This window comes from Pseudomonas sp. TE3895, assembly GCF_056278855.1.
Map to the genome: position 1 here is coordinate 5,476,873 of NZ_JBWBQE010000001.1, position 55,422 is coordinate 5,532,294.

The 55,422-nt window shown below is 62.6% G+C and carries 52 protein-coding genes, 6 tRNA genes and 1 pseudogene (2 of these 59 cut by a window edge); 29 read left to right on the forward strand and 30 right to left on the reverse strand.

The window, feature by feature from the left end; genetic code table 11:
• The 3 genes from ACZ889_RS24770 to ACZ889_RS24780 all read left to right on the forward strand — a co-directional run.
• Positions 1–2,182, forward strand: the final stretch of a protein-coding gene (locus ACZ889_RS24770; RefSeq protein ID WP_476257912.1) for an RHS repeat domain-containing protein. The gene continues 3,029 nt to the left of window position 1, outside the view; only the last 2,182 of its 5,211 coding nucleotides appear in the window; the start codon falls outside the window, past its left edge; it ends in the stop codon at positions 2,180–2,182.
• Positions 2,183–2,417: 235 nt separating this feature from the next.
• On the forward strand, positions 2,418–4,925 hold the full coding sequence (locus tag ACZ889_RS24775) for a fimbria/pilus outer membrane usher protein (RefSeq protein ID WP_476257913.1): 2,508 nt from the start codon (positions 2,418–2,420) through the stop codon (positions 4,923–4,925).
• Positions 4,926–4,967: 42 nt separating this feature from the next.
• Positions 4,968–6,032 carry a fimbrial protein gene (locus ACZ889_RS24780; RefSeq protein ID WP_180689459.1) on the forward strand — a complete coding sequence of 355 codons (1,065 nt, stop codon included), beginning with the start codon at positions 4,968–4,970 and terminating at the stop codon, positions 6,030–6,032.
• Positions 6,033–6,129: 97 nt separating this feature from the next.
• Here the strand turns inward: ACZ889_RS24780 and ACZ889_RS24785 are convergent.
• From ACZ889_RS24785 to ACZ889_RS24805, 5 genes are all read right to left on the reverse strand, one after another.
• Positions 6,130–6,205: transfer RNA gene (locus tag ACZ889_RS24785), tRNA-Gly, on the reverse strand.
• An 85-nt stretch (positions 6,206–6,290) separates the two neighbouring features.
• Positions 6,291–6,366: transfer RNA gene (locus tag ACZ889_RS24790), tRNA-Gly, on the reverse strand.
• Positions 6,367–6,369: 3 nt separating this feature from the next.
• Positions 6,370–6,445, reverse strand: a tRNA-Glu gene (locus tag ACZ889_RS24795).
• A gap of 92 nt (positions 6,446–6,537) precedes the next feature.
• A tRNA-Gly gene (locus tag ACZ889_RS24800) sits at positions 6,538–6,613 on the reverse strand.
• A gap of 2 nt (positions 6,614–6,615) precedes the next feature.
• Positions 6,616–6,691, reverse strand: a tRNA-Glu gene (locus tag ACZ889_RS24805).
• Between the two features lie 333 nt (positions 6,692–7,024).
• Between ACZ889_RS24805 and ACZ889_RS24810 the strand changes: the two genes are divergently transcribed.
• Positions 7,025–7,792 carry a hypothetical protein gene (locus ACZ889_RS24810; protein ID WP_121783881.1) on the forward strand — a complete coding sequence of 256 codons (768 nt, stop codon included), beginning with the start codon at positions 7,025–7,027 and terminating at the stop codon, positions 7,790–7,792.
• A gap of 75 nt (positions 7,793–7,867) precedes the next feature.
• Here the strand turns inward: ACZ889_RS24810 and ACZ889_RS24815 are convergent, their stop codons facing one another.
• Together ACZ889_RS24815 and ACZ889_RS24820 are read right to left on the reverse strand one after the other, a co-directional pair.
• Positions 7,868–8,350, reverse strand: a complete 483-nt coding sequence (locus ACZ889_RS24815) for a GAF domain-containing protein (protein ID WP_060546573.1) — start codon at positions 8,348–8,350, stop codon at positions 7,868–7,870.
• Positions 8,351–9,238, reverse strand: a complete 888-nt coding sequence (locus ACZ889_RS24820) for an ATP-binding protein (RefSeq protein ID WP_003247104.1) — start codon at positions 9,236–9,238, stop codon at positions 8,351–8,353.
• A gap of 200 nt (positions 9,239–9,438) precedes the next feature.
• Between ACZ889_RS24820 and ACZ889_RS24825 the strand changes: the two genes are divergently transcribed.
• Positions 9,439–11,796: a hybrid sensor histidine kinase/response regulator gene (locus ACZ889_RS24825; protein ID WP_004575942.1), complete on the forward strand. Its 2,358-nt coding sequence runs from the start codon at positions 9,439–9,441 to the stop codon at positions 11,794–11,796.
• Here ACZ889_RS24825 and ACZ889_RS24830 read toward each other — a convergent pair.
• Both ACZ889_RS24830 and msrB read right to left on the reverse strand, forming a co-directional pair.
• Positions 11,786–12,274, reverse strand: coding sequence for a glutathione peroxidase (locus tag ACZ889_RS24830; protein ID WP_004575941.1), 489 nt, complete (start codon positions 12,272–12,274; stop codon positions 11,786–11,788). The genes ACZ889_RS24825 and ACZ889_RS24830 overlap by 11 nt on opposite strands.
• A gap of 13 nt (positions 12,275–12,287) precedes the next feature.
• On the reverse strand, positions 12,288–12,683 hold the full coding sequence (gene msrB / locus ACZ889_RS24835) for a peptide-methionine (R)-S-oxide reductase MsrB (RefSeq protein WP_003247101.1): 396 nt from the start codon (positions 12,681–12,683) through the stop codon (positions 12,288–12,290).
• Positions 12,684–12,850: 167 nt separating this feature from the next.
• On the opposite strand from msrB, the gene ACZ889_RS24840 reads away from it, so the two are divergent.
• Positions 12,851–14,062, forward strand: coding sequence for a pyridoxal phosphate-dependent aminotransferase (locus ACZ889_RS24840; RefSeq protein ID WP_003247100.1), 1,212 nt, complete (start codon positions 12,851–12,853; stop codon positions 14,060–14,062).
• 508 nt (positions 14,063–14,570) lie between these two features.
• Positions 14,571–15,458: a protease HtpX gene (gene htpX / locus ACZ889_RS24845; protein ID WP_004575939.1), complete on the forward strand. Its 888-nt coding sequence runs from the start codon at positions 14,571–14,573 to the stop codon at positions 15,456–15,458.
• A gap of 176 nt (positions 15,459–15,634) precedes the next feature.
• Here htpX and ACZ889_RS24850 read toward each other — a convergent pair whose 3' ends face one another.
• A complete protein-coding gene (locus ACZ889_RS24850) occupies positions 15,635–16,285 on the reverse strand; it encodes a thiopurine S-methyltransferase (RefSeq protein ID WP_004575938.1) in 651 nt (216 codons plus the stop codon).
• Positions 16,286–16,386: 101 nt separating this feature from the next.
• On the opposite strand from ACZ889_RS24850, the gene ACZ889_RS24855 reads away from it, so the two are divergent.
• Positions 16,387–17,154 (forward strand): DODA-type extradiol aromatic ring-opening family dioxygenase, encoded by a 768-nt coding sequence (locus tag ACZ889_RS24855; RefSeq protein WP_476257914.1) that lies wholly within the window; start codon positions 16,387–16,389, stop codon positions 17,152–17,154.
• Between the two features lie 141 nt (positions 17,155–17,295).
• On the opposite strand, the gene ACZ889_RS24860 is transcribed toward ACZ889_RS24855, so the two are convergent.
• On the reverse strand, positions 17,296–18,975 hold the full coding sequence (locus ACZ889_RS24860) for a DEAD/DEAH box helicase (protein WP_003247096.1): 1,680 nt from the start codon (positions 18,973–18,975) through the stop codon (positions 17,296–17,298).
• A gap of 351 nt (positions 18,976–19,326) precedes the next feature.
• Positions 19,327–20,082: a spermidine synthase gene (locus ACZ889_RS24865; protein WP_003247095.1), complete on the reverse strand. Its 756-nt coding sequence runs from the start codon at positions 20,080–20,082 to the stop codon at positions 19,327–19,329.
• 116 nt (positions 20,083–20,198) lie between these two features.
• Between ACZ889_RS24865 and ACZ889_RS24870 the strand changes: the two genes are divergently transcribed.
• The gene (locus tag ACZ889_RS24870) at positions 20,199–21,545 is read left to right on the forward strand and encodes a class II 3-deoxy-7-phosphoheptulonate synthase (protein ID WP_003247094.1); all 1,347 of its coding nucleotides are present in this window, start codon (positions 20,199–20,201) and stop codon (positions 21,543–21,545) included.
• A 499-nt stretch (positions 21,546–22,044) separates the two neighbouring features.
• Positions 22,045–22,151: pseudogene (locus tag ACZ889_RS24875) on the forward strand (3-deoxy-7-phosphoheptulonate synthase); the annotation flags it as partial.
• Between the two features lie 772 nt (positions 22,152–22,923).
• Here ACZ889_RS24875 and ACZ889_RS24880 read toward each other — a convergent pair.
• Positions 22,924–23,142 carry a DUF1127 domain-containing protein gene (locus ACZ889_RS24880; protein ID WP_003252881.1) on the reverse strand — a complete coding sequence of 73 codons (219 nt, stop codon included), beginning with the start codon at positions 23,140–23,142 and terminating at the stop codon, positions 22,924–22,926.
• A 96-nt stretch (positions 23,143–23,238) separates the two neighbouring features.
• Here ACZ889_RS24880 and ACZ889_RS24885 point away from each other — a divergent pair, with 96 nt between their 5' ends.
• Positions 23,239–24,090, forward strand: coding sequence for a LysR substrate-binding domain-containing protein (locus ACZ889_RS24885; RefSeq protein ID WP_476257915.1), 852 nt, complete (start codon positions 23,239–23,241; stop codon positions 24,088–24,090).
• A 28-nt stretch (positions 24,091–24,118) separates the two neighbouring features.
• Here ACZ889_RS24885 and ACZ889_RS24890 read toward each other — a convergent pair whose 3' ends face one another.
• Positions 24,119–24,868, reverse strand: coding sequence for a sulfite exporter TauE/SafE family protein (locus ACZ889_RS24890; RefSeq protein ID WP_003252877.1), 750 nt, complete (start codon positions 24,866–24,868; stop codon positions 24,119–24,121).
• A 113-nt stretch (positions 24,869–24,981) separates the two neighbouring features.
• On the opposite strand from ACZ889_RS24890, the gene ACZ889_RS24895 reads away from it, so the two are divergent.
• From ACZ889_RS24895 to ACZ889_RS24905, 3 genes are all read left to right on the forward strand, one after another.
• Positions 24,982–25,935 carry a LysR family transcriptional regulator gene (locus ACZ889_RS24895; protein ID WP_003252875.1) on the forward strand — a complete coding sequence of 318 codons (954 nt, stop codon included), beginning with the start codon at positions 24,982–24,984 and terminating at the stop codon, positions 25,933–25,935.
• 58 nt (positions 25,936–25,993) lie between these two features.
• Entirely contained in the window at positions 25,994–26,449 is a 456-nt protein-coding gene (locus ACZ889_RS24900) for a MarR family winged helix-turn-helix transcriptional regulator (protein ID WP_014861691.1), read from the forward strand.
• Positions 26,450–26,589: 140 nt separating this feature from the next.
• Positions 26,590–27,018, forward strand: coding sequence for an organic hydroperoxide resistance protein (locus tag ACZ889_RS24905; protein WP_012053329.1), 429 nt, complete (start codon positions 26,590–26,592; stop codon positions 27,016–27,018).
• 234 nt (positions 27,019–27,252) lie between these two features.
• Here the strand turns inward: ACZ889_RS24905 and efp are convergent, their stop codons facing one another.
• Both efp and earP read right to left on the reverse strand, forming a co-directional pair.
• Positions 27,253–27,822: an elongation factor P gene (efp, locus tag ACZ889_RS24910; protein WP_003252871.1), complete on the reverse strand. Its 570-nt coding sequence runs from the start codon at positions 27,820–27,822 to the stop codon at positions 27,253–27,255.
• Between the two features lie 48 nt (positions 27,823–27,870).
• Positions 27,871–29,004, reverse strand: a complete 1,134-nt coding sequence (earP, locus tag ACZ889_RS24915) for an elongation factor P maturation arginine rhamnosyltransferase EarP (RefSeq protein WP_476257916.1) — start codon at positions 29,002–29,004, stop codon at positions 27,871–27,873.
• Between the two features lie 129 nt (positions 29,005–29,133).
• On the opposite strand from earP, the gene ACZ889_RS24920 reads away from it, so the two are divergent.
• Together ACZ889_RS24920 and ACZ889_RS24925 are read left to right on the forward strand one after the other, a co-directional pair.
• Positions 29,134–29,532 carry a hypothetical protein gene (locus ACZ889_RS24920; protein WP_221100887.1) on the forward strand — a complete coding sequence of 133 codons (399 nt, stop codon included), beginning with the start codon at positions 29,134–29,136 and terminating at the stop codon, positions 29,530–29,532.
• Between the two features lie 2 nt (positions 29,533–29,534).
• On the forward strand, positions 29,535–30,005 hold the full coding sequence (locus tag ACZ889_RS24925; RefSeq protein WP_476257917.1) for a GreA/GreB family elongation factor: 471 nt from the start codon (positions 29,535–29,537) through the stop codon (positions 30,003–30,005).
• A 114-nt stretch (positions 30,006–30,119) separates the two neighbouring features.
• Here the strand turns inward: ACZ889_RS24925 and ACZ889_RS24930 are convergent, their stop codons facing one another.
• Complete coding sequence (locus ACZ889_RS24930) at positions 30,120–31,058, reverse strand: LysR family transcriptional regulator (protein ID WP_017147843.1); 939 nt, start codon at positions 31,056–31,058, stop codon at positions 30,120–30,122.
• Positions 31,059–31,176: 118 nt separating this feature from the next.
• Here ACZ889_RS24930 and ACZ889_RS24935 point away from each other — a divergent pair, with 118 nt between their 5' ends.
• Positions 31,177–31,926 carry a 3-oxoacyl-ACP reductase family protein gene (locus tag ACZ889_RS24935; RefSeq protein WP_003252861.1) on the forward strand — a complete coding sequence of 250 codons (750 nt, stop codon included), beginning with the start codon at positions 31,177–31,179 and terminating at the stop codon, positions 31,924–31,926.
• Positions 31,927–31,965: 39 nt separating this feature from the next.
• Here ACZ889_RS24935 and ACZ889_RS24940 read toward each other — a convergent pair whose 3' ends face one another.
• Positions 31,966–32,850: a LysR family transcriptional regulator gene (locus tag ACZ889_RS24940; protein ID WP_476257918.1), complete on the reverse strand. Its 885-nt coding sequence runs from the start codon at positions 32,848–32,850 to the stop codon at positions 31,966–31,968.
• Positions 32,851–32,956: 106 nt separating this feature from the next.
• Between ACZ889_RS24940 and ACZ889_RS24945 the strand changes: the two genes are divergently transcribed.
• The 3 genes from ACZ889_RS24945 (at position 32,957) to ACZ889_RS24955 (ending at position 37,131) form a co-directional block, all read left to right on the forward strand.
• On the forward strand, positions 32,957–34,144 hold the full coding sequence (locus ACZ889_RS24945; RefSeq protein WP_054889472.1) for an MFS transporter: 1,188 nt from the start codon (positions 32,957–32,959) through the stop codon (positions 34,142–34,144).
• Positions 34,145–34,358: 214 nt separating this feature from the next.
• Positions 34,359–34,739, forward strand: a complete 381-nt coding sequence (locus ACZ889_RS24950; RefSeq protein WP_003252855.1) for a hypothetical protein — start codon at positions 34,359–34,361, stop codon at positions 34,737–34,739.
• Between the two features lie 259 nt (positions 34,740–34,998).
• On the forward strand, positions 34,999–37,131 hold the full coding sequence (locus tag ACZ889_RS24955) for a TonB-dependent siderophore receptor (RefSeq protein ID WP_476257919.1): 2,133 nt from the start codon (positions 34,999–35,001) through the stop codon (positions 37,129–37,131).
• A gap of 214 nt (positions 37,132–37,345) precedes the next feature.
• On the opposite strand, the gene ACZ889_RS24960 is transcribed toward ACZ889_RS24955, so the two are convergent.
• Positions 37,346–37,435: transfer RNA gene (locus ACZ889_RS24960), tRNA-Ser, on the reverse strand.
• A 198-nt stretch (positions 37,436–37,633) separates the two neighbouring features.
• Here ACZ889_RS24960 and ACZ889_RS24965 point away from each other — a divergent pair.
• From ACZ889_RS24965 to ACZ889_RS24975, 3 genes are all read left to right on the forward strand, one after another.
• Entirely contained in the window at positions 37,634–38,323 is a 690-nt protein-coding gene (locus ACZ889_RS24965; RefSeq protein WP_180689451.1) for a crotonase/enoyl-CoA hydratase family protein, read from the forward strand.
• A gap of 120 nt (positions 38,324–38,443) precedes the next feature.
• Positions 38,444–39,157: a lysophospholipid acyltransferase family protein gene (locus tag ACZ889_RS24970; RefSeq protein ID WP_180689450.1), complete on the forward strand. Its 714-nt coding sequence runs from the start codon at positions 38,444–38,446 to the stop codon at positions 39,155–39,157.
• A gap of 68 nt (positions 39,158–39,225) precedes the next feature.
• A complete protein-coding gene (locus ACZ889_RS24975; RefSeq protein ID WP_010952874.1) occupies positions 39,226–40,197 on the forward strand; it encodes a magnesium and cobalt transport protein CorA in 972 nt (323 codons plus the stop codon).
• Between the two features lie 40 nt (positions 40,198–40,237).
• Here ACZ889_RS24975 and ACZ889_RS24980 read toward each other — a convergent pair whose 3' ends face one another.
• On the reverse strand, positions 40,238–40,972 hold the full coding sequence (locus ACZ889_RS24980) for an amidotransferase (protein WP_003252828.1): 735 nt from the start codon (positions 40,970–40,972) through the stop codon (positions 40,238–40,240).
• A gap of 526 nt (positions 40,973–41,498) precedes the next feature.
• Here ACZ889_RS24980 and ACZ889_RS24985 point away from each other — a divergent pair.
• Positions 41,499–42,299 carry a cytochrome c gene (locus ACZ889_RS24985; protein ID WP_265979448.1) on the forward strand — a complete coding sequence of 267 codons (801 nt, stop codon included), beginning with the start codon at positions 41,499–41,501 and terminating at the stop codon, positions 42,297–42,299.
• 235 nt (positions 42,300–42,534) lie between these two features.
• On the opposite strand, the gene ACZ889_RS24990 is transcribed toward ACZ889_RS24985, so the two are convergent.
• The 4 genes from ACZ889_RS24990 to ACZ889_RS25005 all read right to left on the reverse strand — a co-directional run bounded on the left by ACZ889_RS24990 (position 42,535) and on the right by ACZ889_RS25005 (position 45,873).
• On the reverse strand, positions 42,535–42,867 hold the full coding sequence (locus ACZ889_RS24990; RefSeq protein ID WP_003252824.1) for a ribonuclease E inhibitor RraB: 333 nt from the start codon (positions 42,865–42,867) through the stop codon (positions 42,535–42,537).
• Between the two features lie 174 nt (positions 42,868–43,041).
• Complete coding sequence (locus tag ACZ889_RS24995; protein ID WP_003252823.1) at positions 43,042–43,278, reverse strand: hypothetical protein; 237 nt, start codon at positions 43,276–43,278, stop codon at positions 43,042–43,044.
• A 206-nt stretch (positions 43,279–43,484) separates the two neighbouring features.
• Positions 43,485–45,542 carry an LTA synthase family protein gene (locus ACZ889_RS25000; protein ID WP_014859922.1) on the reverse strand — a complete coding sequence of 686 codons (2,058 nt, stop codon included), beginning with the start codon at positions 45,540–45,542 and terminating at the stop codon, positions 43,485–43,487.
• A gap of 139 nt (positions 45,543–45,681) precedes the next feature.
• Entirely contained in the window at positions 45,682–45,873 is a 192-nt protein-coding gene (locus ACZ889_RS25005; protein ID WP_003252818.1) for a PLDc N-terminal domain-containing protein, read from the reverse strand.
• 126 nt (positions 45,874–45,999) lie between these two features.
• Between ACZ889_RS25005 and ACZ889_RS25010 the strand changes: the two genes are divergently transcribed.
• Positions 46,000–46,938: a ZIP family metal transporter gene (locus ACZ889_RS25010; protein ID WP_003252816.1), complete on the forward strand. Its 939-nt coding sequence runs from the start codon at positions 46,000–46,002 to the stop codon at positions 46,936–46,938.
• A 191-nt stretch (positions 46,939–47,129) separates the two neighbouring features.
• Here the strand turns inward: ACZ889_RS25010 and ACZ889_RS25015 are convergent, their stop codons facing one another.
• Together ACZ889_RS25015 and ACZ889_RS25020 are read right to left on the reverse strand one after the other, a co-directional pair.
• Positions 47,130–47,660 (reverse strand): hypothetical protein, encoded by a 531-nt coding sequence (locus ACZ889_RS25015; RefSeq protein WP_476257920.1) that lies wholly within the window; start codon positions 47,658–47,660, stop codon positions 47,130–47,132.
• Between the two features lie 60 nt (positions 47,661–47,720).
• Positions 47,721–48,245, reverse strand: a complete 525-nt coding sequence (locus tag ACZ889_RS25020) for an ankyrin repeat domain-containing protein (protein ID WP_003252811.1) — start codon at positions 48,243–48,245, stop codon at positions 47,721–47,723.
• A gap of 266 nt (positions 48,246–48,511) precedes the next feature.
• On the opposite strand from ACZ889_RS25020, the gene ACZ889_RS25025 reads away from it, so the two are divergent.
• Positions 48,512–48,784, forward strand: coding sequence for a DUF3509 domain-containing protein (locus ACZ889_RS25025; RefSeq protein WP_003252809.1), 273 nt, complete (start codon positions 48,512–48,514; stop codon positions 48,782–48,784).
• Positions 48,785–48,907: 123 nt separating this feature from the next.
• Here ACZ889_RS25025 and ACZ889_RS25030 read toward each other — a convergent pair whose 3' ends face one another.
• From ACZ889_RS25030 to aroC, 3 genes are all read right to left on the reverse strand, one after another.
• Positions 48,908–49,444: an oxidase gene (locus ACZ889_RS25030; protein WP_476257921.1), complete on the reverse strand. Its 537-nt coding sequence runs from the start codon at positions 49,442–49,444 to the stop codon at positions 48,908–48,910.
• Complete coding sequence (locus ACZ889_RS25035) at positions 49,444–50,598, reverse strand: MFS transporter (RefSeq protein WP_447869582.1); 1,155 nt, start codon at positions 50,596–50,598, stop codon at positions 49,444–49,446. The genes ACZ889_RS25030 and ACZ889_RS25035 overlap by 1 nt, the downstream gene beginning before the upstream one ends.
• A gap of 164 nt (positions 50,599–50,762) precedes the next feature.
• The gene (gene aroC / locus ACZ889_RS25040) at positions 50,763–51,854 is read right to left on the reverse strand and encodes a chorismate synthase (RefSeq protein WP_476257922.1); all 1,092 of its coding nucleotides are present in this window, start codon (positions 51,852–51,854) and stop codon (positions 50,763–50,765) included.
• A 238-nt stretch (positions 51,855–52,092) separates the two neighbouring features.
• On the opposite strand from aroC, the gene ACZ889_RS25045 reads away from it, so the two are divergent.
• Both ACZ889_RS25045 and ACZ889_RS25050 read left to right on the forward strand, forming a co-directional pair.
• Entirely contained in the window at positions 52,093–53,055 is a 963-nt protein-coding gene (locus ACZ889_RS25045) for an alpha/beta hydrolase (protein ID WP_003252801.1), read from the forward strand.
• A gap of 65 nt (positions 53,056–53,120) precedes the next feature.
• Positions 53,121–53,903 (forward strand): hypothetical protein, encoded by a 783-nt coding sequence (locus tag ACZ889_RS25050; RefSeq protein WP_476257923.1) that lies wholly within the window; start codon positions 53,121–53,123, stop codon positions 53,901–53,903.
• A gap of 128 nt (positions 53,904–54,031) precedes the next feature.
• On the opposite strand, the gene prmB is transcribed toward ACZ889_RS25050, so the two are convergent.
• Positions 54,032–54,940, reverse strand: coding sequence for a 50S ribosomal protein L3 N(5)-glutamine methyltransferase (gene prmB / locus ACZ889_RS25055; protein ID WP_003252797.1), 909 nt, complete (start codon positions 54,938–54,940; stop codon positions 54,032–54,034).
• A gap of 181 nt (positions 54,941–55,121) precedes the next feature.
• Here prmB and ACZ889_RS25060 point away from each other — a divergent pair, with 181 nt between their 5' ends.
• On the forward strand, positions 55,122–55,422 hold the 5' portion of the coding sequence (locus ACZ889_RS25060; protein ID WP_003252796.1) for a cysteine hydrolase family protein. The gene runs 290 nt beyond the window's last position; only the first 301 of its 591 coding nucleotides appear in the window; it begins with the start codon at positions 55,122–55,124; its stop codon lies off the right edge, out of view.

Genomic DNA, 55,422 nt, shown 5'->3' on the forward strand with positions numbered 1-55,422 from the left:
CATCAGCCGTGCCGTCAACGACCATGGCACGCGCACCTATGACTACACCGACCAAGGCTACCTGCGACAGGAGACCTGGGACGACGCGCAGGCTGCCAAGCAGTATGTTTGCACGCATACCACCTCGCTTCAGGGCCGACAGTTACTGCGCGAGAGCAGTGATAACATCACGACTGAACACGGTTACGATGACATTGGCCGCCTTAGCTGGACCACCCAGGGCAACCTGCGCTCAGACTTCGAGTACAACGATGATGGGCGGCTGAAACTGACCAAAACCCAAGACCTGAAAACCTTGCATCGTGTCGACTGCGAGCAGGTCTACGATAGCCATGGCCAGGAGATCGACCGCATTCTGAGCCGCTACAATGATCAGCTCAAAACGACTGAACACCGTATTAGCCAAGTCTGGCGTAACGACGGCCTGCTCCATAGCCGCACGCTGTACCACGAGGGTGAACTGCAGCTCACGGAATTTTTCGACTACGATCCACGCAAACGGCTTGAGTCGTATTGGTGCGAGGGTAAGCAGGACGCGTTCCCCCGCAACGCCAAAGGGGACCCGATCGAAGAGCAAGTGTTCACTTACGATGATCTGGATAACCTGGTGAAATGCGAAACCTGGTTCCCCGATACCCCTAAGCATACCGCCACGTATCGCTGTGAAGGCTTCCAGTTGATGCAGGTGACGCATTCTCCCCCTGGCTACCTGCCCGACCGCGATATTCGCTACGATGATGATGGCAACATGCTCAACGACGAAGCTGGCAACCAGCTCGTCTATGACGACCATGGCCGCCTCGCACAAGTGTTGAGCGAGGGTGGCGACACGCTGTTCAGTTACCGCTACGACGGCCACGATCACCTTGTAGGCGTGCGCCACGGCAATGGTGCAGAGGTGCTGCGCCGCTATCAAAACGACCGTTTGCACACCACGATCGACAACGATGTACGGACCGAGTACTTGTATGAGGGCAGCCGCCCACTGGGCTTGCAATCGAGCAACGACAGCGATGGTAGTCGCCTGCTACTGACCAATATGAGCAATAGCGTGCTAGGTGAGAGCACAAAGGACACGGTGTGCGAAGCCCGTTACAGCGCTTATGGCGACAACGGCAAAGAAGACCCTGACAACGCGCTGCATGGCTTGTTGGCCTTCAACGGCGAGGCGCGTGAACGCGCCTTGGGTTGGTACCTGCTGGGGCGAGGTTACCGCGCCTATAACCCGCAGCTGATGCGCTTCCACAGCCCGGACTCGATGCCACCTGAGATCGCGGGTATCAACCCCTATCAATACTGCCTTGGCGACCCGGTGAACTGGCGCGATCCCAGCGGGCATGCGAGCTACAGGGCACCTTCAGACGAACCGGCGATCGGGTTCAGGAAGAGGAAAGGTCCCAGTAAAACCGGGGCGTGGATTCAGTTGGGCGTTAGTATCGCTGTCGCGGTGATTAGCGCCATCCCATTTGTAGGGAGCTTGATAAAAGTCTCAGCTACGGTTGGGCTCATGGCGGCGTCGATGACTACGAAGGTATGGATGGTCGTGGGCGCGGTAGGGGTGGCTGCCATGGCTGCGGGCCTTGGACTTCAGACTATGGCTATTTTCGAGAAGAACCAAGCAAAACAAACGTTGTATCAGTCGATCGGTGGCGGGCTCTCCATGCTAGGTGGGATAGCCGCCGGTTTCTCAGGGTACAAGTCGTGGTCATACGCGAAAGCTGAAAAAGCAAAGAAAGCCGCTAATGCAAAAGCCGCAGAAGCCGCAACTGAAAAACCTGCCACGAGCGCTGATACAGGCCCTTCTGGTGTTGCCAGCGACGTTGATGCGATTAAAAGCTCGGTAGAGGCGGCGAACGCTAAAGCCACCGATGCACTGAGGAAAGTTGACGAGCTCGCGCTGCAGCAGGGCCCTCAAGGTGACATGGGCCCACCTGGACCAGCTGGACCAGCTGGACCAGCTGGAGCCGATGGACAGCCAGGACCCCGTGGCCCCCGGGGGTACTCCGCTTCCATATCAGGCGTAAAGGATGTGGTGTTTGACATGCTAAGAGATTATGGCGTTATACCAACCCCCTCTGGCGGATCGGAAAATCGTGCGAGTGCTTCGCAACTAATCCCGAGTTTCGGGAGAACTCCTGCTGCCGCTCGTGATCTAGCGAACAGCTTCAAGAAAGATAACTAGAACCAGAAATGATATACGGCCGTCTGCCTCGCAAGAGGCAGACGGCCTACAACTTCATGGACTAATCCCACCCCCGCTCAGAACCCTCCTACATACCGTTCCCACTCCTCTCTCTACCCTCCTCACATCGCCTGACTCACCGCCTAAGGCCGCGAGTCTGGTCAACACAACACGCCTCCTGCCCTGAGCACACGGCAGCGACGCGGCCACCTTCGACACCATTCGAGACATCCCCATGCTACGCGCCAAACGGCGTCGGCAGCTGCCGTCGCGCCTTCGTTTCGCACGCTTGCTGGCCTTGGGTGGCAGCTGTCTGCTGCCGGCTGCCCAGGCCAACGAACCCGAACTGACATTCCACAGTGGTTTCCTGCGCCAGTCCCCTGGCCAGGCGCATGGCAGTGCCGAGTTGGCCCTGCAGGCCCTGGCGGCCCACCAGCCAATGGCTGCCGGGCGCTACACCGTGCAGGTGCGGGTGAACCTGGCCCACGCCGGTGACTACACCCTCGACTTCCAGGAGCATGGCCCAGACCAAGGGCTGGCCCCCTGCCTGGGTCCAGAACTGATGGCCGAACTGGGCCTGCGCCTGGACCGCCTGGCGACCCCCATGGCGCCCAACCAGCAATGCCTTGACCTGGCCGCCCAATTGCCCGGTGCCCAGGTCGAGTTCGACAACAGCCAGTTGCAACTCGACATCGCCATCCCCCAAGCGGCGTTACGCCGCGATGCGGCAGGCAATGTGGCGCCAGAGCGCTGGAGCCAGGGCATCAACGCTGGCTTCGTCAACTACCAAGCCTCCGCCATGCACAGCAGCCAGAAGGGTGGCCCAACCCGCAGCCAGCAAGACCTGTATCTGAACAGCGGGCTCAACATTGGCGGCTGGCGCCTGCGCAGCAACCAGAGCCTGCGCGAGGATGAACACGGACAACGGCGCTGGACCCGCAGCAATACCTATGCCCAGACTGACCTCCCCGGCACCTGGGGCACACTGACCCTGGGCGAAACCTCCAGCAATGGCGAGGTGTTTCGCAGCCTGCCGTTCAAAGGCGTGCAACTGGCCTCGGACCTGGGCATGCTCCCTGACGTGTTACAAAGCTATGCCCCGGTAATCCGTGGCGTCGCTCAAACCCGCGCCAAGCTCGAAGTGCTGCACAATGGCTACCCGATCTACAGCACCTACGTCGCGGCTGGCCCCTATGAAATCGACGACCTGGGCATTGGCGGCGGCAGCGGCGAGCTGGAGATCGTGCTGACCGAAGCCGACGGGCAGGTACGTCGCTTTCTACAGCCTTACTCCAGCCTGGGCAGCTTGCTGCGCGAGGGCGTATGGCGCTACAGCGCAGCGTTCGGGCGCTACAACGCCCTCAACGGGCAGGACAAGCCGCAACTGTGGCAGGCCACCCTGGCACGCGGGCTGGGTTGGAAAACAACGCTGTACACCGGCGCTCAAGGTGGCGAGCATTACCGGGCCGGGCTGCTGGGCCTGGGCCGCGACTTCGGCCCCGTGGGTGCTGTGTCGTTCGACGTCACCCACGCCAGCAGTGACGTGGGTCAAGCCCTGGGCACCGTGACTGGGCAGAGCTTCGCCGCACGCTACGGCAAGACGTTCCAGACCCGCACCAACCTGCGCTTCGCCGGCTACCGCTATTCCACCGAAGGCTACCGTGACTTCGATGAAGCGATAGCCCAACGCAGTGCCGACAGCCATTACAGGGGTAACCGCCGCAGCCGGGTAGAAGCCTCGGTACAGCAGCCACTGGGTTCACGCAGCTCACTGAGCCTGAACCTGACCCAGGACGACTACTGGAACAGTAACCGGCAGCGCCGGCAGTACCAGCTTCAGCTCAATACACAGCATCATGACATCAGCTACAACCTGTTCGCCTCGCAGTCACTTGGCCGCAACAACTTCGACGATCGCATGGTTGGCCTTAGCGTCACGATTCCGTTGAACCTGGGCAACAGCAGCAGTGCCACCTTCGATGTGCAACAACGCGGTGGGCATCACAATGAACGCGCCAGCCTCAGCGGCAGCGACCTGGACTACCGTTTGGGCTACCAGGCAGCTGTCAGTCGGGATGACCAGGGCCGCAACAACCTGGAGCTCTCGGCGAATTACCGAAGTGCGCACGCCAGCTATGGCGCGGGGCTCAGCGAAAGCAGTGACCGCCGCACGCTCTCTGTCAACGCCAGCGGCGGCCTGCTGGCCCACGAGGGCGGCATCACCTTGACGCCCTACCTGGGAGAAACCAGTGCCTTGGTCCAAGTGCCGTCTATCGCGGGTGTAGGCGTGGAAAACGCCCCGGGCGCGCGCACCGATGCCAACGGATATGTCGTGGCACCGCATCTGCGCCCGTACCGGGTAAACCAGTTGAACCTGCTTACCGACCAACTTGGCCCAGAGGTCGAGGTAGAAAACGGCACCCAACCGGTCGTACCGCGCCGCGGCGCCATCGTCAAGGCCACCTTCCCCGCACGGCAAGTCACCCGCCTGATACTCACGTTGCAGGACAGCAGCGGGCAACCGTTGCCATTTGGTACGCAGGTCAGCGACGCGCAAGGCACTAGCCTGGCGATCGTCGGCCAGGGTGGCCAGGCACTGATCGCCACCGGCACAGATCCGCAAACCCTGAACGTGCGCTGGGGCAAGGCTGATGACCAAGCGTGTCGGTTACCTATCGCCCCGGCGCAGATGGAGCTTCGCCAAGGCTACCGCTCACAGACGCTCACCTGCCCACCCCTTTGAACACATCGCCCCAACACTGGCGCTTCACCTACGGATGTTCCCATGCCCGCAATCAGACACCTCTGCACGGCCTTTGCCATGCTCGCTTTCGCCGGTCAGGCGTATGCGGCACCCAGCTGCACCTGGGCTAGCACAGCCGGCCCGCTGAGTTACTACATAGACCTTGGCGCGCCCTGGGTAGCCCGGGACGCCCCCATCGGCACCCTCATTGGCACGGTGCAAACGTTCGCCACACCCGAGGTGACCGGGCGCGAAATCCGCTGCGTCAATGACGGCACTGGCACATTAACTTTCCAGGCTTCGCCCACTGGCGCCCTGTACCCTGGGCCCCTGCCTCAGGTAGGCCCCTGGGACGTCAATGGCAAGGTGATGGAAACCGGGATAAAGGGGGTAGGCCTGTATATCCGCTTGGGCTTCCCTTTCAACGGAGCTGGTAGCAATACATTCACACCGACAGATGACGTAGCTATTCCCTATACGGGTGAGAACAACCGGGACTCAGGCGTAACCCCCTTGCAGATCAAAGAACTTTACAGCACCATGGCACTGATCAAGACCGGACCGATCCCTACCGGGCGGCAATTCTTCAGCGGCCAGATGGTCCGTAGCCAAATCAGCTTTCTTGGCGATGCACTGAACATTCATGTCAGCGGCGTAGTGCAGCAAGCACATTGCACCCTGTTGGCGAACCCGGTGAGCGCCGACCCGGTGCAGCTGGGAACCTATACCCTCGCAGATTTCACGGGGCCCGGCAGCTACACCGATGCGAAGGACTTCTACGTCACCCTCAGCGATTGCAGAGACGACCCAGCCGGCGGTATCGCCAGCGCCTATATTCGCCTGGAAGGGGCAAAAGGGTCGGTGCCCTTGGAGCCAGCACAGGGCGTGTTCAGCCTGGACAACAAGCCGGGTAGCGCAACGGGTATAGGCATCCAGCTACTGCGTAGTAACGATAGCCCGATGCCCCTTCAGCAGGATGAAGCGGTCACGCCACTGGTTGTCGACAAGACCGTGTTGCATTTCAAGGCGCGCTACTTTCAGACAGCGCCAACGGTGACCGCAGGGCCGGCCAACGGGGCGCTGGACTTCACCATGACCTACCGATAAATGAGCCTGGCGTGGGCACGGGAAGTGCCCACCAGGACAAAAAATATTGGCCATAAAAAAAAGGCAGAGACTTTCGTCTCTGCCTTTTTTTACTATATGGAGCGGGAAACGAGACTCGAACTCGCGACCCCGACCTTGGCAAGGTCGTGCTCTACCAACTGAGCTATTCCCGCAATTTGAAGCTTTACCACGTTCGGCGTGAAGCGCCTTTACAGCCTTCACCACCACTGCACCGCATAGACGCCACAGTATTTAAACTGGAGCGGGAAACGAGACTCGAACTCGCGACCCCGACCTTGGCAAGGTCGTGCTCTACCAACTGAGCTATTCCCGCATTTGGCGTCCCCTAGGGGACTCGAACCCCTGTTACCGCCGTGAAAGGGCGGTGTCCTAGGCCACTAGACGAAGGGGACACACAACACTTTTCAGTGCACCAGAACATGAACCTCACGATTCAGCCTGGATTTTCTTTTCCTGCCCCGCCGTTAAGCAGTGCCGGAGAAACTGGAGCGGGAAACGAGACTCGAACTCGCGACCCCGACCTTGGCAAGGTCGTGCTCTACCAACTGAGCTATTCCCGCATTGGCGTCCCCTAGGGGACTCGAACCCCTGTTACCGCCGTGAAAGGGCGGTGTCCTAGGCCACTAGACGAAGGGGACACGCTACAAGCATTACTGCTTGCTTTCACTCCCTGCTGCGTTTCGCTGTGTGCTTTACGCTGCAAGTGGCGCGCATTCTATGGATGGTTCGGGGAGGCGTCAACCCCTTTGTAGAAATTTATTTAAATCAATGACTTCCGGGCACACCCAGCGCTGTTTCGGCAGCCCCGGAGGGGTTTGGCGTTGATTTTCTGGCGTCAAGTCAGCATTAATGTGCCAGCATCCAGTCATGGCACAGTTTGCCGATAGAAAAAGAGAATGGCTGTCAGGGCCTCTCGCGAGCAAGCTCGCTCCTACACTCAATCATGCAAACCTATTCATGAGGCTTTAACGGTGACACCACTTCTGATCACCCTGCTCATCGTGGCGGGCATCGCGTTGCTGATCGTGATCGGCTACCTCAACAACGTGGTCGAGAATGGCAAGCTAGAACGCGCCCGGACGAAGATCGAGCTGGCCGACCGCCTGCGCCGTTGTGGCGAAATCACCGAGACATTCCCCGGCCAGTTCATGACCCCGGCCCTCAAATTGCTGCTGACCCGCCTGGAGCTGAACCTCAACCAGCGCCTGCTGGCGGTGGACAAGCACAATGCCGAATTCAAGGCGCGCATCGCCGAACTGGAAGGGCTGATTGCCCTGGGCGACAAGATCCCGGTCAACAACCCACCTAACCCGATCCACACCGAGATCAAGGCCAAGGACGTACGCTTCTTGCTGGAGGCGCTGCACAATCAGGTGACCCGCGCTGCCCATGAGGGCTTCTTGCCTGCCGTCGAGGCCAAGCATTGGGTCAAGGAAATCCGCCATATCCTGGTGCTGCTGCATATAGAGTTCTTCAACAACCTCGGCCAACAGGCCCTGCAAAAAGGCCAGCCCGGCCAGGCGCGCCTGGCCTTCGAGCGCGGCGTACAGTATTTGCGCAAGCAGCCCGAGCCTAAGGTGTATGAAGAGCAGCTGACGTATCTTGAGAAACTGTTGGCCCGGGCCAATGCCCAGGTACTGGACCGCATGGCACCGGCAGAAGACGAGCACAACGAATTGACCGATGGGCTCAAGACCGATGAGGAAGAGACCTGGAAGAAGAAGGTGATCTACGACTGATTGGTTAACCTGTACCGGCCTCTTCGCGGGTAAACCCGCTCCTACAAGCGAAGAGGCCGGCACAGGCAACATCGATCAGCAGTCAGTCAACGCCAGAAAGATCGCCGCCAACCGCTCCAGCCCCGCCTGGTCCGCCTCGCTGAACCGCCCGACCGTCGGGCTGTCCAGGTCCAGCACGCCAATCAACCTGCCGTCCTTCACCAACGGGATCACCAGCTCGCTGTTGGAGGCACTGTCACAGGCAATGTGGCCAGGGAATGCATGTACATCCTCGACCCGCTGGGTCTGCCGCGTTGCCGCCGCAGCCCCGCACACACCTTTACTGAACGGAATGCGCACGCACGCCACCTGGCCCTGGAACGGGCCCAGCACCAGCTCTTCGTTGCGGTTGAGGTAGAACCCCGCCCAGTTCAGGTCGTCCACCTGGTTATACAGAAACGCGGAAAACTGCGCGGCGTTGGCGATGAAGTCACGCTCGTCGGCGAACAGCGCCTGCACTTGCGCCGCCAGCAGGTTATAGCCGTCGAGGCCGGCGCCACTGGCATTGAGGTCGATCATTTATTTTTGCTCCAGCAATTGCAGCCCGACCCAGTAGCGGGCGAACTGATAGGCACAACGGCCATTACGGTTGCCGCGGCCGGTGGCCCAGCGCACGGCGAGGATGTCGAGTGCTTCGGTGCGCTGCCACACAAGGCCCGCAGGTTGTGCCAACTGGCCAATCCAGTGCTCGACAACGTTCAGGAAGTGATCCTGGGTAAACGGGTAGAACGACAGCCACAGGCCAAAACGGTCAGACAGGGCAATCTTGTCCTCCACCGCTTCGCTGGGGTGCAGTTCGCCGTCCACACGCTTCCAGTTCTCGTTGTCGCTCTCCTTCTCGGGCACCAGGTGGCGGCGGTTGGAGGTGGCGTACAGCAGCACGTTGTCCGGGGCCTGCTCCAGCGAGCCGTCGAGCACACTCTTGAGCACCCGGTAGTCGCCCTCCCCGGCTTCGAACGACAGGTCGTCGCAGAACAGGATGAAGCGTTGCGGCAACTTCTGCAGTTGCTCGACCACCCGCGGCAGGTCGGCCAGGTGGTCACGTTCGATTTCGATCAGGCGCAGGCCGGCGCTGGCGTGCTCGGCCAGCAAGGCACGTACCAGCGACGACTTGCCAGTACCGCGCGAGCCCCACAGCAGCGCGTGGTTGGCTGGCAGGCCGTTGATGAACTGGTGGGTGTTGCGGCCCAGCTGGTCGCGCTGTTTGTCGACGCCGATCAGGTCGGTCAGGCGGATGTCCAGGCTGACGTCCAGCGGCAGCAGGTAGCCGCTGCGGCCATCACGCTGCCAGCGCGCGGCCAGTGTGGTGCCCCAGTCGATGTGCGGGCGTTGTGCCGGCAACAGGGGTTCAAGGCGCGCCAGTACCGATTCGGCGCGGTCCAGAAAAGCGATCAAGCGAGCGTCCATGACGACTCCTAACAATTTCAGTTTTTTGGGGGTCGCTGCGCGCCCCTTCGCGGGCTTGCCCGCTCCCACAGGGCTTGCAGCCTGGGGCTAAGCTGTACCTGTGGGAGCGGGCAAGCCCGCGAAGGGGCGCCAAGCGACCCCCGCTTGGCGATCAACTGAAATGAACAGACAGACCCACCAGCAGCCGGGGCTATTCGGCTATGCTTGCGCAGCGCAAGGAACGGGAAACCGGCTCGGGACTCATGGATATCAAGTTCACCAATCGCCTGTCATACAAGCAAGCCCGGTTGACAGTCCTGGTCGGCTTCATCCTGGGAACATTGCTCAGTCTCATCCAGATCGGCATCGATTATGCCAGCGAAGACGCGTCCATCAACCGTGAAGTGAACGCGTTGCTGCAAATCAGCCACAACCCGGCCTCGCGCATCGCCTACAACATCGACTCGGAACTGGCGCTGGAGCTGACCCGCGGCCTGCTGCAGTCGCCGGCCGTCATCCGCGCACGACTGATCGACAACAACGAAACGGTGCTGGCCGATGTCGAGCGGCCAAAACTGCAGGACCGCTCCCGGCCACTCAGCGACTTCCTGTTCGGCGAGCAACGCCAGTTCAAGGAGCGCCTGTACCTGACCCACATGCCGGAGCAATACCTGGGCACCCTGTACCTGGACATCGACACCTTCGCCTTCGGCAGCCGCTTTCTCGACCGTGCCGGCATCACCCTGCTCAATGGGTTCGCCCGCAGCCTGGTGCTCACCGGCCTCCTGTTGGCGCTGTTCTACATGATGCTGACCAAGCCGCTGGTGACGGTGATTGGCGCACTCAGCGGCAGCGACCCGCGCAAACCCCGGCAAACGCGCCTGGAATGCCCACACGGACACGAGCATGACGAAATCGGCGTGCTGGTGAAGGTCGCCAACCAGCAGTTCATCAGCATGGCCACCGAGATCGAACAGCGGCGCACTGCGGAAAACCGTCTGACCCAGTACCTGAACGAGCTGGAAGACATCGTGTCGGCGCGCACCAACGAGCTCAAGGCCAGCAACAGCAGCCTGAGCCTGTCCAACCAGGAGCTGGAACAAGCCCGCAGCCGAGCGCTGGACATGGCCCAGGCTCGCGCCGCCTTCCTGGCCAACATGAGCCATGAAATCCGCACCCCGCTCAACGGCATGCTGGGCATGATCGCCCTGGCGCTGGACAACCCGCTGCCCAGCGAGCAACGCCAGCAACTGGCTATCGCCCATGACTCGGGCAAGGTGCTGGTAGAGCTGCTGAACGATATTCTCGACTTGTCCAAGTTCGATGCCGGCCAGCTGGAACTGGAACGCATTGCGTTCGACATGGGCTCGATGGTGGAAGACACCGCCAACCTGCTGTCGCAGAACACCGCGCAAAGCGTGGAGCTGACCTGCCTGATCGCCAGCGACTTCCCCAGCAGCGTGCTCGGCGACCCCACGCGTGTGCGGCAGATCGTCAGCAACCTGCTCTCCAACGCGCTGAAGTTCACCCGCTTCGGCCGTGTCGATGTGCGCTTGATGGCCATTGTCGGTGGTGTACGCCTTGAGGTACGGGATACCGGCATCGGCATCCCCGAAGACGCCCAGGCGCGCATCTTCCAGCCTTTCACCCAGGCCGGTGCCGGCATCACCCGCCAGTACGGTGGCACCGGCCTGGGCCTGGCGCTGACGCGCAACCTGTGCAAGGCCATGCAGGGCCACCTGCACATTCGCTCCGAGCCGGGCTTTGGCAGCTGTTTTACCGCCGAATTGCCGCTGACCGTGCACACCGAAGCCATCCCGCCAGCGCCCTTGCATGGCCGCGTAGCCGCACTGAGCGCAGCCGGCAGCGGGCTCAATGAACTGTTGCAGCACTTGCTGCCTGCCTGGGGCCTGACCTACCAGCGCCATGACAGTTGCGCCACGCTGGATGCCGCAGTGATCGACCTGTTGATCACCGACGACGTCGAGCACCTGTTCGAACTGCGCCCGGCATTGAAAACCCCGATTCTGCTGGTGACTGCCTACGGCAACTTCCTGCCCAACGAGCAGTCCTTGGCTTTGGCCCCGCTGCACCAGCTGGCCCGACCATTGGCACGCAACGCCCTGTACCAGACCCTGCGCCGCACCTTGCAAGGCCATGAGCCCGAACACCCGCTGGCCATCCCGGCCATTACCCAGGAGCAAGGCCGTGCGAGGATCCTGCTGGTAGAGGACAACCCGGTGAACCAGCTGGTGGCCAAGGGCATGCTGGCCAAGCTCGGCTGCCAGGTGCAACTGGCCACCCAGGGCGCGGAGGCCCTTGAGCTGCTGGCGCGTGAGGAATTCGACCTGGTGCTGATGGACTGCAACATGCCGGTGATGGACGGCTACGAGGCCAGCCGGCGTATCCGCCAAAGCGGCCGCTGGCCCGAGTTGCCCATCGTCGCCCTCACCGCCAACGCGATGCCCGAAGAGCGCGAACGCTGCCGGGCGGCGGGCATGAACGACTACCTGGCCAAGCCATTCCGCCGCGAAGAGCTACTGGCCCTGGTTGACCATTGGGTGCCCTTCAGCGGCTGAGCAAACGCTCGATGTCCGCCTGCAGGGCCTGTGGCTTGGTGGAGGGGGCATAGCGCGTGACCTGGCCACTGGCCGGGTCGACCAGAAACTTGGTGAAGTTCCACTTGATCTTCTGGCTACCCAAAATACCCGGGGCGCGTTGCTTGAGTTCAACGAACAGAGGGTGAGCGCCTGGGCCGTTGACCTCGACCTTGCGAAACAGCGGAAAACTCACGCCGAAATTACGCTCGCAGAACTGCGCAATGTCCCGCGCATCGCCAGGTTCCTGCTTGCCGAACTGGTTGCACGGAAAGCCCAGTACCACCAGGCCACGGTCGCGGTAGGCCTGCCACAGTTGCTCCAGGCCCTTGTACTGCGGGGTAAAACCGCACTGGCTGGCGGTATTGACCACCAACAGCACCTTGCCCGGGAAGTCGCCCAGCGTCTTGTGCTCGCCGCTCAGGGTCACGCAGGGGATGTTCAGCATCGTTGCAGCCATGATCGGGCTCCGGTCAGTCGCGCGGACGAAGGTCGATGCACACCGAGTTGATGCAGTAGCGCAGGCCGGTCGGTGGCGGGCCGTCAGGGAACACATGCCCCAGGTGCGCATCGCAACGGGCGCAGGTGACCTCGGTGCGGATCATGCCGTGGGAGGTGTCGCGAATCTCGATCATCGCGCTGTCCTCGATCGGGGCGTAGAAACTTGGCCAACCACAGCCAGCGTCGAACTTGGTCTGCGCATCGAACAGCGCCAGGCCGCAGCAAATGCAATGGTAGATGCCATCGCGGCGCTCGCTGTTGTACTTGCCGCTGAATGGCCGTTCGGTGCCCTTGAGGCGGCAGACCTGGTACTGCTCGGGGTCGAGCATCGACCGCCATTCGTCCAGGGTTTTTTCGATCTTTTTCATGTAGAAACCTCGGCAGGCTGAATTTCACCCCACACCGTCTTTTCCGGGGCGCGGGTGGCACGTATATTAGTTGGCTTCGTGTGCCAGGCGTTCAGTCTGGCACCCGCTTCCTGCCCTTTCAAACCTTTCGGCGGGGCGTAGCGCGTTTTCTCAATCGGGATCCCATCATGCAGTTCAGCAAATCGAACAAGCTCGCCAATGTCTGCTACGACATTCGCGGCCCAGTGCTCAAGCACGCCAAACGCCTGGAGGAGGAAGGCCACCGCATCCTCAAGCTGAACATCGGCAACCCGGCGCCGTTTGGCTTCGAGGCGCCTGATGAAATCCTTCAGGATGTGATCCGCAACCTGCCCACCGCACAGGGCTACAGCGACTCCAAGGGCCTGTTCAGCGCACGCAAGGCGGTGATGCAGTACTGCCAGCAGAAGGAAATCGAAGGCGTCACCATCGAGGACATCTACCTGGGTAATGGTGTGTCCGAGCTGATCGTCATGTCGATGCAGGCGCTGCTCAACAACGGCGACGAAGTGCTGATCCCGGCCCCCGACTACCCGCTGTGGACTGCCGCCGTGAGCCTGGCCGGCGGCAAGCCGGTGCACTACCTGTGCGACGAGCAGGCCGACTGGTTCCCCGACCTTGAGGACATCAAGGCCAAGATCACCCCGAACACCAAGGCGCTGGTGATCATCAACCCGAACAACCCGACCGGCGCCGTCTACTCCAAGGAGCTGCTGCTGGGCATGCTGGAGCTGGCGCGCCAGCACAACCTGGTGGTGTTCTCCGACGAGATCTACGACAAGATCCTGTACGACGAAGCCGTGCACATCAGCACCGCCTCGCTGGCCCCGGACCTGCTGTGCCTGACCTTCAACGGCTTGTCCAAGTCGTACCGGGTGGCGGGTTTCCGCTCCGGCTGGCTGATCATCTCCGGGCCCAAGCACCACGCACACAGCTACATCGAAGGCATCGACATGCTGGCCAACATGCGCCTGTGCGCCAACGTGCCGGCCCAGCATGCCATCCAGACCGCGCTGGGCGGCTACCAGAGCATCAACGACCTGGTGCTGCCGCCGGGCCGCCTGCTGGAGCAGCGCAACCGCACCTACGAACTGCTCAACGATATCCCTGGCGTCAGCTGCGTGAAGCCGATGGGGGCGCTGTATGCGTTCCCGCGGATCGACCCGAAGGTTTGCCCGATCCTCAACGACGAGAAGTTCGCCCTTGACCTGCTGCTGTCGGAGAAGCTGCTGATCGTACAAGGGACGGCGTTCAACTGGCCGTGGCCGGACCACTTCCGCGTGGTGACCTTGCCGCGGGTGGATGACCTGGAAGCAGCCATTGGCCGGATCGGCAATTTCCTGAAGGGTTATTCGCAGTAGGGTTCGACGGAGGGGCGCCGGGGGCCACGCGAGGTTCGACGCGGGGTTGGTGGTGGGGCGCAGATCGAGCGCCGCCCGCGCGGCGCTTCGCGGGTAAACCCGCTCCTAGGTTTGTTTCGGGCCAGTCCATCCTGTGCCTGGCGCGCGCGACCGCCTTGTTGGTACGACGCGATATCGATATAGGCACCAAGGCGTTCGCGCGCAAATCCCACAGGCATAATTGGCCCGAAACAAACGTAGGAGCGGGTTTACCCGCGAAGCGCCGCGCGGGCGGCGCTCGATCTCACAGGCGCCACACCCCTTGCGGCAAACACCCAGCGGCCTTGACGCAACCCCAAGCCGAATGTTTCTTACATCCTGCAACGCTCTATCCCACAGCCCCCACGCCATCCTCTGCCATACTCCGCCGTACACAGTTTGAAATAGTCCCCCGATTGAATCGGCGCGGCAGGCCCCTTATATACCCCGCAGTAAGCGACAACTCATCCGTCAGGAGAACGTAACAACCATGATGCGCATTCTGTTGTTTGTAGCCACCAACCTCGCGGTGGTGCTGGTTGCAAGCATTACCCTGAGCCTGTTCGGTTTCAACGGGTTCATGGCCGCCAACGGGGTCGACCTGAACCTCAGCAGCCTGCTGGTGTTCTGCGCCGTGTTCGGCTTTGCCGGCTCCCTCGTCTCGCTGTTCATCTCCAAGTGGATGGCGAAGATGACCACCGGTACCCAGATCATCAGCCAGCCGCGCACCCGCCACGAGCAGTGGCTGCTGCAAACGGTCGAAGAGCTTTCCCGCGAAGCGGGCATCAAAATGCCTGAGGTGGGTATCTTCCCGGCTTACGAGGCCAACGCCTTCGCCACCGGCTGGAACCGCAACGACGCGCTGGTCGCGGTGTCCCAGGGCCTGCTGGAGCGCTTCTCGCCCGATGAAGTGCGTGCGGTACTGGCCCACGAAATTGGCCACGTTGCCAACGGCGACATGGTCACCCTGGCGCTGGTGCAGGGCGTGGTGAACACCTTCGTGATGTTCTTTGCCCGCATCATCGGCAACTTTGTCGACAAGGTGATCTTCAAGAACGAAGAGGGCCAAGGCATTGCCTACTATGTAGCAACCATCGTTGCCGAGCTGATCCTTGGCATCCTGGCCAGCATGATCGTGATGTGGTTCTCGCGCCGCCGCGAATTCCGCGCAGACGAAGCCGGTGCGCAACTGGCCGGTACTGCGGCAATGATCGGCGCCCTGCAGCGCCTGCGCGTGGAACAAGGCCTGCCAGTGCACATGCCTGACACCATGAAGGCTTTCGGCATCAATGGCGGCCTCAAGCACGGCCTGGCAGGGTTGCTGATGAGCCACCCGCCGCTGGAAGAACGCATTGAGGCCCTGCGCCGCCGCGGCTGATCCACCTGAGAAAAAAAAGGGCGACTTCGGTCGCCCTTTTTTATTCCCGGCCTTACGCAGCTTCTGTGGGAGCGGGCGCGCCTGCGAACACCGGCAAAGCCGGTGCCATCTAACGCGCCGCCTGGTTCGCGGGCACGCCCGCTCCCACATGGGCCGGGTCAGCCTGCCCTACCTGCTTACCGGCTGAGCCGGTACACCCGCTCCAACAAACTCGACGCCCCGGCCTGCACAAACTTCGGGCTCTCCTCAATCACCTCAACAGCCTCCAGTTGCTCCACCTGCCACCCCGCAAACCCCTGCCTCAGCTCTTCATCCCTGACCGAAAACGGCGGCCCGGCCAACAATGACTGGTCATACTCCAGCGTCACCACCAACCCCCGGCAGCTTGTCGGCAGCAACCCCGACAACAGCTGCATATACCGCGCACGCATCTGCACCGGCAGCGCAATCACCGCCGCCCGGTCATACAGCCCCACGCAGTCAGCCACATCCTCTGCCCGCAAGGCAAAGAAGTCGCCACACCACAGCTGCACATCTCCACTGCGCCAAACCTCGAATGCGCCCTGCTGCCGCACCTCGGCCTCAAGCCCGTGCTCACGGAAAAAATCCTCCACCGCCCGCCGCGACAGCTCCACACCCAATACACGATGGCCCTGACCGGCCAGCCAGGCCAGGTCCAGGCTCTTGCCACACAACGGCACCAGCACGCGGCTGCCGGGCGCCAACTGCAGCTGTGGCCAATACGTCTGCAGATAGGGGTTCACCTGCGCCTGGTGAAAGCCGATCTGGTTATCGGCCCACCGCTGCTGCCAGAACGCTGGTTCCATGATTACTCCCGATTTTTAGATGATTTGTCGGTAAAACTTGGTTTGGATTTCGATCTGTAGTTAATCGATGATGGTTGCATCTTAACCTTCAGGACCCCGCCATGCTGCCCAGCCTGTTCATTTCCCATGGTTCCCCCATGCTTGCCCTGCAACCCGGCGCCAGCGGGCCGGCACTGTCCGGGTTGGCCAACGCGCTGCCACGGCCGAAAGCGATCGTGGTGGTGTCGGCACATTGGGAAAGCCGCGAGCTGCTGGTCACCGGCAGCGCACAGCCCAAAACCTGGCATGACTTCTACGGCTTCCCACCGGCCCTGTATGCGGTGCAGTACCCGGCGCCGGGCGAGCCCGGGCTTGCTGGCCAGGTCAGTGAGCGGTTGAAGGCTGCGGGGTTACCCGCGCGGCTGGACATGCAACGCCCATTCGACCATGGCGCCTGGGTGCCGCTGTCGCTGATGTACCCGGATGCCAGCATTCCCGTGGTGCAGGTTTCACTGCCCAGCCACATGGGGCCGGCGCTGCAGCTGAAGGTGGGCCAGGCACTGGCGGGGTTGCGTGCCGAGGATGTACTGCTGATAGGTTCGGGCAGCATTACCCACAACCTGGGTGAGCTGGACTGGCATGCAGGGCCGGATGTGATCGAGCCGTGGGCGCTGGCGTTCAGGGATTGGGTGGTAGACCGGCTGCAGGAGGATGACCAGGCGGCGTTGATGGATTACCGGCAGCAGGCGCCGTTTGCGGTGCGCAACCATCCCAGTGATGAGCATTTGCTGCCGCTGTTCTTTGCCCTCGGGGCCGGGAGCAAGTTCGGCGTGGTGCATCAGGGGTTTACCCTGGGCGCGCTGGGGATGGACATCTATCGGTTCGACTGAAGGGCCTCTTCGCGGGCAAGCCCGCTCCTACAGGTACTGAAATCTGTGGGGTACCTGTAGGAGCGGGCTTGCCCGCGAAAGGGCCGGTACAGGTAAAAAAAATCCCCGACCTAAGCCGGGGATTTTTTCGTTACGCCAGGATCAATCCTCGCGGTAGCGACGCAGCTTCAGCTGCTTGCCAGCCACGCGGGTGTCCTTGAGCTTGGACAGCAGCTTCTCGAGGCCGTCTTCCGGCAGCTCGACCAGGCTGAAGCTGTCGCGCACCTGGATGCGGCCGATAGCGTCACGCGCCAGGCCACCTTCGTTGAGGATCGCCCCCAGCAGGTTCTTGGCAGCGATGCCATCACGGGCACCCAGGGCGGTACGGCAACGCACGCGGCCTTCGGCCAACGGCAGCGGTGCACGGCGCTCACGATCACCACGGTCAGGACGCTCGCCACGTTCACCGCGCTCGGTACGCTCACCACGCGGGGCGAAGCTCGGCACCAGTGGCTGCTCGCGCTCTACCGCCGCCAGGTCCAGCGCCTGGCCATTGGTGGCCTTGCGCAGCAGGGCCGAAGCCAGGGCACGCGCGCTGCAACCCAGGTCGGTGGTCAGGCGGTCGAACAGCTCGCCGTGGGTGGCTTCTGCTTCGGCTACCAGCGGCGCCAGGCTCGAGGTCAGCTTCTTGATGCGGGCATCCAGCACGGCCTGGGCATTCGGCAGGCGCGCTTCGGCAACCTTCTGCCCGGTAACACGCTCGATCACCTGCAGCATGCGGCGCTCACGCGGGGTAACCAGCAACAGTGCACGGCCATCGCGACCGGCACGGCCAGTACGGCCGATACGGTGTACGTAGGATTCCGGGTCGTACGGCATGTCAACGTTGAACACGTGAGTGATGCGCGGTACGTCCAGGCCACGGGCAGCGACGTCGGTGGCGACGACGATGTCCAGGCGGCCATCCTTGAGCGAGTCGATCACGCGCTCACGCTGGTTCTGGGCGATATCGCCGTTCAGTGCAGCAGCCTTGTAGCCTTTGGCTTCCAGCGCGGCGGCCAGGTCCAGGGTGGCTTGCTTGGTACGCACGAAGGCGATCAGCGCGTCGAACTCTTCCACTTCCAGCAGACGCAGCACAGCCGGGATCTTCTGGTCCGCGTGGACCATCAGGTGGGCCTGCTCGATCGCGGTAACGGTCTGGGTCTTGGTCTGGATCTTGACGTGCTTGGGTTCACGCAGGTGACGCTCGGCGATCGAACGGATCGACGACGGCAGGGTAGCGGAGAACAGTACGGTCTGACGGGTAGCCGGGATTGCGTCGAAGATCACTTCGAGGTCGTCCATGAAGCCCAGCTTCAGCATCTCGTCGGCTTCGTCCAGTACCAGGTACTGTACGGTCGACAAGACTTTTTCGTCACGACGCAGGTGGTCGCACAGACGGCCCGGGGTGGCCACGACGATTTGCGCGCCGTTGCGGATCGCACGCAGCTGTGGGCCCATCGGGGCACCACCGTAGACGGCGACAACGTTCACGCCCGGCATCTGCTTGGCGTAGGTTTCGAAAGCGGTAGCAACTTGCAGCGCCAACTCACGGGTTGGCGCCAGGATCAGGGCTTGCGGTTCGCGCTTGCTCACATCGATCTTGTTCAGGATCGGCAGGGCGAAGGCAGCGGTTTTGCCGGTGCCAGTCTGCGCCTGGCCGATCATGTCGTGACCGGCGAGGATGATCGGGATCGATTGTTGCTGAATGGCGGACGGCTCTTCGTAGCCGGTAGCCACAACGGCAGCAACAATGTTCGGGTTAAGATCGAGAGCGGCGAAGCCGCCGGTTTCCTGGGTCATGGGTCTGCCTCTAGGTGCATCCGCAAAGACCCATGCTCCAAAGCTGCACATGCCTTGAAAGACCGTCAGGTCACCCAGGCAGCTTTGGCGGCGGGGATTTGCGAAAACGATTGAAAAAGAAAACTTGGGAAGGTCCGCCTAGCGGACGCGCAGCCGAAGCTGGACTCGGAGGATTTGCACCACCTGATTTTGAGGTCCGCTAAAAGACCGGCGCGTACTATACCTGAAATAGTCGCGTACGTGAGGAATATTTTCATGGAGGCAGGGCCAGTATCGGGCCATCAAGCACGACAGGCTGAATCGATAATCCCCTGAAGCCTGGCGCGCTCGGTGTCGGCGCGCGTCAGCCACTCACGTCGCCGGCCGAATCTCGCGGATCAGCCCCTCGAGGCTGTACCCCAAACGGGGCGCCAGCGCCTCGGCCCGGGCCCTCAAACCGTCCAGGTCCAGCGACTGCTCCAGGTCTGCCGGCACCAGCAAAATCACATTGCCCTCCTTCACAGGCAGTTCCCAGTAATGCCGGTGGTACAACCCGCGCAACAACGCCGCGCCCAGCGGCCTGCCATCATCGGTGGCCCACTGGTTGATCACCAGCCAGCCGCCCGGGTTCAGGTGCTGCTGGCAGTTCTCCAGAAAGTTCCACGCCAGGTGCCCGACCCCAGGACCATGGTCGGTGTACAAGTCAACGAACAGCAGGTCGGCCTTCTCTGCCGTGGGCAGCAGCTCCAGGGCATCGCCGATACGCACATACAGCCGCGGGTCGTCGTCCAGGCCCAGGTAATCCATGGCCAGGCGCGGCACATCCGGGCGCAGCTCGATGGCCTCGATGTCTTCCAGCGGCAGGAACTTCATGCAGGCCTGGGTCAGCGTGCCGGCGCCCAGGCCCAGAAACAGTGCACTCTCAGGCAGTTCGTGGCACAGCGCCCCCACCAGCATGGCGCGGGTATAGTCGTACTCCAGCCAGCTGGGGTCGGCGGTGAACACGCAGCTTTGCTCGATCGCATCGCCGAATTCCAGAAAGCGGTAGTCGTCTACTTCGTACACGCTGATGACGCCAAACGCATCTTCCACCCGTGCCAGCAGCCGCTCTTGCCGTTCCGCCGTCATGTCCACCACCCACCTGCGCAAAAACGCGCATTGTCCGCCAACACCCTTGATGCAACAAGCGCAGCGCCAACTGTTACCATGGCCCATAGCCTACAACCGACAAGACCGAGCCCAAGATGAACCAACCGTGGAGCCCCGACAGCTGGCGTGCCCTGCCGATCCAGCAGCAACCGACCTACCCCGATGCCGCGCACCTGCTGAAGGTTGAACAGACCCTGGCCAGCTACCCGCCGCTGGTGTTCGCGGGTGAGGCGCGCGAGCTGCGCCGGCAGTTCGCCGAGGTCACCGAAGGCCGTGCCTTTCTGCTTCAGGGCGGTGATTGCGCCGAGAGCTTCGCCGAGTTCTCGGCTGCAAAAATCCGCGACACCTTCAAGGTGTTGCTGCAAATGGCCATTGTCATGACCTTTGCCGCCGGCTGCCCGGTGGTGAAAGTGGGGCGTATGGCCGGGCAGTTCGCCAAACCGCGCTCATCTGGCGATGAAACCATTGGCGACATCACCCTCCCCGCCTACCGTGGCGACATCGTCAACGGCATCGGTTTCGACGCCAAAAGCCGCATTCCGGACCCGGAACGCCTGCTGCAGGCCTACCACCAGGCCACCGCCAGCCTCAACCTGCTGCGCGCGTTCGCCCAGGGCGGGTTTGCCGACCTGCACCAGGTACACAAGTGGAACCTGGACTTCATCGCCAACTCGGCGCTGGCCGACAAGTACCACCAGTTGGCCAATCGCATCGATGAAACCCTGGCGTTCATGCGTGCCTGTGGCCTGGACAGTGCGCCGCAACTGCGCGAAACCAGCTTCTTCACGGCCCACGAAGCGCTGCTGCTGAATTATGAAGAAGCCTTCGTGCGCCAGGACAGCCTGACCGGCGACTACTACGACTGCTCGGCGCACATGCTGTGGATCGGCGACCGCACCCGCCAGCTCGATGGGGCCCATGTGGAGTTCCTGCGTGGCGTGCACAACCCGATTGGGGTCAAGGTTGGCCCGAGCATGAACCCCGAAGAGTTGATCCGCCTGATCGACACGCTCAACCCGGCCAACGACCCGGGGCGTCTGAACCTGATCGTGCGCATGGGCGCGGGCAAGGTTGGCGACCATTTGCCGGGGCTGATCCGCACTGTCGAGCGCGAGGGGCGCAAGGTGCTGTGGAGTTCCGATCCGATGCACGGCAACACCATCAAGGCCAGCAGCGGTTACAAGACCCGCGATTTTGCGCAGATTCTGGATGAGGTGAAGCAGTTCTTCCAGGTACACCAGGCCGAGGGCAGCCATGCTGGCGGTATCCATATCGAGATGACTGGGCAGAACGTCACCGAATGCATCGGCGGTGCCCGGCCGATCACCGAGGATGCGTTGTCTGACCGGTATCACACCCATTGTGATCCGCGGATGAATGCTGATCAGTCGCTGGAGTTGGCATTCCTGATTGCCGAAACCCTCAAGCAGGTGCGGCGCTGAGCGCTTTTCGCTTTTGATCTTGCTTCTAAGTGCGCGGTAGTTCAGGCAACGCAGATTGCGACTTCAGGAGGCCTTGCGGCCATCGCAAATGGACTGTACGCCCGATCAGAACCAGCGCTTAAGCTTTTGGGCTTTTGGGCCTTTGGGTTGTGCGCTTTCACATCAAGTAGACATTCATTCACGATGTAGGCGCCTGTTCACCTTTCCGCCCTTCCGGCGGGTTACTTTGGTCGTGGCCAAAGTAACCAAAACCGTCGGCTCCCATCATCCGGCCCCTACGCTCCGCTCCGGGGTCCCCTCGCTCCGGGCTTGCTCCCGGGAGGACCGCGCTGCAGGCCCCATCCTGGGGCCCAGCGCTTGACGGGCATCCATGCCCGTCACCTCCCTCCGCAAGCCCTGCGCTCGGCCTCCTGAAGTCGCAATCTGCGTCGCCTGAACTACCGCGCGCTTAGAAGCAAAAGCCAAAGCAAGAGCAAGAGCAAGAGCAAGAGCAACGGCGTTCTTCCAGGTACACCAGGCCGAGGGCAGCCATGCCGGCGATATCCTTATCCAGATGACCGGGCAGAACCTCACCGAATGCATCGGCGGGGCCGGCCGATCACCGAATTCGCTTCTCGCTTTTGATCTTGCTTCTAAGGCGCGCGGTAGTTCAGGCGACGCAGATTGCGACTTCAGGAGGCCGAGTGGAGGCATTGCGGAGGGAGATGACGGGCATGGATGCCCGTCAAGCGCTGAGGCCCCATGGATGGGGCCTGCAGCGCGTGCTCCCGGGAGCAAGGCCGGAGCGAGGGGACCCCGGAGCGCAGCGTAGGGGCCGGATGATGGGAGCCGACGGTTTTTGGTCCCTTTTTGCCACGACAAAAAGGGACCCGCCGTAAGGGCGGAAAGGTGAGTCGGCGTCGCCATCGCAAACGGACTGTACGCCCGATCAGAACCAGCGCTTAAGCTTTTGAGCTTTTGAGCTTTTGAGCTTTTGGGCCTTTGGGTTGTGCGCTTTCACATCAAGTAGACATTCATTCACGATGTAGGCGCCTGTTCACCTTTCCGCCCTTCCGGCGGGTTACTTTGGTCGTGGCCAAAGTAACCAAAACCGTCGGCTCCCATCATCCGGCCCCTACGCTACGCTCCGGGGTCCCCTCGCTCCGGGCTTGCTCCCGGGAGGACCGCGCTGCAGGCCCCATCCTGGGGCCCAGCGCTTGACGGGCATCCATGCCCGTCACCTCCCTCCGCAAGCCCTGCGCTCGGCCTCCTGAAGTCGCAATCTGCGTCGCCTGAACTACCGCGCGCTTAGAAGCAAAAGCCAAAGCCAAAGCAAGAGCAAGAGCAGAAGCTGGAGCTGGGGCTGGAGCTGGAGCAGAAGCGACTGCCACGCCTGGCATCACTTCCTCAGTGGATCATCCCAGAAATGCCGCTCGGCCTCTTGCTGGATATCCGCCCGACTCAACCCCAGGTCGCGCAAGGTTGCATCACTGAGGCTGGCCAGCTCCTGACGCTGACGGTACAACTGCAGCCAGCGCGCCGGACGCTGCAAGGCCGCATGCCACAGGTAGCTCAGGGAAAAGGCAGGTTGCTGGATGCTGCTGACATGACCTTTCATCGTGAAGCCCTCCGTGTTGATGGCCTCAGTCTCACGCCAGGCTTAAGATCAATCCAACGAATGTTTCTGATGCGATGCATCTCGGAGATTGATGCAATGTCCCAGTACCAGAGCCTCGACGCGGACGTCCTGCGCACCTTCGTCGCCATTGCCGAGCAAGGCGGCTTTACCCGCGCAGGCGAAGTGGTCAACCGCACCCAGTCAGCGGTCAGCATGCAGATGAAACGCCTGGAAGAAGACATTCTGCAGCGCCAGCTATTCGAACGTGATGGCCGTCAGGTGCGGCTGACCGCCGAAGGCCATGTACTGCTGGGGTATGCCCGACGCATTCTCAAGTTGCATGGCGAGGTGTTCAACACCCTGCGCATGCCACACATGGTTGGGCTGGTGCGCATCGGCACACCAGACGACTACGCCATGCGCTTCCTGCCGACCATCTTGTCGAGCTTTGCCCAAGCCTACCCGCTGGTGCAGGTGGAAGTGCATTGCGATTCGTCCAAGCAGTTGATGCTGCGCCAGGACCTGGACCTGACCATCGTCACCCGCGAGCCCGGCAACGAGATTGGCCAGTTGCTACGCCAGGAACGCCTGGTCTGGGCCGCGGCAGAAGGCTTTTGCCCGCACGAACAGCGGCCGATGCCGGTGGCGCTGTTCAACACCGACTGCTTCTGTCGCGCCTGGACCTGCAATGCGCTGGAGGCACAGGGCATCGATTACCGTATTGCCTACACCAGCCCAAGCCTGGCGGCAATCTTTGCCATCGTCACCGCCGGGCTGGCAGTGACCGCGCAGCTGCAGAGCCTGATCGGGGGCAACATCCGCATTCTGGGTGAGAGCGAAGGGCTGCCACAGTTGCCCATGGCCAATGTAATGCTGGTGCGCAGTACGCAGACCCCCTCGCCAATCACCGACTGCATGGCCGACTACATCGTTGAGGGTTTCAAGTGATCGGGGGCCGAAAAACGGCCCCAACCTCTCAAAGCTCAAACCCCAGCATCACCGCACAGACCACCAGGAACACACAGAACATCGCCCGCAATACCTTCTCCGGCAACGCGTGGGCCAGCTTCACGCCCCAGCTGATGCTGAGCAAGCCCCCCACCGCCAAGGGAATCCCCACCCCCCAGTCAACACTATGGTGCACGCCATAGGTCACCAGCGTGACCAAGGTACTCGGCGCCGCCAGCGCCAGTGACAGCCCCTGCGCCACCACCTGAGTAGCGCCGAACACACTGGTCAGGATCGGCGTGGCCACCACGGCCCCACCCACCCCGAACAAGCCGCCCATGGTGCCGGCAAAGCTGCCCAGCACACCCAGCCACGGCCAGGCATGACGCAGCTCGGCACTCGGCGGCGACACCTTCATGAACATCCGCACCACGTTCCACACCGCCAACGCTACCAGGAAGCCGACAAAACCCAGGCGCATGGAATGCGCATCAAGCCCCACCGCCCAGATCGACCCCAGCCAGGCAAACAAGAAGCTGCACGCCGACAGCGGCAACGCATGGCGCAACGCGATGCGGTTGCGCTGGTGATACCGCCACAGCGCCAGCAGCACATTGGGCACCACCATCACCAACGCGGTCCCCTGCGCCAACTGCTGGTCCAGGCCAAACAGCACGCCCAATGCCGGAATCGCAATCAGCCCGCCACCAATGCCGAACAAGCCCCCCATGGTGCCCAGGGCAGCGCCCAGCACGATATACAACAACCACTCGATCATCAGGGCCTCGTCCGCCTATACCAATAATGCGAGCATGCTAACGAGTGTGCGCTGGCGGGGAAACGCACAGCAGCGCACAATGGCTGTGCGTTTTTCGCAAAAGCAAGGCAGCCATGAACCCCGATACCCTGACCGACCAATTGAGCCTGTTCCTCGATGTGCTGGAAACCGGCAGCTTTTCTGCCGCCGCCCGTCGCCACCCGCTGACCCCGTCTGCGGTAGCACGGCGCATCGACAACCTGGAAAGCGCCGTCGGCAGCCGCCTGTTCACCCGCAGCACCCACGCGGTGCGGGCCACGCCTGCAGGCAACGCCTTTGCCGAGCGGGCCAGGCGCATCATCGAGGAGTTGCGCCTGGCCCGGGCTGAAGCGGTGTCACTGAGCAATGCCCCGGAAGGCCTGATCCGCATCGACGCCCCTGCCGCGTTTGGCCGCCGCCACCTGGCCCCGGCCATTGCCGACTTCTTGGTGGCCTACCCGGGCCTGGACGTGCAACTGCGGTTGATCGACAGCTTCGTCGACCTGCAGGGCAGCCACCTGGGCGAGGTCGACCTGGTGCTGCGCGCCGGCCCCTTGGCCGACACCCGTCTGGTCGCCACGCCGCTCGCCTACATGGTGCGCATTGCCTGCGCCAGCCCCGCCTACCTGGCCAGCCGCGGCATCCCCACCTGCCCCAGCGAACTGCCCGGGCATGACGGGCTGGACTGGGATGGCCTGGCGCCGCCGTTCGCCTGGCGCTTCAGTGTGGCCGGGCAAACCCGCCTGTACCGCCCCGCGCGCATGCGCATGGCCGCCAACAATGCGGAAACCCTGCTGTTCGGCGCCCTCGCCGGCCTGGGGATAGCCCACCTGCCCACCTGGCTGATTAGTGAATACCTGCTGCGCGGCGAGCTGATCCCGTTGTTTTGCGACGGCGGCATGCCTGAAGCCGAGACCAGCGGCATTTACGCGCTACGCCTGGCACATGAAACGAACTCTCGCAGCCGTTTGCTGCTCGAATTCCTCAAGAGCCGCTTCAGCCCGATTCCACCCTGGGACCTGGCCTTGCGCAGTGAACTGCGCGATTAATTCGCGCACTGATGATCAGCGTGCCAGAATTTTCCATTGATGACTTTCAAGGACCTGCATGAACGCCGACACCCAAGCCTCCTGTGACGAGCTGCTGCTGGACAACCAGGTCTGTTTCGCCCTGCACTCCACCTCGTTGCTGATGACCAAGGTCTACAAGCCGCTGCTGCAGGCGCTGGGCCTGACCTACCCGCAATACCTTGCCATGCTCGTGCTCTGGGAGCGTGACGGCCTGACCGTGGGCGAAATCAGCCAGCACCTGCTGACCGACCCGGGCTCGCTGACCCCGCTGCTCAAGCGCCTGGAAAGCGAAGGCCTGTTGCAGCGCAACCGCAGCCGCGAAGATGAACGGGTAGTGATGGTACAGCTGACCGACAAAGGCCGCGCCCTGCAACAGCAGGCCAAACAGGTGCCGCAATGCATTCTCAAGGCCAGCGGGCGGAGCCTTGAGCAGTTGCAGCAACTGCAAGCCGACCTGCTGAACCTGCGCGAAAACCTGCAGAAAAACCTCTGAGCGCTATGCTGTGGAATGGCCGTTCGGATGAACGGTGATTATTTATCTTGCGCGCTAACTAATTGCGCGCTAATTTAAATCCCACACCAACCCCCGCCCTCCTGCAAACGGGAGTGCACAGCACATTAGCGAGGCTCAAGATGCAAAAGGTCACTCCGCTGTACATCGCAGAAGCAACCTCCACCGGTGGGCGCGACGGCAAATCCCGCTCCAGCGACGGCAAGCTGGAAGTCAAGCTCAGCACCCCCAAAGAGCTGGGCGGCGCGGGCGGTGACGGCACCAACCCCGAGCAGATGTTCGCCGCCGGTTACTCGGCCTGCTTCATCGGCGCCTTGAAGTTCGTGGCCGGGCAAGAGAAGAAAGCCCTGCCGGCAGATGCCTCGATCACCGCCAAGGTGGGCATCGGCCAGATCCCGGGCGGTTTCGGCCTGGACATCGACCTGCACATCAACCTGCCGGGCCTGGCCCAGGCCGATGCCGAAGGGCTGGTGGAAAAGGCGCATCAGGTGTGCCCGTACTCCAATGCCACCCGCGGTAATGTGGATGTGCGCCTGCACGTAACCGTCTAAGGCGCAAAGGCTAGCGCGGTCCCCTGTGGGAGCGGCCTTGCGTCGCGAACGGGGCGCGAAGCGGCCCCAGGCGTTCGGCATGTAGGCAGAAATTGCCGGGGCCGCCTTGCGGCCCTATCGCGACGCAAGGCCGCCCCCACAAAAGCGCGAGCACAAGCACGCGCTGAGGATTGGGAAAACACAGGCACAAAAAAACCCGGCTTGCGCCGGGTTTTTTGCGTCTCGCAAGAAGCATTACTTCTTGGAGCGGCCTTTGAAGCTGTTGTCGCGAGTGTCGATGTCGATCCACTCGTCGATCTGGATGAAGTCGGCCACCGAGATCTCGGTACCGTTCGCCAGCTTGGCAGGCTTCATGACTTTGCCGGAGGTGTCACCGCGAGCAGCGTTCTCGGTGTAGACAACTTTACGGCTGATGGTGGTCGGCAGCTCAACCGACACCAGACGGCCTTCGAAGAACACGGCTTCGCAGACGTCTTCCATGCCTTCTTCGATGTACGGCAGAACGGCTTCGATGTCCTCGGCGTTCAGCTCGTACATGGTGTAGTCGGTGGTGTCCATGAAGGTGTACTCGTCACCATTGATGAACGACAGGGTCGCTTCTTTGCGATCCAGGATCACGTCGTCCAGCTTGTCGTCCGCACCGTATACGGTTTCGGTCTTGTAGCCGGTCAGCAGGTTCTTCAGCTTGGTCTTCATGATCGCGCTGTTACGGCCCGACTTGGTGAACTCAGCTTTTTGAACCAGCCACGGGTCGTTGTCGATCCGCAGTACGGTACCGGGTTTCAGTTCTTTACCAGTTTTCATTACGAAGTATCCGAATCTGGATGGATTTATAAAAATCGAGGCCGCGTATCATAGCGAATTTCGGTAAAAGTGTACTAGCGCTTCGGCAAGGTCCGGCTGAGCGGCCTGTCGCGCCCCCCAAAGGCGGGCATGCTGCTGCAGTTCCGGCCAATGCTGGCGGGCCGCCCGCCAGGCCTGGCCCATGTCGATATTCATGTTCCAGGCACGCCACAGGCCCAGTAGGGCTGCATCGGCATCGTCTGACAGGCCGCAGCGATAATGCGCGAGGAACGCTTCGAGCTTTTCCCAATGGGCATTCTCGTCCTGCACATAGATGTGCCACAGCATCGGCTGCCCCGCCCACTGCGCACGCACGAACGAGTCTTCGCCACGCACGGCATTGAAATCACAGCTCCATAACAGCCGGTCGAAGTCGTCCTGGCTGACGAAAGGCAGCACCTGAACGGTCAGCGCCCCACGGGTGCGCACATCACCCACGTGCAGCGGCCCCTCGCCCAACCACTGGCTGAGCCCCGCGACGATGCGCCCTTGCGGGACCAACAGGTGGCAGGCCTGGTCAGCTGTAGCCAGGGCATCAAGCCAGTTGCCCAGCTGCGGGTTTTCATAGGCAAACAGCGAGATCAGCAGCGCATCCGGCACAAGGTCTACACCAAGCCCCTGCAAAAAGGCACGGCGCGCCTCCGCCGACTGCTGGAACGCGTCACGCCGGGCCAGCAGCGAACCCTCGCGCAGCAAACCACCCGTTTTGTCGGTAAAGCCCGGGAAGAAAAATACCTTGCGCAAACCGTTGGGCTGCGGCGAAGGCAAACCATGGCAACCCTCCACCCAGTCCTCGGCACTCAGGTACTCGAGGTTGAGCCAGAGCGACGGCTGCGGAAGGGCGCACATGGCCTCGACATACGCCGCGGGCAACTGGCAGGCGAACGCGCCGATCACCACATCGGCCGGCGCCACCGGCAACCACGCTGCCGGCCAGTGGCGCACATCCACGCCGTGTTGCCACTGTTGCGCCGCCGTGGCATCGGCGCCAGGGCACATGGGCGTGAAAGCGTTGAGGTCATCCACCCACAGGCGCACCGCCAGGCCGTGCTCGGCCACCAACTGCCGGGCCAGGCGCCAGGTCACGCCAATATCGCCGTAGTTGTCGACGACGCTGCAGAAGATGTCCCAGGTGGCTTTCATGCGCCCCTCCCGTGCGGGTGCAAAAACAGCGAATTCTGCGCATAAATTGGCGCAGACAAAAGCACCTGCGCAGAAAAATGCCCAAGCGCATGCGACAATGCCCCCCTACCACGCTGCCAGGAGGCTGCCATGCCGCGCCACCGTGAACTGAAGATCACCCTCAAGCCGTTGCCGCTGATCATGTGCGTTGCCTTGGGCCTGTGGCTAGGCGCCATGGCCATTGCCGTGAGCCTGTGGCTGGCCCAGCAGTTGTGGCCACAGCAGGTGCAACCTCTGGCCCAGGTTGTAGCCCCGCACGCAGGCCGCCCCGTTGCAACGCCTGCACCGGCCACTGCCCAGGATGCCCAGGCCGAGATGTTCGAACGCTACAAGGACATCCTGCACAAACAGGCGCTGCAACAGGCCGCCGATGCCGCCCAAGGCAACCCGCGCAACCTCAACAGCCCCAAGTGCCAGTTCTGGCTGCAGCAAAACCGTACCGCGCCCACCGAAAAAAGCCAGGCCAACGTGCTGGAGTTCTGTTACTGACCATGGACAAGCCCCACCTGCTGGCGCTGATTGTCGCCACCCTCGCGCATGACCTGGACGTGCTGACCCGCGCGGCGCAAACCGCCTACGAGGCCGCCACCGCCGAAGAGAACATTGCCGAGAACAAGTATGACACGCTGGGCCTGGAGGCCTCGTACCTGGCCACCGGCCAGGCCCGCCGCAGTGCCGAGATCCGCCAGGCGCTGGTGATCTACCAGCAGTTGCTGCTGCGTGATTACGACCCAGCGCGCGGTGTGCAGGTAAGCAACCTGGTGACCCTGGAAAATGAAGATGGCGCGCAACGCCAGCTGTTTCTCGGGCCAGAGGCAGCGGGGTTGAGGATTGGCGAGTGTGACGGGCTGGTGACGGTGATTACCCCACGATCGCCGCTGGGGCAGCAACTGCTGGGCAAGCGCGTGGATGACGAGGTGAACCTGGGCGCACAGGTATCGTTCATTGTCGATGTTGTCTGAACCGGCCTCTTCGCGGGCACGCCCGCTCCCACAAGGACCCCACTGCCTTCAAGGCTGTGATATCCCTGTGGGCGCGGGCGAGCCTGCGAAAGGGCCGGCACAGGCAATAATTCTCTAAAGGGCCTGCAGGGCATCGAACCGCCCCGCCAGCCCCTGCTCGGCAAACTGCTCCACCACAAAGTCGATGAACGCCCGGGTCTTGCCCGGCAACAGCTTGTGCTCGGCGAAATACAGGCTGATATGCCCATCGTCCACATACCAGTCCGGCAACACCCGCAGCAGGCGCCCGGCCAGCAAATAGGGCACGGCAAACGGCAGGCTCACCAGGGCAATGCCCAGCGCCTGCTCGGCCACCGCGCACGCCGCGTCCGAATCGCTCATGGTCATCGCCTGACGCAATTGCAGCGGCTGCTGCGCCTGCCAACGGCTGGTCAACGGCCACGAGCGCACCCGCCCGGTCTGCGGTGACCGCACCAGGATGCCGTCATGGCGTTGCAGCGCCTGCGGGTCTTCTATCGGCGCGTGCCGCTGCAGATAGGCCGGCGCCGCCACCAACACCCGGTGCGCCGGGGTCAGCTTGCGCGCCACCACCCCTGGCGGCAGTTCGAAACCACCGCCAATCGCTGCATCGAAGCCCTGGCCGATCAGGTCGACCTGGCGGTTGTCGAAATGCCAATCTGGGGTAATCGCCGGGTATCGGCGCAAGAATTCCCCCAGCAACGGCAGCACGTACAAACGCCCGAACACGGTGCCCATGCTCACCCGTAACGACCCGGCCGGCTGGCCTTCTGCACTGGCCAGGTTGGCCACGGCGTACTGAATGGTGCGAAAGCTGTCACTGACCTCGCCGAGAAAACGCTGCCCCGCTTCGGTCAAGGTCAGCTTGCGGGTACTACGCTGGAACAACCGCACACCCAGGCGCGCTTCCAGCTGCGCAACGTGCTTGCCCACGGCAGCCGGGGTAAGGCTCAGGCGCCTGGCGGCTTCGGCAAAACTGCCGACCTCGGCACTGCGGATGAAGCATTCCAACGCGCTGAATGATTCCATGGCCATGATTGGCAACCAAAGGTTTACTCTGCTGATAGTGATTACCATCTTATCAGTAGGCAATCGAGCGCCGATACTGTGCCCATCCAAGGCATTTCGGCCTGGCTTCCAGCAGGAGAACAGCATGTCCAAGCAACTTACACTCGAAGGCAAAGTGGCCCTGGTTCAGGGCGGTTCCCGAGGCATTGGTGCAGCCATCGTACGGCGCCTGGCCCGCGAAGGCGCGCAAGTGGCCTTCACCTATGTCAGCTCTGCCGGCCCGGCCGAAGAACTGGCCCGGGAAATTACCGAAAACGGCGGCAAAGCCTTGGCCCTGCGGGCTGACAGCGCTGATGCCGCGGCCGTGCAGCTGGCGGTGGATGACACCGTGAAGGCCTTGGGCCGGCTGGATATCCTGGTCAACAACGCCGGTGTGCTGGCAGTGGCCCCGGTGACAGAGTTCGACCTGGCCGACTTCGATCGCATGCTGGCCGTGAACGTACGCAGCGTGTTCGTCGCCAGCCAGGCCGCGGCACGCTATATGGGCCAGGGGGGTCGTATCATCAACATTGGCAGCACCAACGCTGAACGCATGCCGTTTGCCGGTGGTGCACCGTACGCCATGAGCAAGTCGGCACTGGTTGGCCTGACCCGCGGCATGGCACGCGACCTCGGGCCGCAGGGCATTACCGTGAACAACGTGCAGCCCGGCCCGGTGGACACCGACATGAACCCGGCCAGTGGCGAGTTTGCCGAGAGCCTGATTCCGCTGATGGCCATTGGGCGGTATGGCGAGCCGGAGGAAATTGCCAGCTTTGTGGCTTACCTGGCAGGGCCTGAAGCCGGGTATATCACCGGGGCCAGCCTGACTGTAGATGGTGGGTTTGCAGCCTGATTGAACGGTTGCCTGTGCCGCGACAACGCAGGCACAGGCTTAGCCTTTCTGTGCCCCCAGGCACTGTTCCATCACGTCCAGAAAAGCCCGGGCAGCCGGTGTGGGGCTGGACGACCACACCGCATACAAGTGCCGCACCGGCGCATCCACCAACCGCGCCAAGGCCACCCCTTCGATGCCCTGAGCCACCCGCTCGGGCACCAGGCCGACGGCCATGCCCCGCTGCACGAATTTCTCCACCAGACGAACATGCCCGATCTCGAACTGCACCCTGCGCTGCAACCCCACCGCCTGAAACGCCTCGTCGGTCTGTCGTCGCGCCCCGGTGCCTTCGGGGAAATCCACCAACACTTCGCCAGCCAGGTCAGCCAGCGCCAGCTGTGCCCTGCCCGCCAGGCGATGCCCCAACGGCAACACCGCCACCAGTTCTTCCCGGGCCAGCAACCGATGCTGCACCCCCTGCACTACTTCGCCCTGCCAAAGCCCGATAAAGCCCACGTCCAGGCGCCGCTCGAGTACGTCAGCGATCAGCAATTCGCTCTTGGCCGTGAGCCAGCGCACATCCACATCCGGAAAACGACCGTGAAACACCGCCAACAGATCGACCAGGTCCAGCGCGGTGAGCGAGCTGATTTCACCAATCGCCAGCCGCCCGCGCACCTGGCCGCAGGCCGCCGCCACGTCATCGGCAATGCGCCGGGCCGCCTCCACCGCGGGCCGTGCACTGAGCACAAAGGCCTCCCCCGCAGGTGTCAGGCGTACCCGTCGCGAACTACGCTCGAACAGGCTCACCCCCAGCTGCGCCTCCAGCCGCGCCACCTGATGGCTAAGGGCCGACTGCACCACATGGCAGCGCTCCGCCGCGCGGGTAAAACTGCCGGTGTCGGCCACGGCAAGGGCATATTCGAGCTGCTTGAGGTTCATCGATCTATCTGCTTTCAAGATGAATAGGTTGAAAACTATACATTGGTGTCATGCCTGACACTTGCTGATAATCATCACCACACACCACTGCCCCCACGAGAATTGCATGCACACCCCCACTCTCAGCCGCGCCCTGATCCTGCTGATGGCCACCGCCACAGGCCTGGCCGTGGCCAGCAACTATTACGCCCAACCGCTGCTGCACAGCATCGCCCAGCAGTTTGGCTTGAGCACCGCCAGCGCCGGCAGCATCGTGATTGCCGCGCAGCTCAGCTATGGCGCCGGCCTGTTACTGCTGGCACCGCTGGGCGACCTGTTCGAACAGCGCCGGCTGATTACCGTGATGACCGTTGTCTCCACCTTGGGCCTGGTCATCAGCGCTTGTGCACCCAGCCTGCCCTGGCTGCTGCTCGGCACGGCGCTGACCGGGCTGTTCTCGGTGGTGGCACAGATCCTCGTGCCGATGGCAGCGACCCTGAGCGAGCCGCATCAGCGTGGGCGGGCGGTCGGCACGCTGATGAGCGGCCTGCTGCTGGGCATCCTGCTGGCGCGTACTGCTGCCGGCTTCATGGCCGAGCTGGGTGGCTGGCGCAGTATCTACGTGCTGGCCGCCGTGCTGATGGCAGTTACCGCCGTGGCGCTGTACCGCAGCCTGCCACAGCACCACAGCCACGCCGGGCTGAAATACCCGGCACTGATCGGCTCCGTGTTCCGCCTGTTCATCGAAGAGCCTGTGCTGCGCCTGCGCTCGCTGCTCGGTCTGTTGGCATTCAGCCTGTTCGCCCTGTTCTGGACACCCCTGGCGTTTCTGCTAGCAAAAGGCCCCTACCACTATTCGGATGCAGTGATCGGCCTGTTCGGCCTGGCCGGTGCGGCGGGTGCATTGTCGGCCAACTGGGCCGGGCGCCTGGCAGACCGCGGCAAGGGCGCGCTGGGTACCACCGTGGGCCTGGTGGTGTTGCTGCTGTCGTGGGTGCCGCTGGGGTTTGCCGAACAGTCGCTGCTCGCCTTGCTGCTGGGCGTGCTGATGCTCGACCTGGCGGTACAACTGGTGCATGTGAGCAACCAGAACGCAGTGATCGCCCTGCGGCCCGAGGCACGCACGCGGCTGAATGCCGGTTATATCACCTGCTACTTCATTGGCGGGGCGCTTGGGTCGTTGCTGGGCACGCAGCTGTTCCAGCGCCAGGGCTGGATGGGGATCGTGGTGGCCGGGCTGGTGATTGGCGGGCTGGCGTTGCTGGCCTGGGGATGGGCCGAACGCAAGCGCAAGAACACCTTGCAGGTGGCCTGAAGATGCTTGCTGGATTCTTCGCGGGCACGCCCGCTCCCACAGGTGCCTCACAAACCTCAGGGCACTGATACGCCTGTGGGTACGGGTGTGCCCGCCAAGAGGCCAGCCACGGCGACAAAGTACCGCACTACCCTCCGTCGCAATGCCGTTGACTTGCCTGCCTGGGCAGCGCTCATTAAGCGCTGGAATGCCCTTTCCCTGACAGGATGAATTTATGACAAGACTCACGGTACAGTCCGGCGATTTCTTGCAAGGTGAAGGCGAGTATCGCAATGGATCGCTCACACTCAAGACCGCGCGCAGCCCCTCACCCGGTGAGCGGATTTCCCTGGCACGCATCAGCGACTTGCGGCTGGCCAGCCTGGAAACCAACCGCAGCCTTGGTAGCGCCTTGGGCTGGGGCGTGGCCGGCGCCCTGGTGGCAGGGCCAGTAGGGCTGCTGGCCGGGCTGTGGTTGGGTGGCAAGGAAGAAGAAGCGACCTTCCTGGCCACCTTCAAGGATGGACGCAAGCTGATGGCCATTACCGATGGCAAGACCTGGTCGAAGATCGATGACAACTGGCGGCAGCACAAGCGGCCGATCAAGACAGGCTGACTGAATACGCCGGGCCTGGATCGTTTTATGTAGAGGGCGGCTGGTAAGATGCCGCCTTTTTCATGGCCTGTACCGGCCTCTTCGCGGGTAAACCCGCTCCTACAGGGGTATCACCAACTGGTGCATCACCAACCGGTGTATCACCAACGGGTGTATCGCCGCCCGGTGCATCACAACCGGTGTACCACCAACCAGTGTAGGAGCGGGTTTACCCGCGAAAGGGCCAGTACAGGTATCGCGCATCCAGGAGCCCCACCGCATGCCCCCGCATCACCCCCGCCTGCCCCTGAGCCTGCTCAGCCTGGGCCTGGCCCTGCAGTGCCCCTCTGTGTTTGCCGAAGACAGTGTGGTGCTGGCCCCGTTGCAGGTCTCCGACACCTACGCCAATGATGGCTACCAGGCACGCCAGGCCGCTGTGGGCGGCTTCCAGCCCGCGCCACTGCTCGACACCCCCGCCTCTGTCAGCGTGTTCAGCCAGCAGTTGCTGGAAGACCGCCAGGTACGCAAGCTTAGCGAAGTGTTGCAAAGTGATGCCTCGGTCGGCGAAAGCTATGCCCCCATCGGCTACTACGAAAACTTCAATGTGCGCGGCTTCGAGCTGAACGCCGCCAGTAGCTATCGCATCAATGGCCAGACCATTGCCGGCGAGCAGAACGTAGCCCTGGAAAACAAGCAGCAGGTGGAATTGCTCAAGGGCCTGTCGGGGCTGCAGACCGGCGTGTCGGAGCCGGGCGGCTTGATCAACTATGTGACCAAGCGCGCCGAAGACATACGCAGCGTCACGGTATCGACCAACGAACAGGGCGAACGCTATCTGGCCACCGACCTTGGCGGCTGGTTCGGCAGCGAAAAGCAGTTCGGCCTGCGCGCCAACCTGGCCCATGAAGACATCCGCACCTACTTAGACCACGCTGACGGCAAGCGCGACTTCGCCTCGCTGGCATTCGACTGGCAGATCAACCCGGATGCCACCCTGCAGCTGGATGCCGAGTACCAGCACCGCGAACAGGCGTCGGTGCCGGGTTACCAACTGCTCGGAGGCACTGAAGTGCCCCACGGCATCGACCCGGAAGACCGCCTGGCCTACCAGCATTGGGCAAAGCCCGTGCAGAACGACTCGCTGAACCTGGGCGGGCGCTTCGAATACCGCCTCAACGATACCTGGACCGGCACCGTGAGCGCCTCCCGCAGCAAAGTGGTGATCGACGATTACAGCGCGTTTGCCTGGGGTTCGAGCGAGGGGGCGTTTTTCGGCAGCAATGGCGACTACGACATCTATGACTTCCGCAGCCCCGACGATACCCGCCGTACCGACGAGGCGCAGGCCATGCTCAACGGGCACTTCGATGCGCTGGGGGTGGGGCACGAGCTGACCGTGGGTACCAGTGCACAGCGACGCACACTGGATCAGCGCCCGTACTACAACGAGTGGCTTGGTACTGGCAACATCCATACCGGCGCCCCGGACCTCGATCCGTCCGACAAACCCGTCGGCGCCAGCGAACGCCGCCTGGACAGCCGCCAGTACGGCTTGTTCGTCAGCGACCGCATCAGCTTCAACGAACAATGGCAGACCGTGCTGGGCGCCCGTGAAGTGCGCCTGGATGAAAAGACTTGGGACGAGAACGGCGTAGCCGGGCGCCATACCCGCCAATACGAGCTGCTGCCCAACGCTGCGCTTATCTACAAACCGCAGCCGAACACCACTGTATACGCCAGCTACGCCAAGGGCCTGTCTGCCGGAGGCACGGCCCCCTGGTTCGCCAGCAATGCAGCTGAGATCCTGGCGCCCACCACCTCCCGCCAACTGGAACTGGGCGTCAAGCACGACTGGCAAGGCCTGAGCCTGAGTGCCGCCCTGTTCCAGATCCGCCAGGCGTACCAGTACGCGCGCCCAGACGGCACCGGCAACTTCACCTACGTGCAGCAAGGCCAGCAGAAAAATACCGGCCTGGAACTGGGCGCCAGCGGTCGGGTGACCCCGAACCTGCAGGTACAGGCCAGTGCGGCAGCCATTCGGGCGCGGGTGCAGAACAGCGGCACCGAAGCCTATGAAGGCCACCAGGCGATCAACGTGCCTAAATTCCGGGCGGCGCTGCATGCGGAATATGCCCTGCCGGTTCCGGGGCTGGCGCTGCTGGGCGGGGCGCGGTATAGCGCCAGCAAGTATGCGAGCCAGGCGGGCAATGTGGAGGTTGGCGGGTATACCGTGTTCGACCTTGGCAGCCGCTACAGGACCCGTGTTGCCGGGTATGACACGGTGCTGCGGCTGACGGTGGATAACGTGCTGGACAAGCGTTACTGGCGCGATGTGGGGGATTACCTGGGGGATAACTACCTGTTCCAGGGGGCACCGCGTACCGCTCGGCTTTCGGCTTCGATCAGCTTCTAGATTGCCGGGGCCGCTCTGCGGCCCTTTCGCGACACAAGGCCGCTCCCACAGGTGTGGACTGCTCCCAAGGGTTGGATTGGTGTCCAACTTCTTGGGGGCACTCCAATTGCCTGTGTGGAGCGGCCTTGTGTCGCGATGGGCTGCGCAGCAGCCCCAATGGCCCTGAAAACGAAAAGCCCCCGTGCTTTTCAGCGCGGGGGCTCTTCGTAGAATGTGGCGGTGAAGAAGGGATTTGAACCCTTGATACGATTTCTCGTATACACACTTTCCAGGCGTGCTCCTTCGACCACTCGGACACTTCACCGTTTCTCTTCAAGCCTTGCAGCCCGTCGAGGTGCGCTAATTTAGTGAAAGACTTTCCCTTTGGCAAGCATTTTTTTCAATTTTTTCATGTATTTGCACTTGGGCTGCCGTGAGCACTGACCGACCAGTCAGCCTTGCTGCTTTACCTCGCCCTTGGCGCTGGGTAACGTCGTCGCCACGCCAACAAAAGGACTCTGCCATGAGCGAGCTGATTACCTACCACGCCGAAGACGGCATCGCCACCCTTACCCTGAACAACGGCAAGGTCAATGCCATCTCGCCGGACGTCATCACCGCCTTCAACGCAGCGCTGGACCGCGCTACCGAGGAGCGTGCAGTAGTGATCATCACCGGGCAGCCGGGCATTCTGTCAGGCGGTTACGACCTCAAGGTGATGACCCGCGGCCCGCAAGAGGCCATCAGCCTGGTCACCGCCGGTTCCACCCTCGCCCGCCGGCTGCTGTCGCACCCGTTCCCCGTGGTGGTCGCCTGCCCCGGCAATGCCGTGGCCAAGGGCGCCTTCCTGCTGCTGTCGGCCGACTACCGCATCGGCGTCGAAGGGCCGTACAAGGTATGCCTGAACGAAGTGCAAATCGGCATGACCATGCACCACGCCGGCATTGAACTGGCCCGCGACCGCCTGCGCCGCTCGGCCTTCCACCGCTCGGTGATCAATGCCGAAGTGTTTGACCCGCAAGGTGCCGTGGATGCCGGCTTCCTCGACAAGGTGGTGCCGGCCGAGCGGTTGCAGGAAGCGGCAATGACTGCAGCGCGGGAGCTGAAGAAGCTGAACATGCTGGCGCACAAGAACACCAAGCTGAAAGTGCGCAAAGGGCTGCTGGAGGCGCTGGACAAGGCGATCGAGCTGGATCAGCAGCATATGGGCTAGCCGCACGGGCCCTTTTTGCGGGCAAGCCCGCGAAAGGGCCGGAACAGGCCTGCACCAAGGTTTGCCCCAGCCAGTGCACACCCGTACACTGCCCCGCGACCGTCTGGTGTGAGTCGTACCATGCTTTATTCATTGCGTATGTTCCTGCTGGGGCTGCATTTTCTTGCCGTTGGCGCCGTGGGCCTGCTCATTGGTCTGTGCCGCCCCTTCAACCCTGACAACAGCCGCGTTTTCGCCCGGCTCTACAGTTTGCCGGCCACCTGGCTGATGCGCATCAAGGTCAAGGCCGAAGTCGGCCCATTGTGGGACCACCCACCCGGGTGTGTGATCGTGGCCAACCACCAGTCCAACTTCGACCTGTTCGTGCTGGGCCAAGTGGTGCCGCAACGCACCGTCGCCATCGGCAAGAAAAGCCTGGGCTGGATCCCGCTGTTCGGCCAACTGTTCTGGCTGGGCGGCAACGTGCTGGTCGACCGCAAGAATGCCTATCAGGCGCGCAGGGCCATACAGAAGACCACCCGGGTTCTGCAGGACGACACCTCGATCTGGATTTTCCCCGAAGGCACCCGCAATGCCGGCGAGCATCTGCTGGCGTTCAAGAAAGGCGCATTTCACATGGCCATCGAGGCTGGTGTGCCGATCGTGCCGGTCTGCGTCAGCCGCTATGCCAGGCGCCTGAGCCTGAACAGCTGGCGCCAGCGCACGGTAATCGTGCGCTCGCTGCCGCCCATTGCCACGACGGGCATGACGCTGCAGGACCTGCCCGCGCTGATCGAGCAATGCCATGGGCAAATGCAGCAGTGCATTGACCGCATGGAAAAAGAACTGGTCTGATCCGGGGTTGCTCTGGAGCCGGGTACAGCCCAAGCTGTATCCGTGTTCAAACGAATAAGCGGACAACCATGGGTCGAGTCGTGGCATCGGCGGTGTACAGCGCCGGCAGAAAGGTTACCAACATCAGCATCGACGAAGGCAGCGAGTGGGCGCGCAAGCCGGGGCATTTTGTGTGGATCGGCCTGGAAGAGCCCAATGCCGAGGAGCTGGCCAACCTGCAGTCGCAGTTCAACCTGCACGAACTGGCCATCGAAGATGCCCTGGAAAAACACAGCCGGCCCAAGCTGGAAACCTTCGGTGACGCGTTGTTCATCGTCACCTATTCGCCAGTGCGCCACGAAGGCAAACTGGAATTCATCGAAACCCATATCTTCGCGGGCAACGGCTACATCATCACCTGCCGCAACGGCCACTCCAAATCCTACGCCATGGTCCGCCAGCGCTGCGAGGCTCGGCCCCTGCTGCTGGAACATGGCGAAGACTTCGTGCTGTACGCCCTGCTCGACTTCGTCACCGAGAACTACCAACCAGTCAGCGAGGCCATTCATGGCGAGATCGAAGCGCTGGAGGAAAGCGTACTGGGCGGCTCGCTGCGGGAAGACGACATCCGCCGCCTGCACAGCCTGCGCCGTGACATCCTGCGCCTGCGCCGCTACGTGGCACCCCTGGTTGAAGTGAGCGAAGAACTGCAGCGCCTGAGCTTCCCGTTCATCGACAAGAACATGCGCCCGTACTTTCGTGATGTGCAAATTCACGTGACACGGCAGATGGAAGACTTGGCCGGCATACGCGACATTGCCAGCCAGACGATCGAGATCGGCATGCTGCTGGAATCGTCACGGCAAAGCATCGTGCAGCGCAAATTCGCGGCCTGGGCGGCGATTCTGGCATTCCCTACGGCCATTGCCGGGGTTTACGGGATGAACTTCCAGAACATGCCGGAGCTGAGCTGGCACTACGGTTACTTCGCGGTACTGGGGGTGATTGCGACGGGGTGTGCCGGGTTGTATGCCAGCTTCAAGAAATCGGGTTGGCTTTGATGGCCTCTTCGCGGGCGTGCCCGCGAAGGGTTGCCACCGCTTAAGCGGCGCTGTCGCTGGCCTTTGATGGCTGCTGGATGAACCGCAACATCCACTCCCCTACCAAATCACCCTGGTGCTCGGTGGCCAGGCTGGCAACGGCCTTGTGGTACACCTCGTCACCCAGGTATTCCTGGCGCGCATCGAGCAGTGCGCGGGAGTAGTCATGCACGAATTCCGGGTGGCCCTGGAAGCACAGCACCTGGTCGCGAATGTGGTACGCCGCATTCGGGCAGAAATCGCTGGAGGCGATCACCGTAGCGCCTTCCGGCAGTTCGGTCACCTGGTCCTGGTGACTGATCAGCAAGGTCAGCTCCGACACCTCCGGGTCCATCCAGGGCGCATGCGCCGCCAACGAGTAGCGATGAATACCCACGCCCCAGCCTTGCTCAGCCCGCTCGGCCTTGCCACCCAGGGTCAAGGCCAGCAACTGGTGGCCAAAACATACGCCCAGCAGCTTTTCACCGCGCTCGTACAGCTTGAGCAGGTAGGCCTTTAGCGTCTGGATCCACGGGTCGGTACCGAACGAATCGGCCTTGCTGCCCGTCACAAGGTAGGCATCGAACTTTTCACTGTCGGCGGGATAGTCGCCGTGCATCACGTTGTACACACAAAATTCGGCGGCAATCGGCTGACGCGAGAAGAGCTGCTCGAACATCCTGCCGTAGCCCTGATATTGCGCCGTCAACTCCGGTCGCAGGACATCGGTTTCAAGGATGCAGATGCGTAACGACATAGGGGTAGTCCTGAACGACATGGGTGGGAATCTGCTGTAGAGACTGCCGCGAAAGGCACGTACAAGCAAGTAGGCTGCACTGACGAACGGTCACATTTCGTCGGCGCCTGCCGGGTACTTGCGCCACTGTCTAGATAGAGCGTGTCAGCTAGATAGCACTTAGCCTCATAGCCAGAGGAATGGTTTTAGTGCACGGTTAGAACAAAGGGTTCTCAAATATGGATAACGCACACCCTACTGTTGAAGGTATATCCACTTTCAAGCGGCAAGCAGTCCGGCGCCATTTAACGCCGCTGCGATCGACCCGAAGCGCGACAAGGAAGCCAACGGGTATTCAGGAATAACAACAAGAAGGCGGTCCGCCATGTTCAGACAATCGAAAATTCGCCAAGCTGGGCTCATTTTATTTGCCACCACGTTGCTGTTGATCTTGCCGAACCTGACACGTTTGTTTGGCTGACTGCGGCGGTGGCGCCAACGGGCAACGCACAGGTAACCTGCTGACCTTGATGGTCGGAGATCGCCTATGCGCCACTGCCTTGCCCTGCTAGCGTTGCTCCTGAGCCTGCCATTGTCGGCGGCGCAACTGCACCTTGAACTGGGCGCGACACCGCGCCAGTGGAGCAGCGCCGAACTGCTTGGCCACCCTGAGGCCCAGGACATCAGCATCGAACAGGACGTATCCTACAAACGCCCCATGCACTATCGGGCGGTGCCACTGGTCACGCTGCTGAAAGGCGTGACTGCCAGCGATCACCTGCAGGCCGTGGCGCTGGATGGCTTTGCCGCCGAAATGCCCGCTGCGCCCTTGCTGCAGCAAGGGCCGGCACGGGCATGGCTGGCCGTGGAAGACCCCGACACGCCGTGGCCGTCACTGGGTCCAGGCAAGCCAGGTGCCGGGCCGTTCTACCTGGTGTGGACTGCGCCGCAGGCCAGCGGCATCCGCCCTGAACAGTGGCCATTCCAGATCGCCACCCTTCGCAAGCTGGCCCCGGTGGACCAGCGGTTTCCTGCGCTGCTACCCGACCCGAAGCTGCCGGCCGACAGCCCGGTGCGCCAGGGCTTTGCCCTGTTCCAGCAGAATTGCCTGGTGTGCCACCGGTTGAACGGTGCGGGGGATGGGCAGGTGGGGCCGGACTTGAATGTGCCGTATAACCCGACCGAGTATTTTCAGCCGGTTTATTTACGCAAGTTGATACGCGACCCGCAAAGCCTGCGGCGGTGGCCGCAGGCGAAGATGCCGGGGTTTGCCGAAAGTGTGTTGAGTGAACAGGAACTGGATGCGCTGCTGGCCTATTTGGGGCACATGGCAGCGCGTAAGCCTTGAGGGCCTCTTCGCGGGTAAACCCGCGCCTACACGGTGGTGGAGGGTGGACACAGGCCGTCGTAGGCGCGGGTTCACCCGCGAAAGGGCCGGTCCTGCTGGCCAATATCCCCGGCCGTTCATCGTTGCCGCCGCCACCGTATTCGCGGGTGAACCCGCTCCTACAACGGCAGGGGGTGTCCACCCTCCATCAATGTGTAGGCGCGGGTTAACCCGCGAACGGGCCAACACAAAACTGTCAGGCCGTGAGCCGTTCGTGCTTGACGCCCCACCCTTCCACCTCACCCCCATACGGTGTCACCAACTGCTCGAAGGCCTCTTCAAAGTCGCCAATCCCGCCATGGGTGGCGTACATGACCTTGCTCAGTTCCAGGTGCCAGGCACCGTCGCCCAGCTCCTTCACCTGGGCATTGAGCGATTCCCCGCGAAACTGCCCGGCTGCACGACGGGCCCCTGCTTCGTCCGGGAATACGGCATAGAACTCGATGGGGTGGATCTGGGTGAAGTCGAAACCGCCTGCTTTCATCTGGCGCAGGACGTTGCTGCTGATATCGTCGTTCTGGCTGCTCATGAATCGTCCTCCTGAATAAAGCAATGGATAGACTTTCCGTGCACTACGCACCTGCCGGCAAAGGCCGTGCAGTTCGAGCTGATGCAAGACGCGAATTGTAGCGGCGCCAACCCGCAGAACAGGCAGGCCCTTCTCCAGCGTAGTGCCTGCCAAGGCACCACGCAAACGTGTGGTTCAGGGGACTTCGTGAATGCTGGTGATGGTCACACCACTATGCTCTTTGAGCCAGCGTGCGGTTGGGGAGATGATACGGTCCTGGAAGTCGTTGAGGTCCAGCTCGTCCATCACCGGAAACAGGTGTGAGCGGATGGCCCGCGCAACGTCTTCCTCGCTGGGGCAATGCTCGGCATGCAACAGCAATGTGGACGGTTCGCCCTTCTGGTCGGCAAAAATGACTTCCCACTCTTTCATTGAACGGACCCTCTCAGTCAACGAACACCAGGTGTGTGATGCCTGAATAACTGACCTTGGGGCGGGGATAATGTTCAGTCTGGGAAAATTGTGCGGGGCCCATTCGCGGGCTTGCCCGCTCGCACAGGGCCAGCACAAGGTTCGAACCCTGTGCAATGCCTGTGGGAGCGGGCAAGCCCGCGAATGGGCCGCAACGCGGCCCCGGTTTACTTCGGTGTGCCGTGCACCACGCCAGCGGTGTTATCCAGCAGGCTCTTGGTCGCCGTCTGGATATACGCTTCCAGCTTCTTGAGCATTTCCGGCTGGTCCGGGCTTTCGATCAGTTCGGCCTTGAACTCGCTGCCCAACTGGTAGCGGTACATCCGCGGGCTCATGTCCTTGGACTCGATCAGGATACGGTCACCCTGCACCAGCCCGACAATCTGCTCGCTGCCCGACGGCTTGATCATGCCCACGCCCTGGTCACCCTCGGGCAGGTTGAGCAGGTCACGCCCCCAGCACTGGTGGCGAGCCTTGCCACCCAGGCGGCCCATGATGGTCGGCACGATGTCGACCTGGGTACCCACAGTGTGGTTCACCGCACCGAACTTCTCCTGAATGCCCGGGGCAATCAGCAGCAGCGGCACGTTGAAGCGGCCCAGGTCCAGCTCGGTAACCTGCTGGTGGTTGCCAAAGCCATGGTCACCGACGATGACGAACAGGGTGTCCTTGAAGTAAGGCTCTTTACGCGCCTTCTCGAAGAACTGGCCCAGCGCCCAGTCCGAATAACGCATGGCGGTCAGGTGCTCGTCCAGACGGCCCTGGCCGGTCACTTTCTCTACCGGCAAATCCTTCGGCAGGGCATACGGCGTGTGGTTGGACAGCGTCTGCAGCAGCGCGTAGATCGGCTTCTTGCCATCGTGCTTGGCCAGCTCTTCGTTGCCGCGGTCGAACATGTCCTGGTCGGACACACCCCAGGTCGGGTCGGAGAACACCGGGTTGACGAAGTCATTACGGCCGATGAAGGTGGTCATCCCCTGGTTGCCGAAGAACCCGGACTGGTTGTCCCAGGCAAAGTCGCCGTTGTAGACGTACACGTCGTCGTAGTCACGGGCGCTGAGCAGCGCCGGCAGGCCCGACAGCTTATGGCCGCCTTCCGGGGTCTGCATCAGGTATTCGAAACCTGGCAGGTTGGGGAAGCAGGCCATGGTGGCGAACATGCCCTGGTGGGTATGGGTGCCGTTGGAGAAGAAGCGGTCGAACAGCAGGCCTTCTTTGGCCAGCTTGTCGAAGTACGGGGTGATGTTGTTGGGGCTGCCAAGCGCGCCTACCGAGTGGCCGGCGAAGCTTTCCATCAGGATCACCACCACGTTCTTGATCGGCAGGGTACGGTCAGCCGGCGGCACAAAGTCGCGGCGGATAGCGGCTTCGTCGGCGTCGACCAGCGTGTCGTGGGCGGTCAGCAGTTGCTCACGCACACTTTGCGTGGCCACGTCCTGCTGCAGGACTGGCTTCCAGATGTTGGCACGGTCCTCGCCAAAACGGCTCTTGGCAGCGTCGATCAGGGTCAGGGTGCCGTTCAGGCCCAGCTGGTTGACGAAGTTGGAGTCCGTGGTGAAGGCATCACCCCAGCGCATCGGCGGGCCCTGGCGCAGGGTGCCACGGGCAGCGACCACGGCCACCAGCAAGATCACCATGAATACCGCCAGGCGCTTGTACCACGGGGCAACGCGGTACAGGCCTTCGGCACGGGTGGCGCGATCGATACCTTTGAACAGCAGGCTCAGCAGCCAGGTCCCGAAGGCCCAGGCCAGCAGGTAGCGGACCACCGGGAAACCGTACCAGAGCATGCTCATGACGGTTTTCGGGTCTTCCTTGATGTATTGGAAAACCAGGCCGTTGAGGCGCTGGTGGAACTCGCGGTAGAAGTCCATTTCCATCAGGCCGAGGAACATCACCACGCTCGAAGCGAGGGTCAGCCAGAAACGGAACACGCCACGCCGGGCCATGGCCCAGGGACTGAGGATGGCCAGCAGCAGCGGAATACTGATGTAAACCACCACCCGCAGGTCGAAGCGCAAGCCGTTGAGGAAGCCTTCGGCGACCGTCGAATAAGGGGTATCGCCGACCATGTCGTTGTTGTAGGCCAGCAGCGCCAGGCGCACGAGGCTGAGCATCAGCATGATCACCAGGCCACTGAGCAGCGTGTAGGCCAGGTGGGATTTCAAGGTCGGCGAAAATGACGTTCGCGCGCCCTGTTGCTTCAAGGCGTCCGTGTTAGCCATGAATGGGAAGGTCCTAGGATTGCGGTTTGCGAAGAGGCGATGGCGCTAGGCCAACGCAGCATTATGCGGGTGCGGATTCTGTTTAAACCAATGTGAAAATTTTGTCACGGCCCTATTACTGGCTATGTCAGTAACGCGCCTAGAGCCGCACATTTCCCCGCGGCCCGGCAATCGCCCAGATCACCAGCCCCACCACCGGCAGCAAGGCGATCAACAAGATCCACAACACCTTGATGCCCACCTCGCTGCCACTCTTGATCACGTTGAGAATGGCCCAGATATCCAGCGCCAGAATGATCAGCCCGACCAGGCTGTTGAAGGTAGATCCCATGTCTGAATTCCTGTCCAGAGGCTTTGCTGCACAGCATAGTCAGCTATCGCAGCAATAGAAGGGAATCCTTGGCGGATGTCGCAGGTCCCTCGGTAGACTGACTGCATTCACTGATTCGAGGTTCGCATGCCACCCACCCACAGCCAAAGCGCCGCCCCCTCTTCACTGCTGCAGGCCTGGCGCCAGCAGGTTACCGATACCCCCTGGCTCAGCGCCGGCCTGGGGCTGAGCCTGCTGGCGGTGTGCGTGCTGCTGGCCGCCAGCCTCTGGAACGCGGTGAACGGCGACCATGCCGACAACCTGCACCTGGCCATGCTGGGCGGGTTGTCCGGCTTTGGGGCCACCGCACTGGGCGCCGTGCTGGCAGTGGTGCTGCGCGATGTCAACGCGCGCACCCAGGACGTGATGCTGGGCTTTGCTGCCGGCATGATGCTGGCCGCCAGCTCGTTTTCGCTGATTTTGCCGGGCCTGGAGGCTGCCCGCGAGATCACGGGCAACGGCCCGGCCGCTGCGTTTACCGTGGTGCTGGGCATGGGCCTGGGTGTGCTGCTGATGCTGGGCCTGGACCGCTTCACCCCGCATGAACACGAAAGCACCGGCCCGTGCGGCCCCGAAGCCGAGCGCATCAGCCGGGTGTGGCTGTTTGTGCTGGCGATTACCCTGCACAACCTGCCTGAAGGCATGGCGATTGGCGTGAGCTTTGCCAATGGCGACATGAACATCGGCCTGCCGCTGACCAGTGCCATCGCCATCCAGGACATCCCCGAGGGGCTGGCCGTGGCACTGGCCTTGCGCGCCACCGGGCTTTCTAACCTGAAGGCCGCGTTGGTGGCGATAGGGTCGGGCCTGATGGAGCCGCTAGGGGCGGTGATCGGGCTGGGGATTTCTACCGGCTTTGCCCTCGCCTACCCGATCAGCATGGGGCTGGCGGCGGGGGCGATGATCTTTGTGGTCAGCCACGAGGTGATCCCCGAAACCCACCGCAACGGGCACCAGACAGCGGCGACCCTGGGGTTGATGGGTGGGTTTGCGGTGATGATGTTTCTCGACACTGCGCTGGGCTGAAGCTGAACACCGGCCTGTGGGAGGGGCCTTGTGTCGCGAAAGGGCCGCGAAGCGGCCCCAGCATTATTTGCATCGACGCTGAAACCCCGGGGCTGCTGTGCAGCCCTTTCGCGACACAAGGCCACACACGGATCGCGCCAGCTTTCAGAAATTGAGTAAGACAGTTGCACCCACAAGGCCTGCGCCAGGCTTTAGATGTGTACGGCGACCTTCAGGGCTTCCAGCGCCGGCTCGACCTTGATGCCCAGCGCTGCACCCAGCTCCATTACCCGTGCCAGGTCCTGCTGCCCCACCATGACCATCTGCAGTTCGTCATCGAGCAGCTGGCTGAAGTTGAGCAGCACATAACCACCGGCCTCCTTGTTCAGCGCACCCATCTGCACCTGGATACGGTTGAGCGCGGTCAGTGGCTCGGTACGGGCCAGTTGCTTGGGCTTGAGGGTAAACGGCACGCTGTTGTCGAACGAATCACTGATCTGCTGGAACAGTTCCTGATAGCTGTCTGCCTGGAACACCACGGTATCCGGCAGGCTGCCCAGCACCACCCATTCGCCCAAAGGAATCGGGAAAGTGTCGTCGTAGTTGATGTCGGGGTTGGCGGCCTGGAAGGCGACAGGGTCGGCGTAGGCCTGGGCGGCCTCGTCGGCGATACGCTCGATGTCTGCCTCACGCATGCAGCCGGCGCCAATGAGGCTGATGAATTCGAGCAACTGAGTTTTCATGAAAGGGGGCCTGCGACGGGTGAAAAGTCGCCAAGGATAGCCGCAAATGCCCCCAGGCGGTTAGCCGGCCAGCACTTGCAGGCGCGCGGCGGTGTCTGCTGCGCCCATGGTTTGCGCCGCCATCAGGGCGGTGATGCCACGGGCATCCTGGTGCGCCGGATCGGCCCCTTGTGCCAGCAGGTAGTCGAGGATTTCGCTGCGGTTGAACATGGCCGCCAACATCAGCGCGGTGCGACCGTCCTGCGCGGCGGCATCCACCGGCACGCCATGCTCCACCAGCAGGCGAATCATCGCCAGGTCCCCTTTGAATGCGGCTCCGGCAATCGGCAGCTGGCCATTGTCGTTGGCAATCAGCGGATCGGCACCTTGCGCCAGCAGCACGCGCACCGCCTCGTGGTGACCGTGGTAGCTGGCCAGCATCAGCAGGGTATCGCCCTTGTGGTTACGCAGGTTGGCCGGCAGGCCGCTGGCAAGCAGGCGCCCGAGCATGTCGGCGTCGCCCTGGCGGGCACGTTCGAACACCTGCTCGGCGAACGCAGCGGTTTCGTCATCGGTCATGGTGGCGGGTGCGGCTTGGCTGGACATAGGGAACCTCCTGGCATAATTGATGGCCCAAGTGTTCGTCAGGCATGCCATTGCGGTCAAAGGTTCAGATTCTATGAGGCCGATAGGCAAACCCTGACCCGTGCAAAATGCACTGTGCAAAATGCACGACCGTGCAGCCTGCACGATGCCGCTTCTGCAAATTCCCCGTAACCGCCTGTATTTACTGGGCTTTTCGCCAGCCAGGATTCTGGCACGGTCACTGCAACCATCAACTCATGTCTGCCACACAACAGCCAGGAGTTGATATGGACCTCATCCAGCAAAAGTTCGCATCGGTATTTTCGGCCTATCAGGTGAACACCAAAGCCCGGCCCGATGGCGGTGTACTGCTTACCCTGCGCGCAGCGGATGGCAAGGTTACCCGCCGGGTGCTGACCTACGGGCAATTGCACAGTGCCGAACAGCTGTCCTGGGCGATCAGTGCCATCCGTCGTGACCTGGCTGAAGAGGCCAGTGAATTGCCGGTCATCTCGATGCTGCAGAGCCAGCAGCGGTTTGCCTTGCCGACCTATCGTTGAGATTTGTGTCGCCTGACCTGGCCTCTTCGCGGGTGAACCCGCTCCTACATTGACTGCGTGATGCCTAAGGGCGGCGCAACCGCTGTAGGAGCGGGTTCACCCGCGAAGAGGCCGGCAATGCCATTACAACTCGTCGATCCCCAGAAACGCCCGCGCCGTTACATCCCCGGTAAACCGCGCCTCCACACCCTGCTCGCTGCCATACAAGCGCAACGCCAGGCAAAACGGTGTATCACCCAATTCAACCCAGCGCCGCGTCCCGGCCGGCACCAGCAGCTGGTCACCCTTCTCGCACAGCACCGAATACACCCAGTCCCCCAGCCGCAGGCCAACCTGCGCCCGCCCGCTAACCACGGCGAACAGCTCGTCGGCATCATGCACATGCTCATCACGCACATCGACCTGTGCCGGGTCTTCACCGTCGCGGTTGAGCAGCGCGACGGCCTTGCTACCATGCGCCGTCATCAACTCATCCAGATACACGCGGCAAACCTCCAGCACCTCGTCCTGGGCCGTGCCCGGGCGCACCCGCAGGCCAGGTTCGGCATGCACAAAGCGCACGCCCTGCTCGGCCAACGTAGCGGCGATGTCGTCGTGGTGAGTCAGCACCTTGTTCGGCAGTGCCGGGCTGGCGGGGTGGAAAACGCTGAGAATGCTCATCAGGGGCGGGTCCTGGTCGGTTGCGAACAAAGGGCAATGATAACGGCTGCGGCCAAGGCTGCGGCACTGGCCATACCAAAGGTGAAGGTGGGGCCCAGCAGCTTCCAGCTGTAGCCTGAGTACAGCGCCCCCAGCGCACCGCCGGTACCCGACAGCGCTGCGTAAAGCGCCTGGCCCTGGCCCTGCTGGCGGGCACCGAAGCTGGCCTGGACGAACGCGATGCTGGCGGCATGGAAGCAGCCAAAGGTGGCCGCGTGCAGCAGCTGGGCGAAGATCAGTACTGCCGGCTCCTGGGCCAGGTTGCCCAGCAGCAGCCAGCGCAATGCCGCCAACAGGAAGCTGACCAACAACACGCGCTGCACGCTGAAACGGGCGAACAGGCGGCTCATGACCATGAACATCAGCACCTCGGCCACCACCCCAAGCGCCCATAACAGGCCGATGGCACCGCGCGTGTAGCCCAAGTGCTCCAGGTGCAGGGTAAGGAAGGTGTAGTACGGTCCGTGGCTGAGCTGCATCAGGGCCACGCACGCGTAGAACGCGATCACCCCCGGGGCACGCAACTGCTGCAGGAAGCCCCCCGTGCCGCTGCGCCCGCCCTGTTCCACCGGCTGGGCATTGGGCACCCACAGGCTGGCGGCAACGATGCCGGCCATGATCGTGACCAGCGCCACCGGGTAGATGTCCAGGCTCAACCACTCGAACAAGCGGCCCAGGCCAACCACGGTGAGGATGAAACCGATCGAACCCCACAGACGTATCTGGCTGTAGCGCGACGTTTGCCCGTGCAGGTGGGCCAAGGTGATGACCTCGAACTGCGGCAGCACCGCATGCCAGAAGAACGCGTGCAGGGCCATGACCAGCGCCAGCCAGGCGTAGCTTTTGCCGAAGAAGATCAGGGCGAAGGTGGCCAGGGTGCACAGCGCGCCAAGGCGGACGATCAACAGGCGCTGGCCCGTGCGATCGCCCAGCCAGCCCCACAGGTTGGGGGCGACGCAGCGCATCAGCATGGGGATGGCCACCAGCTCGCCAATGCGCGCCGGGGAGAAGCCCAGGTGGTCGAAGTACAGCGCCAGGAACGGTGCGGTGGAGCCCAGCAGGGCGAAATAGAACAGGTAGAAGCTGGACAGGCGCCAGTAGGGGATGGGTTGCATGGGGTGGCCTTGTGGGGACCTGGGCCGGCCTCTTCGCGGGTGAACCCGCTCCTACATGGGGATATCACCGACCTCAGGTGCAGTGACAGGGATACCACCGGACCTAAGGGCGGTGAAATCTTTGTAGGAGCGGGTTTACCCGCGAAGAGGCCGGTGCAGTTGGCTCAGCGCTGGCCCAGCACCGGGGTATTCACTTGCACATCGGCATTCTGCGCACGGTGGCGCAGCAGGTGGTCCATCAACGCGATGGCCATCATCGCCTCGGCAATCGGCGTGGCACGGATGCCCACGCACGGGTCATGGCGGCCCTTGGTGATGACGTCCACCGGCTTGCCATCGACATCGATCGAGCGGCCCGGGGTGGTGATGCTGGAAGTGGGCTTCAGTGCCAGGTGGGCAACGATCGGCTGACCGGAGGAAATACCGCCCAGAATGCCGCCTGCATTGTTGCTGAGGAAGCCTTCCGGGGTCAGCTCGTCCCGGTGCTCGGTGCCGCGCTGGGCCACACTGGCAAAGCCGGCGCCGATTTCCACGCCCTTGACCGCGTTGATGCTCATCAGCGCATGGGCCAGCTCTGCATCCAGGCGGTCGAAGATCGGTTCGCCCAGCCCGGGCATCACGCCTTCTGCGACCACGGTGATCTTGGCGCCTACCGAATCCTGGTCTCGGCGCAGCTGGTCCATGTAGGCCTCCAGCTCAGGTACTTTGTCCGGATCAGGGCTGAAGAAGGCGTTCTGCTCCACCGACTCCCAGGTCTTGAACGGGATTTCGATCGGGCCCAGCTGGCTCATGTAGCCACGCACGGTGATGCCCTGGGTGGCCAGGAACTTCTTGGCGATAGCGCCGGCGGCCACGCGCATGGCGGTTTCGCGGGCCGAGCTGCGGCCGCCGCCGCGGTAGTCGCGGATACCGTACTTGTGGTGGTAGGTGTAGTCGGCGTGGGCCGGGCGGAACAGGTCCTTGATGGCCGAGTAGTCCTTGGACTTCTGGTCGGTGTTGCGGATCAGCAGGCCGATCGAGCAGCCGGTGGTGCGGCCTTCGAACACGCCGGAAAGGATTTCTACCTCGTCGGCTTCCTGGCGCTGGGTGGTGTGCCGGCTGGTGCCGGGCTTGCGCCGGTCAAGGTCGTGCTGCAGGTCGGCGAGGGAGATTTCCAGGCCCGGTGGGCATCCATCGACAATGGCGACCAACGCCGGGCCATGGCTCTCGCCAGCGGTGGTGACAGTGAACAGCTTGCCGTAGGTATTGCCGGACATGGACGCTCCGCGAGATCTGCCTGAAATGGACGAAAGCAGCAGTATACAGATGGTTGGCTCGACTGTGCTGGCCTCTTCGCGGGTAAACCCGCTCCTACACGGTCACTACCAGATTCCAATGGTGTGCAGCCCCCCCGTAGGAGCGGGTTCACCCGCGAAGAGGCCGAACCTGCCATGCACACCCGAGAACCTTCCTGCAAACATTGGGTCAAACCCACATCTCCCCATGTAGTACCGCATGATGTCGCGCCTCGTCGCCTTGCTCTTCCTGCTGTGCACCGGCCTGGCCCAGGCCGCCGCCCCCACTGTACTGCAACGCCCGATCGACCTGGACACCGGCCAGGGCGTGCTGCACGGCAGCCTGCTGCTGCCACAACAGGCCACCCCGCCGCCAGTGGTGCTGATCATCGCCGGCTCCGGCCCCACCGACCGCGACGGCAACAACCCGGCGTCGGGCCGGGTCGACAACCTCAAGCGCCTGGCCCTGCTGCTGGCCAACGAACACATTGCCAGCGTGCGTTACGACAAACGCGGGGTGGCCGCCAGCCAGCCGGCCACGCCTGACGAGCGTGACCTCAGCGTGGAGCGCTACGTGGCCGATGTGGTCGCCTGGAGCCGCAAGCTCAAAGCCGACCCGCGCTTCGGCCCGCTGATCCTGATTGGCCACAGCGAAGGCGCACTGATTGCCAGCCTGGCCGCCGAGCAGGCGGGCGCCAGCGCAGTCATCACCCTGGCCGGCAGCGGCCGGCCGCTGGCCGAGGTGCTGCACGAACAACTGGCCCAGCGCCTACCGCCCGCGCAACTGGCCGGTGGCAGTGCCCTGCTCGACCGCCTGCAGGCCGGGCAGACCAGCCTGGATGTGCCTGCGCCGTTGCGCCAGGTGTTTCGCCCCAGCGTGCAGCCGTACCTGATTTCGCTGTTCCAGCAAAACCCGGCAGCCGCCTTTGCCCGCCTGCCCATGCCCGCGCTGATCGTGCAGGGACGCAACGACGTGCAGGTGGACGTGGCCGACGCCCAACGGCTGAAAGCGGCCAAGCCAGATGCACAACTGGTCCTGATCGATGGCATGAACCACATGCTGCGCATCAGCCCCAAGGGCATGAGCCAGCAGCGCGACAGCTACCTCAACCCCGAGCTGCCGCTGGCGCGTGAGCTGGGCGAGCGAATTGTGACGTTCATCCAGCATTTGCCTTCGGCGTAAGTCAAACAGGCTCAGGTCTCAGCCATGCCTGCCGATACAGCAGGCATAGCTGAGGACAAGCCCTGATGACCACCTCCCCCACCGCCGTCGAGCCGGCCGAAGACCCCCAGGAAATCCCCGCCCTGCCCTGGGCCGAGCTGACCGCCGAACATTTCCAGCTGCTACGCCTGGCAGCACTGCCTACCGACCGCAGCACCGGCGCGCGGCCGCTGCGTTTTGTGCAGTTCGGCTATGCCGAGCGCCATGACAAGGCACACAGCCTGCTGCGCATGGAAATCCAGTTGCCTGGGCAGAAAGTGCACAAAGAGCAGAACCGCCTGGACATCCGCGTCGACCATGCCGAGCGCCTGGTGCGCATTGGCAATGAACACGGCCTGCAACTGGAACCGGTGAACCGTGGCATCGGCCGTTTCATGCTGGCCCAGGCCGCGCAATGGTTGCAGCGCAAGTGGTCGCACTACCGGGTTGAAGGCATGGCGCTGCCGAGCAAGGATGCCCTGAACGAGGACTCACGCCTGCGCCGTGACCACTGCTTGCGCGGGGTGGGTATCGAGGTGCAGTACGAGGACAGCCAGCACCTGAAGGGCCGTATCGCGGATATGACGGTGGGCCAGCTCAAGGCCGCCTGGAGCAGCGAGCGCCTGCAGCGGGTGGAGATTCTGGATGCCGCCAACCTGCTGCAGCAGGCGGACCAGCAACTGCAGGAAAAGGAAGGGCAACTGCGCGAGCGGGATGAGCGCGTGGCCAAATACCAGCGCGAAGACGGCGGATTGCGTTTCACCATTACCTGCCTGGTGGCGTTTGCCGTGTTCCAGGCAGGGCTGTTGATCTGGATTGCTACCCGCTAAGACCGCATCAGCTGGTGGAGATTGGGGCCGCTTCGCGGCCCATCGCGACACAAGGCCCACAAGGTATCGCGATCAATCTGTGGGAGCGGCCTTGTGTCGCGATGGGCTGCAAAGCAGCCCCAAATAGCCTAAACGCGGGCCTTGAACAATTCCTGATGCTGGCGGCACTGTTCGGCGGTGAGCATGAACACCCCGTGCCCGCCACGCTCGAATTCCAGCCAGGCAAAGTCCACCTCGGGGTACAACGCCTCGACATGCACCTGGCTGTTGCCCACTTCGACAATCAGCAAACCCTTCTCGGTCAGGTGGTCAGCCGCTTCGGCCAGCATCCGCCGTACCAGGTCCAGGCCGTCGCTGCCGCAGGCCAGGCCCAGCTCGGGCTCATGGTGGTACTCGGCCGGCATGTCGTCGAAGTCTTCGGCATCGACATACGGCGGGTTGGACAGGATCAGGTCGAAACGCTGCCCCGGCAAACCACCAAAGCCATCGCCCTGCACGGTGTACACGCGCCCGTCCAGGCCATGGCGCTCGATGTTCTGGTTGGCCACTTCAAGGGCCTGGAACGACAGGTCGGCCAACACCACCTCGGCCTCGGGGAACACGTCAGCGGCGACGATGCCGATGCAACCCGACCCCGTGCACAGGTCCAGAATGCGCGCCGGCTCGCTGGCCAGCCACGGCTCAAAACGTTTTTCGATCAGCTGGCCAATGGGCGAACGCGGCACCAGCACCCGCTCGTCGACAATGAACGACATGCCGCAGAACCAGGCCTCGCCCAGCAGGTAGGCGGCCGGTACACGCTCTTCGATACGGCGCTTGAGCAGGTGCTGAAGGCGTACTCGCTCGTCGTCCTCGAGCATGCAGTCCAGGTAGCTGTCGGCCACCTCCCATGGCAGGTGCACCGCACCCAGCACCAGCAGGCGGGCTTCGTCCCAGGCGTTGTCGGCACCGTGACCGAAGAACAGGTCATGCTCGTGGAAGCGGCTGACCGCCCAGCGGATGTAGTCGCGCAGCGTGCGCAGACGGGATGTGATCACGGGGTACTCCTATTTTCAGACCGGACAAAAGTCTAACAGCCCCACCCGCACATTTGTTCCTTTGCCTTGCCCAAAGGCTAGCCACAGGCCAGTAACCACGCCGCTTGCGTTGTCAACCATTCCCATTGGCGCCAAGGCAGGGGAGAATAGGTATACAAAAGCCCTATCCAAGGAGCCCTTGATGTCCGTTCCAACCACGATGTTTCGCCTCACTGGCCGCGACTATCCGCCGGCCAAGCTGAGCCACGCCAGCCTGATCATCATCGATGCACAAAAGGAGTACCTCAGTGGTCCCCTGAAGCTGTCAGGCATGGACGAGGCCGTGGCCAACATCGCCAGGTTGCTCGACGCCGCCCGTAAAAGCGGCCGTCCGATCATCCATGTTCGCCACCTGGGCACTGTTGGTGGCCGCTTCGACCCCCAGGGGCCGGCTGGCCAGTTCATTCCGGGGCTGGAGCCGCTGGAAGGTGAAATCGTCATCG

Bases quoted from the DNA above. Each gene is read 5' to 3' on its own strand.
- ACZ889_RS24775 (WP_476257913.1), top strand. From the start codon at position 2,418: ATGCTACGCGCCAAACGGCGTCGGCAGCTGCCGTCGCGCCTTCGTTTC.
- ACZ889_RS24780 (WP_180689459.1), top strand. From the start codon at position 4,968: ATGCCCGCAATCAGACACCTCTGCACGGCCTTTGCCATGCTCGCTTTC.
- ACZ889_RS24815 (WP_060546573.1), bottom strand. From the start codon at position 8,350: ATGATCGACCTCAATGCCAGTGGCGCCGGCCTCGACGGCTATAACCTG.
- ACZ889_RS24820 (WP_003247104.1), bottom strand. From the start codon at position 9,238: ATGGACGCTCGCTTGATCGCTTTTCTGGACCGCGCCGAATCGGTACTG.
- ACZ889_RS24825 (WP_004575942.1), top strand. From the start codon at position 9,439: ATGCTTGCGCAGCGCAAGGAACGGGAAACCGGCTCGGGACTCATGGAT.
- ACZ889_RS24830 (WP_004575941.1), bottom strand. From the start codon at position 12,274: ATGGCTGCAACGATGCTGAACATCCCCTGCGTGACCCTGAGCGGCGAG.
- msrB (WP_003247101.1), bottom strand. From the start codon at position 12,683: ATGAAAAAGATCGAAAAAACCCTGGACGAATGGCGGTCGATGCTCGAC.
- ACZ889_RS24840 (WP_003247100.1), top strand. From the start codon at position 12,851: ATGCAGTTCAGCAAATCGAACAAGCTCGCCAATGTCTGCTACGACATT.
- htpX (WP_004575939.1), top strand. From the start codon at position 14,571: ATGATGCGCATTCTGTTGTTTGTAGCCACCAACCTCGCGGTGGTGCTG.
- ACZ889_RS24850 (WP_004575938.1), bottom strand. From the start codon at position 16,285: ATGGAACCAGCGTTCTGGCAGCAGCGGTGGGCCGATAACCAGATCGGC.
- ACZ889_RS24855 (WP_476257914.1), top strand. From the start codon at position 16,387: ATGCTGCCCAGCCTGTTCATTTCCCATGGTTCCCCCATGCTTGCCCTG.
- ACZ889_RS24860 (WP_003247096.1), bottom strand. From the start codon at position 18,975: ATGACCCAGGAAACCGGCGGCTTCGCCGCTCTCGATCTTAACCCGAAC.
- ACZ889_RS24865 (WP_003247095.1), bottom strand. From the start codon at position 20,082: ATGACGGCGGAACGGCAAGAGCGGCTGCTGGCACGGGTGGAAGATGCG.
- ACZ889_RS24870 (WP_003247094.1), top strand. From the start codon at position 20,199: ATGAACCAACCGTGGAGCCCCGACAGCTGGCGTGCCCTGCCGATCCAG.
- ACZ889_RS24880 (WP_003252881.1), bottom strand. From the start codon at position 23,142: ATGAAAGGTCATGTCAGCAGCATCCAGCAACCTGCCTTTTCCCTGAGC.
- ACZ889_RS24885 (WP_476257915.1), top strand. From the start codon at position 23,239: ATGTCCCAGTACCAGAGCCTCGACGCGGACGTCCTGCGCACCTTCGTC.
- ACZ889_RS24890 (WP_003252877.1), bottom strand. From the start codon at position 24,868: ATGATCGAGTGGTTGTTGTATATCGTGCTGGGCGCTGCCCTGGGCACC.
- ACZ889_RS24895 (WP_003252875.1), top strand. From the start codon at position 24,982: ATGAACCCCGATACCCTGACCGACCAATTGAGCCTGTTCCTCGATGTG.
- ACZ889_RS24900 (WP_014861691.1), top strand. From the start codon at position 25,994: ATGAACGCCGACACCCAAGCCTCCTGTGACGAGCTGCTGCTGGACAAC.
- ACZ889_RS24905 (WP_012053329.1), top strand. From the start codon at position 26,590: ATGCAAAAGGTCACTCCGCTGTACATCGCAGAAGCAACCTCCACCGGT.
- efp (WP_003252871.1), bottom strand. From the start codon at position 27,822: ATGAAAACTGGTAAAGAACTGAAACCCGGTACCGTACTGCGGATCGAC.
- earP (WP_476257916.1), bottom strand. From the start codon at position 29,004: ATGAAAGCCACCTGGGACATCTTCTGCAGCGTCGTCGACAACTACGGC.
- ACZ889_RS24920 (WP_221100887.1), top strand. From the start codon at position 29,134: ATGCCGCGCCACCGTGAACTGAAGATCACCCTCAAGCCGTTGCCGCTG.
- ACZ889_RS24925 (WP_476257917.1), top strand. From the start codon at position 29,535: ATGGACAAGCCCCACCTGCTGGCGCTGATTGTCGCCACCCTCGCGCAT.
- ACZ889_RS24930 (WP_017147843.1), bottom strand. From the start codon at position 31,058: ATGGCCATGGAATCATTCAGCGCGTTGGAATGCTTCATCCGCAGTGCC.
- ACZ889_RS24935 (WP_003252861.1), top strand. From the start codon at position 31,177: ATGTCCAAGCAACTTACACTCGAAGGCAAAGTGGCCCTGGTTCAGGGC.
- ACZ889_RS24940 (WP_476257918.1), bottom strand. From the start codon at position 32,850: ATGAACCTCAAGCAGCTCGAATATGCCCTTGCCGTGGCCGACACCGGC.
- ACZ889_RS24945 (WP_054889472.1), top strand. From the start codon at position 32,957: ATGCACACCCCCACTCTCAGCCGCGCCCTGATCCTGCTGATGGCCACC.
- ACZ889_RS24950 (WP_003252855.1), top strand. From the start codon at position 34,359: ATGACAAGACTCACGGTACAGTCCGGCGATTTCTTGCAAGGTGAAGGC.
- ACZ889_RS24955 (WP_476257919.1), top strand. From the start codon at position 34,999: ATGCCCCCGCATCACCCCCGCCTGCCCCTGAGCCTGCTCAGCCTGGGC.
- ACZ889_RS24965 (WP_180689451.1), top strand. From the start codon at position 37,634: ATGAGCGAGCTGATTACCTACCACGCCGAAGACGGCATCGCCACCCTT.
- ACZ889_RS24970 (WP_180689450.1), top strand. From the start codon at position 38,444: ATGCTTTATTCATTGCGTATGTTCCTGCTGGGGCTGCATTTTCTTGCC.
- ACZ889_RS24975 (WP_010952874.1), top strand. From the start codon at position 39,226: ATGGGTCGAGTCGTGGCATCGGCGGTGTACAGCGCCGGCAGAAAGGTT.
- ACZ889_RS24980 (WP_003252828.1), bottom strand. From the start codon at position 40,972: ATGTCGTTACGCATCTGCATCCTTGAAACCGATGTCCTGCGACCGGAG.
- ACZ889_RS24985 (WP_265979448.1), top strand. From the start codon at position 41,499: ATGCGCCACTGCCTTGCCCTGCTAGCGTTGCTCCTGAGCCTGCCATTG.
- ACZ889_RS24990 (WP_003252824.1), bottom strand. From the start codon at position 42,867: ATGAGCAGCCAGAACGACGATATCAGCAGCAACGTCCTGCGCCAGATG.
- ACZ889_RS24995 (WP_003252823.1), bottom strand. From the start codon at position 43,278: ATGAAAGAGTGGGAAGTCATTTTTGCCGACCAGAAGGGCGAACCGTCC.
- ACZ889_RS25000 (WP_014859922.1), bottom strand. From the start codon at position 45,542: ATGGCTAACACGGACGCCTTGAAGCAACAGGGCGCGCGAACGTCATTT.
- ACZ889_RS25005 (WP_003252818.1), bottom strand. From the start codon at position 45,873: ATGGGATCTACCTTCAACAGCCTGGTCGGGCTGATCATTCTGGCGCTG.
- ACZ889_RS25010 (WP_003252816.1), top strand. From the start codon at position 46,000: ATGCCACCCACCCACAGCCAAAGCGCCGCCCCCTCTTCACTGCTGCAG.
- ACZ889_RS25015 (WP_476257920.1), bottom strand. From the start codon at position 47,660: ATGAAAACTCAGTTGCTCGAATTCATCAGCCTCATTGGCGCCGGCTGC.
- ACZ889_RS25020 (WP_003252811.1), bottom strand. From the start codon at position 48,245: ATGTCCAGCCAAGCCGCACCCGCCACCATGACCGATGACGAAACCGCT.
- ACZ889_RS25025 (WP_003252809.1), top strand. From the start codon at position 48,512: ATGGACCTCATCCAGCAAAAGTTCGCATCGGTATTTTCGGCCTATCAG.
- ACZ889_RS25030 (WP_476257921.1), bottom strand. From the start codon at position 49,444: ATGAGCATTCTCAGCGTTTTCCACCCCGCCAGCCCGGCACTGCCGAAC.
- ACZ889_RS25035 (WP_447869582.1), bottom strand. From the start codon at position 50,598: ATGCAACCCATCCCCTACTGGCGCCTGTCCAGCTTCTACCTGTTCTAT.
- aroC (WP_476257922.1), bottom strand. From the start codon at position 51,854: ATGTCCGGCAATACCTACGGCAAGCTGTTCACTGTCACCACCGCTGGC.
- ACZ889_RS25045 (WP_003252801.1), top strand. From the start codon at position 52,093: ATGATGTCGCGCCTCGTCGCCTTGCTCTTCCTGCTGTGCACCGGCCTG.
- ACZ889_RS25050 (WP_476257923.1), top strand. From the start codon at position 53,121: ATGACCACCTCCCCCACCGCCGTCGAGCCGGCCGAAGACCCCCAGGAA.